Origin of the sequence: Alistipes sp. UBA1686, from assembly GCF_002320215.1 — a bacterium.
GTDB lineage: Bacteria > Bacteroidota > Bacteroidia > Bacteroidales > Rikenellaceae > Alistipes > Alistipes onderdonkii.
On sequence record NZ_DCKA01000007.1, the window covers coordinates 1 to 56,714 of the forward strand.

Genomic DNA, 56,714 nt, shown 5'->3' on the forward strand with positions numbered 1-56,714 from the left:
TTCATGGCCGCCTCGATGATGGCGCGTGCCTGCATCTCGGTGATCTCGGGGTAGGTGTTGCCCAGGCGGCAGCCGCGGTGTCCCAGCATGGGGTTGAACTCGGCCAGCGACTCGACCTTGGCGACGATCTTCTGGAGGGGGACGTCCATCTCACGGGCCATCTCCTTCTGGCCTTTCTCGTCGTGCGGCACGAACTCGTGCAGGGGCGGGTCGAGCAGGCGGACGGTCACGGGGAAGCCGTTCATGGCCTTGAACAGGCCTTCGAAGTCTCCGCGCTGGATGGGCAGCAACTTGGCCAGTGCCACGCGGCGTCCGGCCTCGTCGTCGGCGAGGATCATCTCGCGGAAAGCCTTGATGCGGTCGCCCTCGAAGAACATGTGCTCCGTGCGGCAGAGGCCGATGCCCTCGGCGCCGAATCCGAATGCCTGTGCGGCATCCTTCGGCGTGTCGGCGTTGGCGCGGACTTTCAGCACGGCGTATTTGCCTGCCAGATCCATCAGCTGGCCGAAGTCTCCGCTCAGGTCGGCGGCCATCGTGGCTACCTGTCCCAGGTAAACTTCGCCCGTCGAACCGTTGAGCGAGATCCAGTCGCCCTCCTTGACGGTGAAGCCGTTGACTTTGATCGTGCGGGTTTTATAGTCGATTTCCAGCTCCCCGGCGCCCGATACGCAGCATTTGCCCATGCCGCGTGCGACGACGGCCGCATGCGAGGTCATACCGCCGCGGGCGGTGAGGATGCCGGCGGCGTCGAGCATGCCCTTGAGGTCTTCGGGAGAAGTTTCGATGCGCACGAGGATCGCTTTCTGACCGGTTTGGGCGAGGGTTTTCTCGGCATCTTCGGCGAAGAATACCACGGGGCCCGTCGCGGCGCCCGGCGATGCGGGAAGGCCCTTGGTGATGACCTGTGCATTGGTGATGGCCTTCTTGTCGAATACGGGGTGGAGCAGCTCGTCGAGTTTCGCGGGCTCGCAGCGAAGCACGGCCGTGCGTTCGTCGATCAGCCCTTCGCGGAGCATGTCCATCGCGATCTTGACCATGGCCGCACCGGTGCGTTTGCCGTTGCGGCACTGGAGCATCCACAACTTGCCGTCCTGGATCGTGAACTCGATGTCCTGCATGTCCTTGAAATACTGCTCCAGGTGGTGCTGGATCTCATCGAGTTCCTTGTAAACCACCGGCATGACCTCTTCGAGCGAGGGGTATTTCGTGCGGCGGTCTTCCTCGGAGATGTTCTGTGCGGCCGCCCAGCGCTTCGACCCTTCGAGGGTGATCTGCTGCGGGGTGCGGATGCCGGCCACGACGTCCTCGCCCTGGGCATTGATGAGGTATTCGCCGTTGAAGAGGTTTTCACCCGTCGCGGCGTTGCGCGAGAAGGCTACGCCCGTGGCCGAGTTGCTGCCCATGTTGCCGAATACCATGGCCTGTACCGTTACGGCCGTTCCCCATTCGGCGGGGATGTTGTTGAGCTTGCGGTAGAGGATGGCACGGTCGTTCATCCACGAACCGAATACGGCGCATACGGCGCCCCAGAGCTGATCCCACGGGCATGCCGGGAAATCCTCGCCGGTCTGCTTCTTGACGGCAGCCTTGAAGTTCCTGACCAGCTCCTTCAGGTCGTCGGTCGTCAGGTCGGTGTCGTTCTTCACGCCGCGCTTGTGCTTCTGCTCCTCGATGAGTACCTCGAACGGGTCGTGGTCTTCTTTCGATTCGGGTTTCATGCCCAGCACCACGTCGCCGTACATCTGTACGAAACGGCGGTACGAGTCCCATGCGAAACGGGGGTTGCCCGTACGCTTGGCGACGGCTTCCACGGCCTGGTCGTTCATACCCAGGTTGAGGATCGTGTCCATCATGCCGGGCATCGAAGCGCGGGCACCCGAGCGTACTGACACCAGCAGCGGCATCTCCTTGTCGCCGAATTTCATCCCGGTGAGCTTTTCGATATTTTTCATCGCCTTCTCCACTTCGGGACGGAGCATCTGGATCACGGCCTCCTTGCCGTGGGCGTAATATTCGGAACATACTTCCGTGGTGATCGTGAAGCCCGGGGGGACGGGGATGCCGATGAGGTTCATCTCCGCGAGGTTCGCACCCTTGCCGCCGAGCAGCTCACGCATTTTGCCGTTGCCTTCGGCTTCCTTGTTGCCGAAGGTGTAGACTCGTTTAACGTCTGCCATAATTTTTCCTGGTTAATTTAATTGGTATATAAATTTATAAATTTTTTGTCAACTCGCTGCTTTTCACAGACGAAAATTGCGGTGACATTCCTGTTACCGCCTCGTCAAAGAATTCATATTCGCCGTTGGGAATGCGAATATATAAAAACTTTTCCGGAATTCCAAAAAAATCTACTCCAAGTAAACGAATACCGGCAGGGCGTAGCCGTAGCCGCCCCTGTACCGCCTTTTTTCGTAGGTCGGAAGCGGGGTACCCGTCTTGGGGTCAATCAGATAACGGCGCGCATAGACATCGCCCGCCGAGGTGCGGAGCGCCGTGTCGGCCAGAATGCGGTCGCGCATCTGCCAGCCGCCCCGGCGGCGGACGTTGCCCCGCCCGAGCCGTGCCGGGCGCTCCAGTGCGTCGCGCAGCCCGAAGGCTCCGGGGGCGAGCGACGAGGTGCGTCCCGCGACGAGCAGCTTCACCCCGGGGCGCTCTTCGCGCAGGTCGCGGACGACCCATTCGGCCATGCGGGTGTCGCTGCACAGCACGAGCCCTATGGTGTCGGTGCGCGTGGGGCGGACGACGCGACCGGATCCTTGCCGCATGGGTTTGCCGCGGCGGTAGAGGAGGCCCTCGATGTAGAGGTAGCGGCGCCCCGGCTCGTCGTAGTGGGGCTCGAAGAGGTCGCCGTAATAGAGCAGTGCGAAATCCATGCCGTCGAGGGAGTTGAGCGTGCGGTGCAGGTAGCTGTAATCGCCCTCGCAGGCGGCTGCGATGTCGCGGACGACGGCTTCGTTCTCGACGCCCCACAGCGCCACGAGCGGCATGCGCATAGAGTCGATGACGGCCGCCGTATGGCGTATCTTGCGGCGGTAGCGCTCCGTGTCCCACGCCAGGCGTCCCGAGGGCGTGTAGTCGGTGTCATTGTAGAACAGGGCGGGGACAGTGTCGTAGAGGTGGTCGAGATCCCAGTAGACGATGCCCGTGCGCGGTTGTGCATGGGCGGGGATGCCTGCCAGGAAGAGCAGCAGGGCGGTTATGATGCGTGGCAGCCGTTGCAAGGCGCGTAAAGCCCGGCTGCCCGGGACGGGGCGTGCGTGGCCGGTTGCGGCGAGGGCGGTTATGATGCGGCGCAGCGACATAGGCCGGGGTTATAACGGCTCCTCGGGCAGGAACTTGCGCGGCGAGCAGCCCAGGAACCGGGCGATCTCGTTGATATGGTTGAGGTTGTATTTTGAAGGATTTTTCGGGCTTTCAACTTGTGAAATGAATCCGTCGCTTACTCCTATACCATAAGCCAATGTGGCCTGTGAAACACGTTGAGCCATCCGCTCTTTGCGAACTGCGGCACTGACGTATATGTCGAAAGCACTTTTCGGTTTCACAAGCATCTGTTTAGATGATGTAAAACTAAAAATTATGCCATTGTGAAAGTATAGTTATAACTTAAATTTGCCTATGTATAGGTAGTTATTAAGCCGGTGTACTACGGCCTTTGTGCCGGAATTTTTGTTTTTGGTATCTTTGGAGGGGAAATGTATACGATTCTTTTGGTTCCAACATGTACTTTTTTCCGCAAAAAGTACCAAAAACTCTCCGACGGATGCTTCGCCTGCTCTTGGCGTCCTAACGCTGGAAACGGGCGCCTAATCGCGGGTTTGCAAGCAAACCTGCCCCGTTTCTCGCGCTTTTAGTCCGCCGTCCGCCGACGGCTCCGGCATCAAGTCGGGATTTTTGTTATCGTGTTTCTCTGTTTTTTGCCGCACAGCGAGAATTCCGGACAGCAGGATTTTCCGCATTTCGTTTGCAGCGGATAAAGAGCGGCTGCGGCGCCGAGCGCCCGGAACGGGCGTGCGAAAAGCGCAGTCTTTCGTGCCCGTTCAGCGAGGCTCCGCAGTTGCTCCCGCGAAAACGGCATGCGGATGGTTTTGGGTACCTTTTGCCACCAAAAGGTACGTATTTGCCTTTTGAGAAAAGACAAATCTATGCTTAGGAAAAGCGGCAATATACGCCGCGCCTGTCCGGCAGGGGGCTTGAAACCGTTTTTCGGAGGGGGCTGGGATCGGAAAAACTATTCCGAGATTATCCCCGAACCGACCAGTTCGTCGCCGTCGTACCATGCGGCGAACTGCCCCGGTGTGATGCCCCGCTGGGGGGTGTCGAAGAGGATGTAGGCTCCCTGGTCGCGGACGAAGAGCGTGGCCTCCTGCAAGGGCTGGCGGTAGCGGATGCGGACGCTGAAGCGGGCGCTATGGCCTGCCGGCATCGTGCGCGCGGGGTTGACCCAGTGTATCTCGCGGGGGGCGATATGCAGTGCCTGTCGCCACAGGCCGGGGTGGCTGTCGCCTTCGCCGACATAGATGACGTTCTGTACGGTGTCGGTGGCGAGGATGAACAGCGATTCCTTGCGCCCGCCGATGCCGAGTCCCTTGCGCTGGCCGATGGTGTAGAAGTGCGCCCCGCCGTGCTCGCCGATCTTCTTGCCGTCGCGGACGGTGTAGCGCCACGGGGCGGCCAGTGCTGCGAGCTGTTCGGTTGTGGGGGGTACGTCGGCCGCGTGCTGTCCGCCCGGGGAGTGGGGATCCCCGTCCGGGCGTCCGGCGGCCGGGGATGCCGGGGCGGGGATTGCTTGTCCGGCATCGGGTGTGCCCGCCGGGATTCGGGCCTTGGGGCCGTATTTCGGCCACGTGGGGAGTATCTCGTGGACATTACCCCTTTTCGAGGCCAGCTTCTGTTGCAGGAAGGCCGGAAGGTCGACCTTGCCCACGAAGCAGATGCCCTGCGAATCCTTGCGCTTGGCCGTGGCGAGCCCCTGCTCGGCGGCGATGCGCCGCACCTCGGGTTTGAGCAGATCGCCGACGGGGAACAGGGCGTAGCGCAGCTGTTCCTGCGAGAGCTGGCAGAGGAAGTAGCTCTGATCCTTGTTGGGGTCGGTGCCCGCGAGGAGTTTATAGATTGTTCGTCCGTCGGGGAGCGTCTCCTCGGCCTTGCGGCAGTAGTGCCCCGTGGCGACGAAATCGGCGCCCAGCCGGAGCGCTTCGCGCAGGAAGACGTCGAATTTGATTTCGCGGTTGCACAGCACGTCGGGGTTGGGCGTGCGTCCCTTTTCGTATTCCGAGAACATGTAATCGACCACGCGGGTGCGGTAGTCCGCCGAGAGGTCGACGACGTGCAGCGGGATGTCCAGTTTTTTGGCGACCAGTTCGGCGAAGACGCGGTCGTCGTGCCACGGGCAGTCGCCCTCGAGCGTTCCCGTCGTATCGTGCCAGTTGATCATGAACAACCCCACGACGTCATGCCCCTGCTGTTTGAGCAGGTATGCGGCGACCGATGAATCCACGCCGCCCGAAAGTCCGATTACGACACGTGCCATAGTAATATTGTTATTTACAGGTCGAGCAGCCCTTCGGGCAGCACCAGTTTCATCGTGCGCCCCCCGAAGTCGATATGGGCGATGAACTCCTCGGCGGCGGGGACGAGCACCGTGCGGCCGCCGATCTCCAGCTCGAAAAGCGGGTTGGCGTCGCTGTCGTAGTAGTCCGTGACCGAACCCGTGAAGGCGGCCGCTCCCTTTGCGCCGTCCGCGCCCGCTTCGGTGCAGGTCACGGCGAAGCCGATCAGGTCTTCCAGGTAGAATTCGTCGTCTTCGTCCTCGTCGCATTCGATACGGAATTCAAGCCCGACGAGTTCCTGAGCCCGGCGCTCGGTGTCGAAATCGGCGAATGAGGCCACGGCGCCCGAGGTGCCGCGGCGTTCGAAGCGCTCGCAGTAGAGCGGCACCTCGAGGGCGTCGATCGTGACCAGCAGCGGGGTGCCGGTATCGAATTCCTCCGGGAAATCGGCATAGAGCGACAGCATCACACCGCCGTCGGTGCCGAAAAGCCTGTTGATCCTGCCTGCGGGAATAGTAACGCTCATATCGGTTCGTTTTTTTCTCTTATGTCCGTATCGCGGTGCGGAACGGGGGACGCGGGTATCCCGGCCGCTCCGTTACACCCGGCCCCGCTGTGCTGCCGCCTCGTCGTGCCGTGCAGCGCCTCGCTGTGCCTTGCCGGACGATTCCCGCACGGGATGCGCCCGCATGGGAACTATCTGCAAAAGTAATGAAAAAAACCGGTAAACCTCCCGTTGCGGGAAATTTACCGGGATTCCGGAAAGAAGCTTTCCTGGTGTTATTCTGCGGCAGGAGCCTCTGCTGCGCCCTCTGCGGGAGCCTCGGCAGCTTCGGCGGCGGCCTCCTCGGCCTCTTTGGCGGCAGCTGCGGCAGCGGCCTGCTTCTCGGCGATGGCCTTTGCGCGCTCCTCCTTGATTTTGGCTTCGGCAGCCAGGCGTGCTTTCTCGGCCGACTTGGCATCCGTGGCGAGCTTGTTGCTCTTGGCCTCGATCTTGCCGGCCTTCTCGCTCAGCCATTTGTTGAAGCGGGCTTCGGCTTCGGTCTCCGAGAATGCGCCCTTGGCGACACCGCCTAACAGGTGCTTCTTGTATAATACGCCCTTGTACGAGAGGATGGCCCGACAAGTATCCGTAGGTTGTGCGCCTTTCTGTAACCAACCCAATGCTTTCTCGAAGTCGAGGTCGATCGTAGCAGGATTCGTGTTGGGATTGTAGGTTCCCAACTTTTCGATGAATTTACCATCACGTGGCGCTCTGCTATCTGCGGCAACGATGTGGTAGAAAGCAAAACCTTTCTTACCGTGGCGTGCCAGACGAATTTTAACAGCCATTTGCTATAAAATTTTGTTGTAATTAATTAAAAAACGCTCACCCACTTTGGGCTTTTAAGCCTGCAAATGTAGACAAAATATTCCGCCCGGCAAAATAATTCGCCGAAAAATCGGTGCGACAGGCTGTTTTTCTGCCGGATACGGTGCATGGCGGGCCGCGGCGGGAACTGCCGGAAAAAGGGCGGGCTTGTGGCGGGGCAGGGTCGTGCCCCTAATCGGGTTCCCGCGGGGTTGCAGGCCGTTGCATCCCTGCGGGAAGTGATATTTTTCGTTCAGCCGGGGGCTGTTGTGAAAAAAATTCCTATCTTTGCGGCGCAAATCGTCACCGCAGGGTGCGGTTTTGCCGATGGTTCCGTAGCTCAGTTGGATAGAGCAGCAGCCTTCTAAGCTGCGGGTCGCGCGTTCGAACCGCGCCGGAATCACCCGGAAAAGGGAGCGCTGGAATCGAATCCGGGCTCCCTTTTCGTTTTCCCGCCCGCATCTTCCTTCGCCGGGTTTGGCCTCCTGCGGACTTTTTCGTAAATTTGGGTCGAATCCGATATTTTCAGGCATGGAACCGCTACCGGGCTGCAACATAAAGTATCTCAACATCAGCCGCAACGACGAGGCGTGGGGGCTGGTCGTCACCACGGCCGGGTACCAGGCGGTCGCGGCGCACAGCTCCTACCCGCAGGCGCAGCATCCCGAGTCCCATATTTTCGATCCCGGCAAGGGGCGCGTCCTGAAGGAGTACCAGTTGGTCTACATATCGCGCGGGGAGGGCTATTTCGAGTCCCGTTCGTGCCGCCGCCAGCGGATCAGGGCCGGGACGATGATCCTGCTCTTCCCCGGGGAGTGGCATACCTACGAGCCCGACAGGGCTACCGGGTGGTTCGAACATTGGGTGGGATTCCGGGGCGGCAGCGTCGATGCGCAGGTCGCCAACGGGTTCTTTTCGCCGCGCAGCCCGGTATTCGACTTGGGGTTCAGCCAGACGATCATCGGCATGTACGAGGAGATCGTCGGCTATGCGCTCCGGGAACAGGCCGGTTACCAGCAGGTCGCGGCGGGGATCGTGCAGTTCCTGCTGGGGTCGGTCTACTACAAGCACCGGAATATTCTGTTCGACGATTCGCTGGCCATCCGCAAGATCGACGAGGCGCGCGCGATCATGAAGCGCGAGGTCGAGGACGGCCTCACGCCGCAGGGGATCGCCGAACGCCTGTCGGTCAGCTATTCGTGGTTCCGCAAGATGTTCCGGCAGTATGCCGATACCTCGCCTGCGCAATATCTCTCGCAGATCCGGTTCCTGCGTGCCAAAGAGCTGCTCGATACGACGGAGCTCACCGTCGCGGAGATCGCATACAGGCTCCGGTTCGAGACCCCGAGCCACTTTTCCACCTTCTTCCGCAAAAGGGAGGGCGTCCCGCCCCAGCAGTACCGCCGCGAGCGGAGGCAGCCCGGGCGGTAACCCCCTCAGCAGACGACCGTCACCGGGATTCCGAGCAGCGCGGCGTATTTGCGAATCGCTCCGGCGACATGTCCCACACCGATGGCGCAGTGGTGCGAAGGCCCCGCCTTGCTCCAGCGGTCGATGAATTCCCGTGCGGGAAGCGGGAACCTGTAACGGCTGTTGATGTTGCCGATGTTCAGCACGGGGCCCGGCACCGATTCGCCTTCGGCCAGCAGGAACGAAATCCCGTCGCGTCCTTCGACCACCGACAGGAGCGTCACCAGGCCGTGTTTCACGGACATCTGGATCGACAGCCCCTTGCCGGGTTTGCCGTGGTAAACGGGAAGCGGTACCAGGCGGGCTTTCTCTTCGCCGAGCAGGAAATGCGCCGGGCCGTCGTGCCCCAGCAGGATGACGTCGTCGGTGAAGTCCATGCCGTAGAATTCCGAGAAACAACCCCCGGCGCCCAGCAGCGACATGATTTTCATGGCCTGCACGTTTTTCACCTCGTATTCGCCCGCCACGGGGATGCCGCGCCCCGTCAGCAGCGTGTTGCCGGCGATGACCGACGTGACGATGTCTTCGTAGGCGTTGCCCGCCGCCCCCGCGTAGTAGTAGGCCAGGGAACCCAGTCGATGCGCCTCTGCGAGCTTGTCCAGCGCTACGGAAGTGCGTGCGGCGCGCTCGAGTTCCTCCCGCGTGCAGCCCTCGTCGATGACGAACGCCTCGCCGAACGCGGCGACCCTCGCGTCGGCCTCGCGCTGCGTCACCGAGCGGCGGAATTCGTGCAGTTCGCACATCTCCAGGATTTCGGCATGGGTGCCGAAGACGGTGCTCTGCAGCCTGAGGTCGGAGTAGACGTCGACCATGCCGCCGTAGTAGTTGCCCAGCAGCCCCATGCGGTTGCGGCGCATGCCGGAGGCGACCTTCGCCGCGTCGATCCACCCGTAGATCTCGGCCCAGGCCTGCGCGTCGTCGAGGTAGCCCGTCACCACGTCGTATTTGGTGCCGGCGCGGTTGAATACCGAACAGAATTCGGGCAGCGAACAGGCCTGGCAGTTGGCAAGCCACTCGCCCGTCATCTCCCCGCGGTCGGACATGCCGTTGAGCCGGGCGTAGTCGATGGCCGGGGCGGGTTGCAGGTTGAGCAGCACGACCGGGATGCCCTCCCCGAGGAAGGGGATGAGCGTGGACGAAAGGGCGTAGGTCGAGATGAAGATGAACAGCACTTCGGCTTCGTCGCGCCTGAAAAGGGCCGCGGCTGCGTGAGCCTTGTCCACGTCGTCGACCATGCCTGCGTCGGCGACGATCTGCCCGCCGTAGGCTTCCATTTTTTCCTTTATGGCGTTGCGGTAGCCGTCGAGCCTTTCGCGCAGTCCGCCGAACTGGTGCCAGTAGGTGTTCAGCCCTACTGCGATCAATCCTATTTTCATGGTTTGTGATCCGTTATTTTGTCATGACGATTTCGAAATCTTCCAGCAGGCCGTAGTCCCGCTGGTCGTAGTCGCTGCCGGGCAGCTGTTTGGGCACATTGTTCCAGTGCCACGGGCCTGCGATGCCCTTGTCGGCGCTGTAATGGGGGCCGAAGAGGTTTTTCAGGCTGCCCACCACATGCACTTCGACGCGGTTGCGTCCCTTGCGCAGGTAGGGCGTGAGGTCGAACGCATAGGGCTGCCAGGCGATGATGCCCGCTTTGCGGCCGTTCACGCAGACCCGTGCGAGCGTCCCTTCCCAGGCTCTCAGCCGGAGCGTGTAACCGGCCGCGGGGTCGTCGATGTCGTAGTCCCGGCCGTAGGCCATGTCCCACGAATAGAAGGGGAGCCCCTGCCGTTTCCAGCTTCCCAAGGCCGGTTTCCCGGCGGGTTCGCGGACGATCCATCCCGCCCCGGCCGATTCGAGCACGAAGTCGCCGAAAAGGTAGATGGGGGCTATTTCGGCATAGATGCTCATGGGCGAGACGCTCAGTTCGACGGTGTTCGTCCCCCGCCGCACCAGATTGCCTACGGGGTAGATCCCGAAGCGGCTGTCGAGCAGCGTGTCGGGCGCCGCGGCTTCGACGGGCGTGCCGTTGAACGTCACGTTCCAGATGCCGGGTTGTTCGGCGACCAGCTTCATGCCGCGCGTGTCGAAGTCCCCGGCCACGACGAAGTGGTAGCTTACGCGGATGTCGCCCGTGGTCAGCGTGTCGCGTTCGACGATAGTCTGCCTGTACTGGATGGCCGAGTCCCACGGGTTGCCTGTCCCGTAGCAATGGTTGAAGAGTTTGTTGCACGCCTCGAACGTGTAGAGGTTGCGCTCGGTGCGCCCGTCGACCGTCAGGTCGCAGAAATCGAGGTTGAGGACGTTGTCTTTCAGGCGGGTGACCTCCAGCGGGCCGGCGGGCTCCAGCTTGGTGCTCCCTGCTGGCTGTGTTTCGGTGCCGGATGCCGCCCGGGAGGTACGTGCAAGGGCGCTCCGGCCCGAAGCCGGGGCGAAGAGCAGGAGGCTCCCGGCGGGCGGCAGGCTGAAGTCCGCCCCGACGCTTTTCCCGTCGGCGGTGTGCGGGTAGGGACGCATGTCGCCCGAGACGGCGTCCAGCTCGACCAGCTCCCCGGCCGGGAGGCCGACGCTGCCCGTGGCGGTGTCGCTTAGCGAGGAGTTGACCAGGAACAGGAGCTCCCCGTCCTCGTAGCTGCGCCGCTGGTGGTAGAGGTCGTTGCCCGTGACGTTGCAAAAACGGATCCTGTCGTCCGCGAACGATTCGGCGATCGCCTTACCGTCCAGTGCCGCGTAACGGCGTATCCGGGAGGCGTTGCGGTCGAGGAAATCCGCCAGTTCGGGGCTGGGCCGCCCGTCGACGAGCGTCGGTTTGGCAAAGAGCACCAGTTGCCCGCCCGCCTCGACGAATTGGCGGATGAGGCTGAAAGTCCCGGCGTTGAGGTTCTCGGTCATGGGCGGGATCACGACCTTCGCATAGGCGCGTTTTCCGACGACGAATTTACCGCCCCTGACCGAGCCGCGATCCTTGATGATGTGCTCCGAGCCCAGGTCGTATTCCGCCTGCGCCTTTTCGAGCGTGGTGACGAAACGCTGGAATGCGCTGCCGATCTCCATGCAGCGGGGGTCGTTCATGACATAGGAGTAGTAGAGCCAGATCGTCGTGGTCGGTTCCAGGACGAGGATGTCGTTCATCTGTTCGCCCTGGCTGAGCACGAGTGACAGGCGGGCGAAGTAGTCGTTCAGCACCTTGTAGTCCTCCCACCACGGCGAGAGGCGGGTGAAGACCGGGGGATAGTCGTATTTGCGGGCGCCGGCGATGGTCATGTGCGAGAGGTGCTGGTTCATGAAATTCACGCCCAGCGCATATTCCCAGTCGCCCAGCCGCTTGAAATCGCGGAACGTCTCGTCCCAGCCCCCGCCGCCGTAGGTTTCGCTCAGCGTGCGTACGCACCCCGTCTGGTTGGCGGCGCTGCGCAGCTCTTTCACGGCGCGGACGTTGCCGAACTGCGCCTGCGGGCTCTGGTCGTTGTACTGGTTGAAGAGCATGTCGATGGCGGGCATCTGGTGCCACGCGTACATGGCCATATTGTCGCCGTCCTGGTACATGCTCGGCCAGTCGTGTTCCCAGTAGTGCCCCGTCCAGAGCATGCCCTTGCGGTCGCAGTAGGCCGACATGGGCTTCGCCCAGCGGTCTACGAACATTTGCGTCAGCGTTTCGAGGTAGTTGTGGCGCACCCGTTTCCAGTCGCCCGTCTGCTCGGAGAGCAGGGGCAGCGAAGTTGTCAGGTCGTAGCCCCACTGTTTGCGGAACACTTCGAACAGGTCGGGCGTCCAGCGCACGCCGCCCGAACTGGGAATGCACGGTTCGTCGGAGAAAAGCCCCTTGATGACCGGGCCCAGCTCCTTGCCGAAGGTCTTTTCGTAACCTTCCATGGTGATGTCGAGGAATTTTTCGGTGACGCCCTCGACCAGCAGGTCGACGTACGAGTAACCCCCGTGCCAGCCCGAACGGCCGTAATAGGTCTTTTCGTAAAGGTAGTATTCGCCCGGGGCGTCTTTGTAGCGGCCCGTGTCGGCGGTGATGTCGCGGAACGTGCCGCCCTCCTTTTTCAGGCAGAGGAAGTATTTTCCCGCATCGGCCGGGGGCAGTGCGGTTTTGGTGAGCGCGAGCCCCTGGCCCTGGTCGTAGGATTCGGGCATCTGTGCAGGAACATGTCCGCCTGCGAAGCCGCTCGGGTAGGAGTTTTCGTCGTAGATCCAGATGTCGAGCCCCAGTTCTTTCCCCTTTTCCACACTGTATTTATAAAGGTCGAACCATTCGTCGGAGAGGTATTCGGTGACCAGCCCCGGCCGCGGGTGGACGAAGGCGCCGCCGAAGCCCTGCGCCTTGAAGTCGCCCAGCATCCGGTCGATGTCGGCGCGGGTGACCCGCGTGTTCCAGACCCACAGGGGCGCCGGGCGGAATGCCCGCGGGGGATCGGCGAATTCCTTTCGGAGCTTCTCGAATTTCATTTCCCGTTTCTGGGGGGCTGCGGCGTAGCTGGCGAGGCACGATGCCGCCAGGGCGGCCGCCAGCAGGCTTTTGATTGCGGAGGGTTTGGTTTTCATGGTCGTTCCGGATTGTGTTTGCTTTACAAAGGTAAAGGTTATGCGCTTCGGGCGGTAACGAATCCTGATAAACGACTTTTCATTTCTGATAAAGCGTGCGGAGGATGGCGCGGGCGAACCGAGAGGTTCGGGGCGGGATGCGGAGCAGGGAGAGACGGTATGGCCGGGATGCTGCCGGGCCGGGCAGGCGGGATCGTTAGGAACGGGGGACTGTGGAATCGGGGAATCAGAGGGCCGGGGATCCGGCAGAACGGTGGGGGCGCTGAAAGCCGGCGGAAAAAACACGGCGAGCCGGGGACGGGTGCCCCGCACGGCCGGGCAGCGGGTGTGGGGCAGCGGATGCAGGCGGGGTTACCTGCGCGGCAGGATGGCGACGATGCGCGTCCCGCCCGTGTATCCGGAGTCGATGTATATCTCCCCGTGCAGGTGGGTGACGATCAGGCGGCAGAGGTAGAGCCCGAGGCCGTTGCCCTGGCTGAAGGGGTCGAGTTTGGTGAAACGCTCGAAGACATAGCCGTGCTTCTCGGGCGGGATGCCGCAGCCCGTGTCGGCGACGGCGACGAAGACGCGGTCGTCGCCCAGACGGTCGCATTCGAGGCTGATCGTGCCTTCCTGCGTGAATTTATAGGCGTTGCCGAGCAGTGCCGAGATGAGTATCGTCAGGTATTTGTCGCTGGTGTTGAGCGCAATCTCCGCGACCGGGATCGCGCCTTTGTAAACGATGCCAGGCTTGGGGTACCTCACCTTCATGATCCGCAGTTGCGCCTGGCATACGGCGCAGAGGTTCGTATACTGGCACGGCAGCGGCGCGTGCAGGTTTTCGAGGTAGGCCACCTCGAGCATGTCGTCGAACAGGAATCGCAGCTGGCGGCGGTTGTCCCGGATGATTTCGCAGTATTGGGCGCGCGACTCCGGGGTGATCTCCTCGGCGCAGAGCAGCTCGGAGAATCCCATGATGCAGTTGAGCGGCGTACGCACTTCGTGGCAGACCGAGTTGACGAATGCGGCCTTTTTGAGTTCGCTTTCGTGGGCGTGCTTCGTTTGCAGGAGTAACTCCTTCTGCAGTCGCCGGGTACGGCGGTTGCCGACATAGATCGCACCGACGACCGCAGCGATCACCAGCAGCGCGAGCGAAACGTAGGCCAGGGCAGTTTTGTGGTGGTGGGCCGTAAGCAGCGCCGCGTCGAGCGCCATCCGGTCGAGTTCGTACGACTCCTGCTTCTCGCGGATGACTTTGCTCTGTTCGAGCCGCAGCAGCGAATCCCGTACCTTCACGGCACGGGCATAGGCCATGCAGGCCTCGGAGTCGCGGTGCAGCCTGCGGAACATGTCCGCCCGTTCCTTGTAGCAATCCGTGAAGTGCACGCCGGCCACGGGGTGGTGTTCGGCGGTGCGGATCAGCGAATCCGAGAAGGCCAGGGCCCTGGCGTACTCCCCGTGCCCGACGGCATCGAGATAACCTTCGCGGTAGTGGCGCATGCGGGCGAAGTGGAGCCGGTCGGCCTGGTGCGTACGGATGAACCTGCTTTGCAGGAAAAGGTGCATGCCGGGCGTACCCCCGAATTCGTTGTCGCCCTCGGGTTGCAGCGGCTGCGCCGTTGCGGCGCAGAAAATCGCGAGCGCCAGGCATATTGCCGGGAAGAGTATCGGTCGGCGCGTGCTCATGGCTTGGCGGGGATTGTGAAGATGAAACGTGCACCGGCGGTATATGCCTCGTCGAGGGATATGTTGCCCGAGAGGTGCCGGGCGATCAGGCGGCATAAAGCGAGGCTCAGCCCCGGCGTCGCCTTCGAGTCGTCGGAGGGCAGGCCGAAGATGTCGTTGCGTTTTGCGGGCGGGATGCCGCAGCCCGTGTCGGTCACCGTAACCCGAAGTTCGTTGCGGCGCGGGCCTATTTCATAGCGGAGCGTGACGGCGCCTTCCCGGGTGAATTTGCGGGCGTTGTCGAGCAGCGCGCGTACCACGAACGAAAAGTATTTGGCATGCGTGCGGACGGTGGCCGGGTTCTCCGGGGCTTCGATCGTGAAGGCCACCCCGGGATTGCAGCTAAGCCGCGAAGCGGCGAGCAGTTCGGCGCGGCACACCTCGTCGATGTTGGTTTCCTCCAGCCGCAGGGCCTCGGTCAGGCTGTCGAGGTTGGCGGCTTCGAGCATGTTGTCGAGCGCCGAAAGCAGCAGGTCGGCGTTGACGCGGATGGATTCGCAGCAGGCGTTCCGCTCGGTTGCGCCGATGTCCGACAGCATCAGCCGCGAGGCTGCGGTGTCGATGGCGTCGAATGCGGGGCCGACGCCGCGGCAGATCGTGTTTACGAAGACCGATTTCATGTGTTCGCTCTCCTGGGCCTTGCGGCTGTGGCGGAGGATGTCGGCCTTCAGCCTGCGGTTATGCAGCAGCGACCGCAGGAGGTAAATCCCCGTGCCGGACATCAGCAGCACGATGACGACGATCGAGAGGCTCGTGGCTGCGCGGTTGCGGATCAAGGCCCGCGTTTCGGTCAACTTGCGCTTGTCCAGGTCGTGTTGCCGGCGGATCGTTTCGAGGCGTTCGCGGCGTTCGGCGGTGAGGATCGAATCCTGCACCAATATCGTATGCCCGAAGGCCTCGAAAGCCTCCGGGTAACGCTTGGCCTTGGTGAGCAGGATGCTGCGGTCACGGTAGGCCTGGTAGACCTTGTTGGGCAGCATGCTGAAATAGCCTTTGCCGCTCTCGATCAGGCGGATCAGCGAATCGGAATACTGGATGCTTTCGGCATAGGCGTCGGTGTTGGCTTTCCAGAGATAGCCCATTTCGTAGAGGTAGCTTTTGTTGCGCAGCAGGTTTTCCCCTTCGGCCGCGAGCATACGGTTGCGGAACTCGTTGAAGTACAAGGCTGCGTAGTCGTTGCGGCGGATGTTGAGCGCACATTGCAGCAATTGCTGGTAAGGCCGCACGTAGCTGTTGTCCTTGTAGAGGTAGGGGCGCCGCCCGAGGATGCTGTCGGCGGAATAGTAGCGGTCGAGCAGTGCGATCTGGTCGTTGGTGAGCGCGACCTGGTCGTCGTGGCGGTAGCTCTGGTTGTAGGCGCCGCTCAGCACGTAGTAAATGATGTTGGCGAAGCACCTGCGGATATTGAGGTTCGGCATTTGCCTCGTCAGTTCGTAGGCTTCGCGCCACGTGTCGGTCTGCGGGATGTAGGCCCGCTGGTTTCCGCCTTCGTAGTAGCAGAGCGTGATGTTGGCATAGCCGCGCAGAAACAGGCGTTTGGTGCGCTGGTAGATGTTCTCGGGTTCTTCGGGCGGGGTATTGCTCCAGTCGTAAACCTCGTGTGCCAGCCTGAGGTTCTCCGCAAGGTCGTACTGGTGTCCCAGGCGGTAGAACCCGATGCACATTTCTGCATAGGCGTCGGCACCCTCTTCGGGTGTGCCGGGAGTCAGGTCGCGGAGCGCCTGTACGTAATAGCGGAGCGTATCTTTCTTTTCGGTGTAAATCGAATACCGGCTGAGGATCGGGATGACGGACACCGACATGGCGTAGGTGTCGCGGATGGCCGCCGCTTCGCGGAAAAGCTGGATGGAATAAGGCAGGTTGAGGTGCGTGTCCTCGTTCAGGTCTTTGAGGTTGAGCAGCAGTTGCACCCGTTCGCGGGGATCGGACGTATGCGCCAGTCTGCCCTGGAGGCTGTCCGTGACGGAGGACGGTGCGGCCATAAGGGATACTCCTGTGCCGAAGACGACGCAGTAGATGCATGTAAGCAGGCGGACAGGGGACATGTGGGTGTAACGCAAAATTGGGACTAAGGTAGTAAAAAAAACGGGCCGGACAAAAAGTCCGGCTCCGTTCTGTGGAAAATTATGGGGATCTTATGCCTTTTTCAGGCTCATATCCAGATACATTTTCAACTCCCGGGGCATTACCGGCTTGGTAATAAAGCCGTTGCATCCGGCTTCCTCGGCGATGCGGCGATCCGTGTCGAAGGCATAGGCGGTCTGCATGATAACGGGTAATTGGGTGGTATGCCGGCGTATCTCCTTGAGTGCCTCGATACCGTCCATTACAGGCATTTTGATGTCCATCAACACGGCATCGGGATGATGCTCCAATGCATAGTCGACGGCCTCTCTGCCATTTTTCGCCCATAGCAGCTCATACTCTTTTTTGAGTATTATTTCCAGCAATTTGTAATTGCTTTCAACGTCTTCCGCAATAAGTATCAGCGGTTTACGTGCATCTGGATTGTTGTCTGTCATTGTTTTTACAGTTGGGACGAGTGCAAATATAAAAAATTTTTCCGGAAAACAAATAGGATTACCGGCGAATTGTTCCTTCCCAGCAGGCCGTATTGCCGCAGGCGTCGGTCAGGGTGAGCCGGACGCTGTGGCTTTTGCGGGCCGGGGGTTCCTCGAACAGGTGGATCAGCGTGTCCTGCATCGGGAGACGGTCGCAGGGAACCCATTTGCCGTCGATGAACAGGGTGCACGAGGCGATGCCCGAGAAGTTGTCGCTCACGCGGAAGCGCATGGCCGGGGCGCGTGTGAGGTCTGCCCCTTCGGGAAGAGCGGGCGGATGCGCGGCGGGATGGTGTCGGCCACGACGAACAGTTCTCCGGTGGTGCGGGTCGTGGCCGTGACGGCACCGTCGGCGTATTTCCCGCCGATGCAGGTAAGGCGCCCCTTGACGTTGCGGGCGGCCAGCACCGTGTGGGGCTGCAGGTTTTCGGGGACGAACGCCCGCACGCTGACCGTCATCGCCCGGTGCAGCGGCGTGGTGACCGGGAGGATGCGGTAGCCGGACGTGAGGACGAGGAGCGTCGAATCGGACGCCGGGGCGGGGCAGCGTTCAGCGCGGCAGAAAACCGGTTCGTAGAGCGCTCCGGCGGGGATGCGTGCCGTGACTTCGCGCCCGAGGCGGACGATGCCCGTCCGCCCGGGGGTGAGCACCGTGGCGGCGCTGTCGGCTTCGGCACGGAAACTCTCCGTCCGGCCGAGGATGTCGAATTCCAGCTGCGAGCGGTTGCCGCAGTCGTCCCATGCCTCGATGCGGATGCGGCGGGTCTGTCCCGCTTCGGTGCGGACGATTCCGCGTTCCTCCATGACGGGGTAGAAACAGTCGGGGGATTCGGCCAGTTGCGCCGTGCGGATCACCTCGTTGCGCGAGGTGAGTTGCAGCGGGTAGTAGCTCACGGCGTCGCAGCAGCGCGAATTCGCCTGCTCGAAGCCGTCCATGCGGTATTCGAAAAGGGGCTTGCCGTCGGCCGATAGGGCGAGGCGCCACAGGCCGAAGGTGTTGCCCACGCCGTTGCGGCGGTCGCTGGCCTCGACGACGAAGTAGCCTTTGCGCCCCGCGCCGACGGGCTCTTCGCGCGTCAGGCGGTAGTTGCCCCCGGCGCTGCGGACGACGGCATAGCTCTCCGGGCGGCTGTGCACGGGGACGCCCTGCACGGTGTCGACCTCGATGTAGTGGATCCGCATGATGCGCGGCGGGAGGTCGTCATGGGGGCGGATGATCCCGGCGCTTACGACGTTGTAAAGCCGCTGCGTGCGGGTGTCGCGCAGTTCGTAGTGGAGGTGCGGCCCCATCGACGAGCCGCTGTTGCCCGAATAGCCCACCACGTCGCCCTGCTTCACGGGCCAGGTGTCGGGGCCGAACCAGAGGTTTACGCTGTTCGAGCGGCGGGCGTGGCGCTCTTCGCGCACGCGCTCCTCGATGTCCTTGCGGAAGCGTTGCAGGTGGCCGTATACGGCGGTCGTGCCGTTGTGCAGCGTGAGGTAGACGGCGCGCCCGTAGCCGTAGGCGCCCAGGCTTACGCGCGAGACGTAGCCGTCGGCCACGGCCACGAGGGGTTTGCCCTCGGCACCGTCGGTTTTGATGTCGATGCCCGCGTGGAAATGCGCCGGGCGCATCTCGCCGAAATTGGCCGAGTAGAGCCCTTCGACGTCGCGGATCGGGTATATGTACTCCTCCGGGGCGGGGTGTTGTCCCCGGGCCCCGAGGCAGGCGGCGGTCGATATGAGCAGTATCAGAATTCGTCGCATGTCTCCGTGTCCGTCACGAGCCCCGAGGCGGCCTCCACGACCGTTTCGTAGTCGTATCCCAGCGAAAGCCCGTAACGTATCAGTTTGGTTTTCAGTTCGTATTGTGTCGTATATTTCGCCGTTCGTGCCTTGCGTTCCAGTTGCCGGCGCAGGCGTTCGTCCATGCCGGAACGGTCGGCTTCGGCGAGTGCCGCGTCGATCAGCGCCCGGTCGATGCGCTTGCGTTGCAGGGCCGTGCGGATCTTGTATCCGCCCCAGCCGCTCAGCCGCAGTTTTTCGCGCACGAAAGCCCCGGCGTAACGGGCATCGTCGATGAAGCGGTCGCGGACGAGTTTGGCCAGCACCCCCTCGGCATCGCGTTCCGCGAGTCCCCAGCCGCGCATCAGCCGCCGGGCGTCCTCCTGCGATTTTTCGGCGCGGGCGCAGAGCCGCATGAGCGCGGCGAGCGCCTGCTCGGGTGTCTTGAACTTCTTTTTCCTTAGTTCATCCTGCTGCATACCATGCGGGGTTTTCCGTTGAGGTCTTCGCGCACCTCGGTGTCCGTATATCCCTCCTCGCCGAGCAGGAGGCGCATCTGCCCGGCCGAGCGTTCGTAGATCTCGAAATAGAGCTTCCCGCCGGGACGGAGCATCCGCCGCCCGGCGCGGGCGATGGCGCGGTAGAATTGCAGCGCGTCGTCGTCGGGGACGAACAGCGCCTCGCGGGGTTCGTACTCCCGGACATTGGCGTGCATTGCCGCAAGGTCGCTTTGCGGGACGTAGGGCGGGTTCGAGACGATGGTGTCGAACGGCCCCGGGAAGATTTCGTCCAGGCCGCCGAGCGCATCCGCCTTGCGGAGCGTGACCCGGGCGCCGAGCGTGCGGCAGTTCTCGGCGGCGATCGCCAGCGCCGCGTCCGACAGGTCGGCCGCGCAAACCTCGGCCCCGGGCAGCGCGAGCGCCAGGCTCGCGGCGATGCAGCCGCTGCCGGTGCCCACGTCGAGCAGGGCACGGGCCCTGCGTTCGTCGTGTACCACCCAGGAGACCAGCTCCTCGGTTTCGGGGCGGGGGATCAGCACCCCTTCGCGTACGGCGAAGCGGTGCCCGTAGAATTCCGTGTGCCCCACCACGTATTGCACGGGACGGCCGGCGGCGAGTTGTGCGGCCATCGCCTCGAACCCGTCGGCTGCCATCGGTGCGCCGGGGTCGGTCAGCAAGGCCGATAGGGGAAGCCCCGACGATTCGGCGAGGGCGACCAGGGCGATGCTCCGCGCCTCGCGGGCGTCGTAAAGTCCCGTGAGACGGGCTGTGAGCCGGTCGAGGAGCCCGCGGCGGGTGGTGACCTCCGGGGCGCCCTGCGGCTGCGGGGCGTATGGGGCTGAGGTTTCGGGGACAGACATCAGTGCCGGATCAAGTTGGCCAGCGCGATGGCCACGGCGGCCTCGGCGACCACGGCTCCGCGCAGGGCGACGCAGACATCGTGGCGGCCGCGGATCGTGAGCGGCTCGACCTTGTCCGTCGCCAGGTTGTAGGTATTCTGTTCGCGCCCGATGCTCGGGGTCGGCTTGACCGCCGCGCGTACCACGATCTCGTTGCCGTTGGTGATTCCGCCGTTGATTCCGCCCGCGTTGTTGGTCGCAGTGGTGCCTTCGACGTCGAGCAGCGGGTCGTTGTTCTGCGAACCGCGCAGACGCGCCCCGGCGAAGCCGCTGCCGAATTCGACCCCCTTGACGGCCGGGATGGCGAACAACAGGTGGGCGATCAGGCTTTCGGCCGAATCGAAGAAGGGTTGTCCCAGTCCCAGCGGGACGCCCTGTACGCGGCATTCGATGATTCCGCCGACCGAATCCAGGTCGGCCGCCGCCGCGCGCAGTACCTCGTCGAAGCGCGCAGGGTCGGTGCATCCGCCGATCTCGGTGAGGCGCGTGTCGAAGGCGATGCCCGGCGGGAGCATCTTCTTGGCGACGACGCCCGCGGCGACGAACGCCACGGTCAGGCGTGCCGAGAAATGGCCGCCGCCCCGCGGGTCGTTGAACCCGTTGAAGCGGTGGTAGGCCACCAGGTCGGCGTGCGAAGGCCGGTAGTGGCGGGCTACGGTGGCGTAGTCCTGCGAATGGGTGTCGGTGTTGGCGAATTCGATGGTGAGCGGCGCCCCCGTCGTCATGCCGTTATAAAGCCCCGATACGATCTGCGGGATGTCCGGCTCGCGGCGCGGCGTGGTGCCGCGGGCCCCACTGCGGCGGCGTGCGAGGTCGGCTTCGAAATCTTCCGCCGAGAGCGGAATACCTGCGGGAACCCCGTCGATCGAGATGCCGATCTGCGGCCCGTGCGACTCCCCCCAGATGGCGAGCCTGAAATTGTGTCCGAAAATATTCATGGCGTTCAGATTCTGATTTTTTCCAGGTCTTCGAAGAATCCGGGGTAGCTCTTGGCGACGCATTCGGCGTCTTCGATGGTCATTTCCCCGTCGCTGAGCAGCCCTGCGACGGCCATCGACATGGCCATGCGGTGGTCGCCGTGGCTTTGCACGCGGGCTGCGCGGATCCTGCCGCCGCGGATGCGCATGACGTCCTCCTGGGAGGTGTCCACCTCGATGCCCGCCTTGGCGTACTCTTCGCGGATGGCGTCCGCACGGTTGCACTCCTTGTGTTCGAGCCGCGAGGTACCGCGGATGACGCTCTCGCCCTGGGCCGCCGCCGCGAGTGCCGCGAGTGCCGGGAAAAGGTCGGGGCAGTGCGTGGCGTCGAATTCGAAGGCGCGCAGGGGACGGTGCGAGGCCGTCACGGAGTCCTCGTCGTTGATGACCGCGGCCCCGGCCCGCACGAGTGCCGTGCAGATGGCCGTGTCGGCCTGCTTCGAAAGCATGGAGACATTCTTCACGGTGACTTCGCCCGCGACGGCGCCCGCCACGAGCAGCATGGCCGCGGCGCTCCAGTCCCCCTCGATGCTGAAAAAAGCCGGGCGGTAGCGCTGTCCGCCCTCGATGTAGAACTCCTTGTAGTCGTTGTGGCAGATCTCCACGCCGAACCGTGCCGCCGTGTCGACGGTCATGTCCAGATAGGGGGTCGAGACGGCGCTGCGGACGTGGAGCGTGGTGTCGTGCTGCGAGAGCGGGAGCGCCAGCAGCAGCCCCGTGATGAACTGCGACGAAACGGAACCGTCGACGTCGATTTCCCCGCCCCGGATCGGGCCGCACACTTCGAAGGGCAGGTAGCCGTCGTTGTCCCGTACCCGGACGCCGAGGCGGCGCAGCGGTTCGATCATCATGTGCATGGGGCGCCGTAGCAGGGTGCCCTGGCCTTCGATGGTGACGGGCATCCCGCAGAGCGATGCGATGGGGGTGAAAAGCCGTGTGGCGAGCCCCGATTCGCCGACGTGCAGCACCTTCCCGCGGGGATGCAGCCCGCCTTCGATCGAAAGGGTCGAGGCGTCCACGTGCTTTACGCGGGCGCCGAGCGTCTCGATGCACCGCAGCGCCGAGCGCGTGTCGTCGCAGAATTCCAGGTTGCGCAGCACCGAGGTCTCCCCGCAGAGGAGCGATGCCGCCAGGGCACGCTGTGCATAGCTTTTCGAACAGGGCGGCGTCAGCGTGCCTTTAACGCGGCCCAATGGAACCGTCTTGTCCATTGTGTAGGTTATATGCTTTTATGGGCACCGGGGTTGGCCGGCACCCTGAAATTAAAATCCTCGCCTCTATTCCTGTGTTTCGGTCTCCTCCCCGGCCTGCTGCGCCTGCTGTCCCTTGCGGTTTTTCATCTGCTGGGTCAGCTGGTGGCTCTTCTTGAGCTCGAAATGCTGGCCGAGGTAGACCTTGCGAACCATCGGGTCGGCGGCCAGTTCCTCGGCCGTACCCGTCTTGAGGATCTTGCCCTCGTAGAGCAGGTAGGTGCGGTCGGTGATGGCCAGCGTCTCGTCGACGTTGTGGTCGGTGATGATGACGCCGATGTTCTTGTGCTTGAGCGTCGCCACGATCGACTGGATGTCCTCCACGGCGATGGGGTCGACGCCCGCGAAGGGCTCGTCGAGCAGGATGAACGCCGGGTTGATGGCCACCGCGCGTGCGATCTCCGTACGGCGCCGTTCGCCGCCCGAAAGCTGGATGCCGAGGCTCTTGCGCACCTTTTGCAGGCGGAACTCCTCGATCAGCGACTCGACGCGCTCGTTCTGGTATTCCTTCGAGAAATCGGTCATTTCGAGTACGGCGCGGATGTTGTCCTCGACCGACAGGCGGCGGAAGACCGATGCCTCCTGTGCCAGGTAGCCCACGCCCATCTGGGCGCGTTTGTAGACCGGCTCCTTGGTCAGTTCGGCGACCTTGCCTTCGTCGTCCTCGAGGAAGATGCGCCCTTCGTTGGGCTTGATAAGCCCCACGATCATGTAGAAAGTCGTGGTCTTGCCGGCTCCGTTGGGGCCGAGCAGTCCGACGATCTCCCCCTGGTTGACGTCGATCGAGACGTGGTCGACGACGGTACGGGCCTTATATTTTTTGACAAGTTCGCTGGTGTATAGGCGCATTGCGTTCTCTTGCTATAAAATTTTTACAAAGTTATGCTTTTTTCCGAAAAGTTTTTTAACTTTACATTGAATTTTCTGATTTTAGAGTAGAAACGGCGAAATGAAACAATTTGAATCGTCCCTGTTGCATGACAAGCTGAAGGAGTACTTCGGCTTTTCGTCGTTCAAAGGGAACCAGGAAGCGGTGATCCGCAATGTGCTGGAAGGGAAGGATACGTTCGTGCTGATGCCTACGGGCGGCGGGAAATCCCTCTGTTATCAGCTTCCGGCCATGCTCATGGAGGGCGTGGCGATCGTCATTTCCCCCCTGATCGCGCTGATGAAGAACCAGGTGGACGCCATGCGCACCTTCTCGGCCGAGTCGGGCATCGCCCATTTCCTCAATTCGTCGCTCAACAAGACGGCCGTCGCGCAGGTGCGCGCCGACGTGCTGGCCGGGAAGACGAAATTGCTCTATTTCGCCCCCGAATCGCTGACCAAGGAGGACAACGTGGCCTTCCTGCATAAGATAAAGGTATCGTTCTACGCCATCGACGAGGCGCACTGCATTTCGGAGTGGGGACACGATTTCCGGCCCGAGTACCGCCGCATCCGCCCGATCATCAACGAGATCGGCGCTGCGCCGCTGATCGTCCTGACGGCGACGGCGACGCCCAAGGTGCAGCTGGACATCCAGAAGAACCTCGGCATGTCCGACGCCTCGGTGTTCAAGTCGTCGTTCAACCGGCCGAACCTCTATTACGAGATACGCCCCAAGGGGGACGTCGACCGCGATATCATCCGCTTCATCAAGCAGAACGAGGGAAAGAGCGGCATCATCTACTGCCTGAGCCGCAAGAAGGTCGAGGAGCTGACCGAACTGCTCGTGGCCAACGGCATCCGCGCGCTGGCCTACCATGCGGGCATGGACGCCGCGACGCGCGCCGCCAACCAGGACGACTTCCTGATGGAGCGGGTCGAGGTGATCGTCGCCACGATCGCTTTCGGCATGGGCATCGATAAGCCCGACGTGCGCTATGTCATCCATTACGACATCCCCAAGTCGCTCGAAGGCTATTACCAGGAGACGGGGCGTGCCGGCCGCGACGGCGGCGAAGGTTACTGCCTGACGTTTTACAGTTACAAGGACATTCAGAAACTGGAGAAATTCATGCAGGGCAAACCCATCGCCGAGCAGGAGATCGGCAAGCTGCTGCTGCTGGAGACGGTGTCCTATGCCGAGAGTTCGATGTGCCGCCGCAAGACGCTGCTGCACTATTTCGGCGAGGAGTATACCGAGGAGAACTGCGGCAACTGTGACAATTGCCGGAATCCCAAGCCGAAGATCGACGCGCGGGCGGCGCTCAAGATGGCGCTCGAGGCGCTGCGCGACATCGGCGACAAGTTCAAGGCCGACTACCTGATAAACGTGCTCACGGGCAAGACCACGGCGCTCATCAAGAGCTACGGCCACAACAAGAGCAAGTGGTTCGGGGCGGGTGCCGAGCACGACGTGCGTTTCTGGGGCGCCGTGCTGCGCCAAGCGCTGATCCTGGGGCTGGTGGACAAGAATATCGAGAATTACGGGCTGATCTCGGTGAACCGCAAGGGCGAGAATTTCATCGCCATGCCTTTCCCCGTCACCGTGACGCTCGACCACGACTATGACGAGGAGGAGAAGGAGGCCGAGGCCGTCGTCCCGATGGGCAAGGGCGGCGCGGCGGACGAGGAACTCTTTGCGATGCTCAAGGATTTGCGTAAGAAAGTGGCCAAGCAGCACGGGCTGCCGCCGTTCGTCATCTTCCAGGATCCGTCGCTCGAGGACATGGCCGTGCAGTACCCGATCACCATCGAGGAGATGCAGAACATCACCGGCGTGGGAGTGGGCAAGGCCCGCAAGTTCGGCGAGGAGTTCGTCAAGCTCATCAAGGCCTATGTCGAGGAGAAGGAGATCATCCGTCCGCAGGACATGATCGTCAAGTCGGTCGGCAACAAGTCGGGCAACAAGATCTTCATCATCCAGTCCATCGACCGGAAGATGGATTTCGAGGATATCGCCCGCGCCAAAGACCTCGATTTCGACGAACTGCTGACCGAGATCGAAGGCATCGTCAACTCGGGTACGAAGCTCGACATCTCGTACTATCTGAGGGACTTTATGGACGAGGACAAGATCGAGGACATTTACCTCTATTTCAAGGAGGACGCCGAGAGCGATTCGCTCGATGCGGCCATCGACGAACTGGGGGCCGACTATACGGAGGAGGAGATACGTCTGGTGCGTATCAAATTCATCTGCGAGCAGGGCAACTGACGCCCTGGACACCTGCCATCCCACGGCTGTTGCGTCACTGTTCCGAGGATTGACACTAACTTAATAATACGCCTATGAACAAAAAGACTTTTACTGTTGCCGTGATTTTCCTGATCGTGACACTCGTGTGGCTCGGAGTCAATATATTCTGGGCCTTGTCGAACAGCAATTGTATATTCGACCTTGTCGTGGCCGTATTGTTCGTGCTTGCAGGCGTCGGGATGGTGTATAACGAATGCCACAAGCGCAAGCGCAAGCACCTCGACGAGGTGAACAAATACAAAATACCGTAACCTATGTGTGCCATGCAACGGTTCCTGACGATCATGTCCGTGTTTTTCTTCGTGTGCGGCGTCGTTTCGCTGTGGCGGATCCTGTCCGACGACGGGCGGGATATCTGGTACGTGCCGCTCGTACTGATCGGTGCGTCGGGGATTTTGGCCGTCCGCGCCCGGAGCATGGGCCGCAAAAATACGCAAAACGAAGACTGATATGAAAACCAATGTGATGCAGATAGTCCGCCTCGTGATGATGATCGTGGCGGTGGCCGGGATAATCTACGCCCTGGAGTATATGGAGCGCGGCATTGCCGTGTGGTTCTGGATCACGCTGCTCGGCGTGGGTTTCGTGGGGCTGCTCTATACGTTCCGCCTCACGCAGCGCCGCGTGCGGCTCGAACGCCGTGCCCGGGAGCGGCAGGAAAAGAAAAAATCCCGCCGGTCGAAACGCTGACCTTCATCCGCCGGACATCGTTGCCCGGCGGTTCGGTTTCCGGGCGGAGGCTTGCGGTTTCCGATGGGGCGGTTTTCCCGGGGCGGCAGTTTTATTCCGGAAGAGCGGGCTTGTTTCCTGCCGCTGGATTTCGCCGTCGTGGCAGGCGGCAAGGCCGTGGGCGGCGTGGGGTTCGTGCTCGGGACGGATGTCGAGCGCTTCGGCGCCAAAATCGGCTTCTGGCTCTCAAGCCGCTGCCGGGGGCGGGGCATGATGACGGCGGCCGTCCGGCAGGCCGTGGAGTGGATGTTCGCAAATACCCCGATAATTCGTATCTTTGCCGCGGCTTATGCCACCAATTCCGCATCGCAGCGGGTGTTGGTGAAAGCTGGGTTCCGACATGTCGGGACGTTCCGCAAGGCTTTTTTCAAGAACGGGGCGTTCGTGGACGGCTGTTATTACGAATTACTGAAAGACGAAAATGAGTGAAGTAAGGGCAAAAAAGGCGCTGGGACAGCATTTCCTGGTCGACCTCAATATCGCGCGCAAGATTTGCGATGCGCTTTCGGGGGGCGTAAGACCGGAGGCCGGGGCGGAAACCCGGGCGGTGGCGGCTGGAAGTGCCGATGCCGATGCGGAAACCCGGAGGGGTGTAGCTGCAAGTGCCGATGCCCGGCTTGCGGCGGATACGACCGCTGCCGGTGCGCCGGCGGCCGCGGAAGAGGAACGGGGCGGCGCAGTCCCCTGCGACGTGCTGGAGGTCGGCTGCGGGATGGGGGTGCTGACGCAGTTCCTGCTCAGGCGCGGCGACATCACCACCTACGGCGCCGAGATCGACCCGGAGAGCGTCGGGTACCTCCATGCGCATTTCCCCGAGTTCGCACCGCGGCTGATCGAGGGCGATTTCCTGAAGATGAACCTGCGCGAGCGTTTTCCGCGGGGACTGAAGATCATCGGGAATTTCCCCTACAACATCTCCTCGCAGATATTTTTCAAGGTGCTCGAGCACCGCGACCTGGTGCCCGAATGCGTCGGTATGATCCAGAAGGAGGTCGCCGTACGGATCGCGGAGCCTCCGGGGTCGAAGGAGTACGGCATCCTGAGCGTGTTGTTGCAGGCTTGGTACGACATCGAATACCTCTTTACGGTCAACGAAACGGTTTTCAACCCGCCTCCCAAGGTCAAAAGCGCCGTTATCCGCCTGCGCCGCAACAGCGTCGGACGGCTCGGCTGCGACGAGGCGCTGTTCGTGAAGGTGGTGAAAGCGTCATTCGGCCAACGCCGCAAGATGATCCGCAACTCGCTGCGGGCGGTGTTCGGCGATTTCGGCGGCGCAGAACATCCCTTTTTTACGCAGCGCGCCGAGCAGCTCTCGGTCGCCGATTTCGTGCAGCTGACCGACTGGGTCGCGGCCAACCGGAAATAATCGCGGCGGGTCGTGGACGTCGGATACCGCAGTTTGGGTGCGGGTTCGAGCCGTCGGATGCCGGGCCGGAAGGGCGGACAGTGTGTACCGGAGGCGGAAATGGGAAAGCACCGGGGGAGCCCGGTGCTTTTTTCATGCCGTTTGGCGGGCGGAGCATTGCTCCGCAGCCGCAATGCGCAGGCGTCTATTTTCGCAGGTCTCCCGCAATGACCGTCACCAGTTCTTCGCGGGAGAGGTATTTCCGAGCCAGTTGCTGCACGTCGGCCGGCGTCATGGCCTGTATGCGGCGGATGTTCTCGTTGATGACGGTATGGTCGCGGCCGCAGAGGATGTTCTCGATCGTAACGTCGGCAATGCCGAACGGCCCGTCGAGGATACGCATCATCTCGCCGACCATAATGTTCTTCACGAGCGAAAGTTCGCCCTCGGGCATCGGCTCGGCGCGCAGCCGTTCGATTTCGGTGTAAATCTCGCGCAGGGCGTCCTGCGTGACCTCCGTCCCGACCTGTGCCGCGACGGCGAAATAGCCCTCCCGTTCGAAGTTGACCATGGCGGCCACCACGCCGTACGTATAGCCGTGCTCCTCGCGCAGGTTCTGCATCAGGCGCGAACCGAAATAACCGCCCAGGGCGGATGCCACGACCTGCATGCCGAGGAAATCGGGATGCTGGCGCGGGAAAAGCAGCCTTCCGATGCGGATCGACGACTGTACGGCGCCCGGATGGTCGACCCGCGCTTCGTGCTGCGTCACGGGTGCCGGGAACGGGATGCCGGCTTCGGGTTTGCGCCGCGGCAACCGTTTCGCCAGCGCCGCGACGGCCTGCCGTTCGTGGTCGCCGATGCGCCCGCTGCATATCGTGAACCCGTTGTCCGCCGTATAGTGGCTTTCATAAAACGCCGCTACATCCCCGCGCGTGAGCTTATCGTATTGGGCTTCGTCGGCCGAGATGCCGTAGGGATGCGAGGGCCCGAAAAGGGCGCGGGCGAAAGCCTCGCGGGCCTGGGTGTCGACCTTCGTGCGTTCGACGGCCAGCCGCTGCTTGCGCTTGGCGCAGTAGGTGCGCAGTTCCTCCTCGGGGAAAACGGGGTGCAGGAGTATCTGTTCGGCTACGGCGAGCGTTTCGTCGAAGAATTTGGAGAGCATGCAGAAACTGATGTAGGCATAGTCGCGGTCGATGTTGACGTCGTAGTACGAGCCGTAGTAATCGAGCCGTTCGGCGATCTGGTGCGCCGTCATGTCGCGCGTCCCCTCGGCGAGCATGTTGGCGGCGGCCGATGCCGAGAAGGGAACCCGCTGCATGGCCGAACCGGCGCGGAACACGAAGGTGACGCGCAGCACTTCGAAGTCGTCCGAGGCGAGCGTGTAGAGTGTCGAGCCGTTTGCCAGCAGGCTCTTCCCGGCTTGTGCGACCTCGACGTCGGAGGGTATTACGAGGGGTGGTTGTGTCATTTTTTCGCTTTGTAGATAAGGGTGGAACAGTTTCCGGGGCGGAAGGTGCGGCGGCTGAAGGCGAGGATGTCGCCGGTCGTGACGGCACGGTAGGCCGCCACCTCGCCGTTGATGAGCGGCAGGTCGCCCAGCATCTCGTAGAAGCCCAGGTTCATCGCCTTGTTCATCACGTTCAGCTCGCCGAAGAGCGTGTTGGCCTCGAACTTGTTTTTGACCTTCTCGACCTCGTAGTCCGATGCCGGGACGCTCTGCAATGCCTCGATTTCGGCACGGAAAGCCGCTTCGGCCTGTTCGGGAGTGGTATCCGGCAGCAGTTGCCCTGTAAAGACGAACAACCCCGGGTCGACGTCGCCCGAAATGTAGGCGTTGACCGAGGCCAGCAGGCGCTGTTCCTGCACCAGGTGTTTGTAGAGACGCGACGAGTCGCCGCCCGACAGGAGGTCGGAGACCAGGTCGGCGGTATAGAAATCCTGCGAGGTACGGCCGCCCATGTGGAATGCCAGCGACAGGGTCGTGGCGGGCACGTCGCGTTCGACCGTCTCCCGGCGGGGCGCCTCCTGCTGCGGTTCCCGGGGGATGGGCTGAGGAGTCACGGTGCGGTCGGCGAGCGGGGCGAACCATTTTTCGGCAAGGTCGAGCATGCGCTCCTCGTCGAAGTCGGCCGAGACGGACAGGATGGCGTTCGAAGGGTGGTAGTGGGTGCGGTAGAAGGCCTGTACGTCGTCGAGTGTCGCTCCGGCGATCTGGTCGGGCGTGAGCCCGATGGTCGCCCAGCGGTAGGGGTGGACTTTGTAGGCCAGTGCCCGCAGCAGCATCGGCTGGTCGCCGTAGGGCTGGTTGAGGTAGCGCTGGCGGAACTCCTCGATCACCACGCGTTTCTCCGCCTCGAGTTTTTCGGGGGTGATGTCCAGCCCCTCCATGCGGTCGCTTTCGAGCCACAGTGCGGTCTCGATGTTGTCCTTCGGGAGGGTGATGTAGAAATCCGTATAGTCGTTGTTGGTGAAGGCGTTGTTGTCGCCGCAGGCCATCTGCACGGGCAGGTCGAAATTCGGGATTTCGCGCGTGCCGCGGAACATCAGGTGTTCGAACAGATGGGCGAAACCCGTGCGCGCGGGGTTCTCGTTGCGCGCCCCGACCTTATATAATATGTTTACTGCGGCGAGTTTCGAAGCCTTATCCCGGTTGACGACGACCGTCAGGCCGTTCGCCAGTGTTCTCTTCTTGTATTCGATCATGGATGCAAAGATAGTAAAAAAGCAGCGGCAGGAAAATTTAGTGACGCCTCATTTGAAGATGGATTCGAAGACTATGAAGTTTGGGGATTGGAATCCATTACCCTGCCGCTGCGTGTGGAAAACGCTTCGGCAGAAAACGGGAAGAGTGGTGCCGAACCTGTGGCCCATGGCTCTGGTCAGCCTCTATCCCACAAATCACAGCACGCACCCTTCTGGGTACGATCTGTATTGTGGGATAACAAAAAATTTACCAGATTTTAGGGCCCCAATACTATCGTTTATACACGATGATATGTAAAGAACGAATTATGGAACAAAATTAGGAAAAAAATCCCGATTTGCAATCGCCGCGCCCGAACAACCTATTTATCGGCCTTTATTTCCCAGTGTTTCGCCGCGTAAAATTTGTTGACGGCCAAAAAAATATCTGTTTTCTCAACCGCCAATGTGTCTGTGAAAAAATTCCGCTGCTTTTTCCGGCCCGGGATTTGTCTTGCCGGCAGGGGTGGCGCTCCGGCCCCGTGCACGCACAGCCCGGACTGTGCCCGCGAGGGAGTGGCGGGTAATCCGCTATCGGATAATAAGTTCGGCAAGTCGGTGATTATCCGCGAGTTCGCTGTTAAATAAATAACAACCCCGTTGTTATTCCAATAACATCCTGCGTAGTGAAAAAACCGGATGATTTGTCAGAAAATCGGACTGATTTTTCCGCCGGAATTGTTATCTTTGCAACGCATTTTGTCCCGAATCCAGGAAAAACACACAATATCATCTAAAATTTCAACAAAATGGCAGAAAAGAAATTTATCACTTGTGATGGTAACTACGCTGCGGCACATGTTGCATACATGTTCTCGGAAGTTGCGGCGATCTATCCCATCACGCCGTCGTCGACCATGGCCGAACTCGTGGACGAGTGGGCCGCACAGGGTCGCAAAAATATTTTCGGCGAAACGGTGAAAGTTGTCGAGATGCAGTCCGAAGCCGGTGCCGCAGGCGCCGTACACGGTTCGTTGCAGAGCGGTGCCCTGACGTCGACGTTCACCGCGTCGCAGGGTTTGCTGCTGATGATCCCCAATATGTATAAGATCTCCGGCGAATTGCTGCCGGGCGTGTTCCACGTTTCGGCGCGTGCGCTGGCCGCACAGTCGCTGTCGATTTTCGGAGACCACCAGGACGTCATGGCCACCCGCCAGACCGGGTTCGCCATGCTGGCCACCTCGTCGGTACAGGAGGTGATGGATCTGGCGGGCGTGGCGCACATCGTGTCGCTCAAATCGCGCGTGCCGTTCCTGCACTTCTTCGACGGCTTCCGTACCTCGCACGAGATCCAGAAGATTGAGCTGATCGACGAGGCCGCTCTGACGACGATGCTTGACCGCGATGCGCTGGCTGAGTTCCGCCGGCGGGCGCTCAACCCCGAGCACCCCGTCACCCGCGGTACGGCGCAGAACCCCGACATCTATTTCCAGACCCGCGAGGCCGCCAACCGTTTCTATGACGCCGTGCCCGACATGGTTGCCGAGGCGATGCGCGAGATTTCGAAGATCACCGGCCGCGAGTACAAGCCGTTCGTATACTACGGGGCAGAAGATGCCGAGCATGTCGTCGTGGCGATGGGTTCGGTGACGGAAACCCTCAGGGAGACGGTCGACTACCTGAACGCCCGTGGCGGGAAGGTGGGCGTCGTGACGGTACACCTCTACCGCCCGTTCTCGGTGAAATACCTGGGCGAGGTGCTGCCCGAAACGGTGAAGCGCATCTGCGTGCTCGACCGTACGAAGGAACCGGGAGCCAACGGCGACCCGCTCTACCTGGATGTCGTCGAGGCATTCGCCAACTGCAAGGATATTCCGGCCGACCGCAAACCGCTCATCATCGGCGGCCGCTACGGCCTTTCGTCCAAAGACACCACGCCGGCGCAGATGCTGGCCGTGTTCGCCAACCTCGGGGCCAACGAGCCCAAGAACCAGTTTACGGTGGGCATCGTGGACGACGTGACCTTCCGCTCGCTGCCCGTGGGCGAGGAGATTTCGCTCGCCAAGCCCGGTACATTCGAGGCGCTGTTCTTCGGCCTGGGGGCAGACGGTACGGTAGGCGCCAACAAGAACTCGATCAAGATCATCGGCGGCACGACGAACAAATATTGCCAGGCATATTTCTCGTACGACTCGAAGAAGTCGGGCGGTTACACCTCGTCGCACCTGCGTTTCGGCGACCTGCCGATCACTTCGCCCTACCTGGTCACCACGCCCGACTTCGTGGCCTGCCACGTGCCTTCGTACGTCGACAAGTACGACGTGCTGAAAGGGCTGAAAGCCGGCGGTTCGTTCCTGCTCAACTCGGTGCACGACGCGGCTACCACCTGCGCCACGCTGCCCGACCATATGAAAGCCTATCTGGCCAAGAACAAGATCAATTTCTATATCATCAACGCCACGAAGATCGCCGCCGAGCTCGGACTGGGTTCGCGTACGAATACCATCATGCAGTCGGCATTCTTCAAGATCGCCAACGTCATCCCGTTCGACAAGGCTGTCGACGAGATGAAGCATGCCATCCTGAAATCCTACGGCAAGAAGGGCGAGGACATCGTCAACATGAACTATGCGGCCGTCGACGCCGGCGGCAACGCCGTGGTGAAGGTCGAGGTGCCGGCCGAATGGGCGCAGATCGACGACAACGGCTTCGCACATGTTTCGGATGCGTCGTATCCCGAGTTCGTGCGCAAGATCGTCGAGCCGATCAACGGGCTGAAGGGCGATGACCTGCCGGTATCGGCTTTCACGGGCCGTGAGGACGGTACGTGGGAGAACGGCACGGCCGCCTACGAGAAGCGCGGCATCGCCGTGAATGTCCCCGAGTGGAAGATCGAGAACTGTATCCAGTGCAACCAGTGCGCCTATGTCTGCCCGCACGCCGTGATCCGTCCGTTCCTCGCGACGGAGGCCGAGGCCGCCGCATCGGGCGTGGAATGGAAGCAGGGGCTGGGCGAGACCAAGGAGTACAAGTTCCGCATCCAGATCTCGCCGCTCGACTGTACGGGCTGCTCGAACTGCGTGGACGTCTGCCCGGCCAAGGAGAAGGCGCTGGTGATGCGCCCGCTGGAGGAGCAGATGCCCCAGCAGAAGAATTGGGAGTACATCACCCGGCACATCGGCTACAAGCAGGTCGTCGACAAGACCAAGTCGGTGAAGAACCTCCAGTTCGCACAGCCCCTGTTCGAGTTCTCGGGTGCCTGCGCCGGCTGCGGCGAGACTCCCTATATCAAGGCTATCTCGCAGCTGTTCGGCGACAAGATGATGGTTGCCAACGCCACGGGCTGCACCTCGATCTATTCGGGCTCGGCACCGTCGACCCCGTACTGCACCAACGACAAGGGCCAGGGCCCGGCATGGGCGAACTCGCTCTTCGAGGACAACGCCGAATTCGGCCTGGGTATGCACCTCGGTGTCGAGAAACTCCGTGACCGTATCCAGAATACGATGGAGCAGGCTATTGCCAACTGTACGAAATGCTCCGACGAGCTGAAGGGCGTCATGCAGGAGTGGATCGCTTCGCGCGGTTCGTCGGCCAAATCGGCCGAGGTCTCGGCGCGCCTCGTCCCGATGATGGAAGCCTGCGGCTGCGATTACTGCAAGGATATCCTGGAGATGAAGGACTGGCTGGTGAAGAAGTCGCAGTGGATCATCGGCGGCGACGGCTGGGGGTACGATATCGGCTTCGGCGGTGTCGATCACGTGCTGGCATCGGGCCAGGATGTGAACATTCTGGTCGTGGATACCGAGGTTTACTCGAATACCGGCGGACAGTCGTCGAAATCGACGCCCGTGGGTGCCGTCGCCAAGTTCGCTTCGGCCGGCAAGCGTATCCGCAAGAAAGACCTCGGCGCCATCGCCATGACCTACGGCTACGTATACGTGGCGCAGGTTTCGATCGGCGCTTCGCAGATGCAGTTGTTCAACGTGCTCAAGGAGGCCGAGGCCTATCCCGGCCCGTCGCTCGTGATCGCCTATGCTCCGTGTATCAACCACGGCATCAAGGGCGGCATGACGCGCACGCAGACCGTGGGCAAGGAGGCCGTAGCCTGCGGTTACTGGCACCTGTGGCACTACAACCCGCAGCTCGAGGAGCAGGGCAAGAACCCGTTCGTGATGGACTCGAAGGAGCCCGACTGGTCGAAGTTCCGCGACTTCCTGATGAAGGAGGTGCGTTACACTTCGCTCAAAAAGTCGTTCCCGGCCGAGGCCGACGAGCTGTTCGCAGCTGCCGAGGAGAACGCCAAATGGCGTTACAACGGCTACCAGCGCCTTGCGAAGATGGAATACTAATTATATTATACGTTATGCGGAGGGCCGCGGCATTGTGCCGCGGCCCTTTTTGTATATCCGGAAAATGCTTCGTGATGAAAAAACGCGCGTTCGTTTTTGAAATCCCCCCCGAGTGAATTTATTTGTCCATATAGACCTGAGAGGATAAATTTGCACACATTTGAATTACAAACAAGTATCTCACTTATGAAAAATTTTGTGCACAAAATTACCTGTGTGCTCGTCATGTGCGCTGCCACGGTAGCGTTTACGGCATGTAGCGACAGCGACAACAAGGGCGACGGCCCGGTTACCGGTACCCTCAGTGTGGAAACCGGCGCCCTGAAATTTACGAGCGGAGCCTATTCGAAGGGATTCGAGGTGGAAACCGACGGTACGGTCGGCGCGATCCAGGTCGATGTGAACTACAAGGGTGCCGAAACCGGATGGATCACCGCGAAAGTGAACGACGGCGACGTGGTGGTCACCGTGGCGCGGAATACGGGCGATGCACGTACGGCGGATGTCGTCCTGAGCGCCAAGGGCGCCGAGTCGGTGACCGTTTCCATCAGCCAGAAGGCCGTGTTCTCGTCGGATCTGGTGGGCCGGTATACGCCCTATGTTCCCGATCCCGAAAATCCGATCGCTAATTTCTTCATCAACCCCGTATACGCTGATATGGATCCGGAAAAGGTGCCGCAGATCGACATGGGTTTCCTTTTCCCCGGATTTATCATGCCCGTTACCACCGTCACCGGTCTGGCCAACCAGCTCGTGGGGATGATGTATGGCGGCGGCCTCACCTATTTCGATTTCAAGGACGACGGGACGATCGGCGCGGGTTACCGCGACATGCTCGGGTTCGACATGAATGCCGGCCCTACGTTTGGCTCCGAGGTCGAATTCCCCAATGCCGAGACGCTGGAGGTGCTGCCTGTCGATGCGATTACCTATTACACCAAGGACGGCAAGGTCTATTTCGCCATCGACAAGGAGTACCTGACCTATATCGGCCAGGCGGAGCTCGAAATGAACCTGCCCCAGATCATCGACGCCCTGCTGGCGCAGTATCCGGGCCTGGGGATCGAAGCGACCGACGATTACTATGCCATCCCGCTCAAGTACGCGGTCAAGGACGGCGTTACGACGCTGAAGGTCGACAAGGAGATGATGATGCCTTACATGCCGCTGATTACTTCGCTGGTCGATGCTTTCCTCCCCGACGGGGATATCGAGGTGTCGCTCGACCCCGAATCCGACCCGATGAAGATCCCGGCAAAGGCGTTGGTCAACTCGTTGCTCGATGCGCTCTTCAACCAGAGCCAATCCATCGAGATCGGCATCGGCCTTACGAAATAGGCGGACACGATAACAAACCCTTTCCAGGCAGGTTGCGGAAACTCCGCAATCTGCTTTTTTTCTTTTGTAATCTTGTCTGTCCGAATAATATTTCCTATTTTTGCTTTCGGTAACCTAAAATGAATCAATTATGAAGAAAAGTTTTCTTTTGTTGGCTGCAATGCTCCTTTGCTATTGTGGTACGGCATTCGGCTGGGGCAAGTCGGGGCATGACGCCATCGCTTATATCGCCGAGTGCAACCTGACGCCCAAGGCCAGGAAGAACATCGAGAAATACCTCGACGGCCGTTCGATCGTCTATTATGCCTCGTGGATGGATGTGTACCGCCATACGCCGGCTTACAAGGTGACTTCGGGCTGGCACGGCGATACGGTCGACGCCGACGGAAAGTACGTTCCCAACGCAAAGGGCGATGCGGTGCAGTGCATCGAGGAGGCGATCGCCAGGCTGAAGGATTACCGCAGCCTGGACGATTCGACGGTGCTGGTGTCGATCAAATACCTCGTGCACCTGGTGGGCGACATGCATTGCCCCGTGCACGTGAAATACCCTTGGTATAAGAATTTCAAGTTCGACCTGAACGGGAGGCCCAGCGAATTCCATAGTTTTTGGGACAGCGGGGTGCTCGACCTGAACCATCGCTGGGGATACGTGGAGTACCGCCACCAGTTGGATCGCCTTACGAAGAAGGAGATCCGTGCAGTCACCGCCGGGACGCCCCGCGACTGGCTCGAAGAGAGCGCCCGGGATTGCCGCGTGATTTACGAGTGGACGAAGCCCGGCCAGAAGTTTACCAAGACCGAGGCCCGCGACCTGCTCAACACGGTTCATCCGTTCGCCGAGGAGCAAATCCTCAAGGCGGGCTACCGTTTGGCTGCCGTACTTAACCAACTATTCGGTTAATTTTGTAATTTTGCAGACGTGATGCGGTTTTGTGCGATTCTTGCAGGGGCCGCCATGTTATTAATTTTTACAGGTACGTTATGAAAAAGTATTTTGCAGCCGCTGCGCTGCTTATGATGATGGCCGCCTGCGGAAGCGCCGGCCAGGACAAGAAGCTCGAAGGCACGACATGGAAACTCGCCAAGATGGAGGCAATCCCGGCCGCGGCCGTCGGTAAGGAGGCCGATTTCTTCACCCTGGAGTTCAATGCCGCCGATACGATGGTCGCAGGGCGTACGAACTGCAACCGCTTCTTCGGCAAGTATGAGCTCAAAGGCAAGGAACTCGAACTCAAGAACCTGGGCATGACCCGGATGGCCTGCCCCGACATGCAGTACGAGGATGCCTTTGTCAAGATGCTCGACGAGGTAGACCGTTTCGAGATCAAGGGTGCGGAGCTGACCCTCTTCGACGACCACAAAGCGCTGGCCGTGTTCAAGGCCGTCGAAAAAGAGCCTGCGAAGCAGTAATTCCGCCGACGCGGAATATTTGCGGCAGTCCCCGACGGGGCTGCCGTTTTTTTTTGTATAAGGCGGAATGAAACGACGGTTTGGTGGGGAACCGCTCCCGGTATGGATGCCGAGAAATAGCCGAACGGCCGGATGCGGGAGCTATGTGGCGGGAGGGGGGGATTGTTTTACGGCCGGATGCGGGGGCGGCCGGAGCGGGCAAAAAAAGAACGGCGGCAGGAAAAAAAGTGACGCAACTCTCTTTTTGTATGAAGAATCCGGTTACCGGAAAAGTATCCTGCCGCCGCATAGGATTCGATTGCATCGGCAGGAGCGCGGACAAATGGGGTTCATTTGTGCAAAAAAGAAAGGGCAGCGCCGAATTCCGACTGCTCTGGGGGCTGGTAAACCTGCGACACCGAAAAACAACGCGTACCCTTTCGGGTGCGGTTGTATAAGGTGTCTTCAAAAAATTTACCAGATTCAGAGCAGACAAATACAATCGTTTATACTCAATATGTTAAGAACGCATGCAATTACGGTGTACTGCTTAGCAAAGGTAGTCAATTTTCCGCAATCTGCAACTACTTATTTGTATTGGGGCCTGGCAGCGGAACCGATAGCTGAAAAACGGCATGAGGGAGGCGTATATGGCCGTATCGTGTCTCCCCGTGTGTTTCGCGCATGGGGATTCGCCGCATGGCTTCGGGGCTCAAAGAAACAAGCGGCCTCCCGAAAGGGGAAGCCGCTTGTCTTGTGTCTCTTATCGGAACGCTTACTCGCTCAGGGGAGTTACGCTCACATAGGATTTGCCTGCGCCTTTCTTGCAGAATTCGACGGTGCCGTCTACAAGGGCGAAGAGCGTGTGGTCTTTACCGATACCCACGTTTTCACCGGGGTTGTGAACCGTGCCGCGCTGACGAACGATAATGTTGCCCGCCTTAGCGAACTGGCCACCGAATAACTTGACGCCGAGTCGCTTGCTTTCCGACTCGCGGCCGTTCTTCGAACTACCTACACCTTTCTTGTGTGCCATTTCTCTTCAGTTTTAAAGGTTATGCAACAATTTCCTCGACAAGGACCTGTGTCAGATACTGACGGTGGCCGTTGCACTTCTGATATCCCGTTCTGCGCTTTTTCTTGAAGACCAGGACTTTTTCGTCCTTCAGATGCTTCAGGATCTTGCACTTCACCGAGGCGCCTTTCACTACAGGTGCACCTACTTTGACCTGACCGTCGTTGTCTGTGAGCAGGACTTTGTCGAAACTTACGGACGAATTTTCTTCGCCCTGAAGACGGTGGACATAAAGTTTCCGACCTTTCTCAGCTTTAAATTGCTGACCTGCAATCTCTACTATAACGTACATTTAATGCGATATATGTATTTGAACATAATTCGGAGTGCAAATATACGCATATTTATTTTATAAGCAACATCCCGCGCGAATTTTTTTTCGGCACGGTCGGCTCTGGCATGGTTTTGGGCGGGGTCGCCGCGGACAGTGCCGCATGACGCCGTGCCGTCCCTGCAACGGCGGGCGCCCCGCACCGGAGGTTTTGTCTTGCGCCGAAGCTGCCCGGGGAGGTTCGGCGTGAAATAGCTGTTAAAAATTTCACAATGTCATAAATTCTTGTTACCTTTACCATGGCAACCGAAGTTACCGAACTCAAAAGAAGAGCTACGATGATAAACGACAAGGTGAGGATGTATCTGCTGCCGCCGCTCATCAATGCGGCAGTCAGGGCCGGAGCCTCGATAATGAATGTCTATAAAAACCTCGACGATTACGATATAAGCCTCAAAGACGACAAAACGCCGATTACGCTCGCCGACCGGCTGGCGCACAAAACCATCCGCGAATACCTGGGCCCGACGCGCATCCCGATCCTGAGCGAGGAGGGGCGCGAAATGCTTTACGACGAGCGCCGCAACTGGGAACTCTACTGGCTGGTCGACCCGCTCGATGGGACGGTCGAATTTATCAAGGGGAACAACGAATTTACGGTCAACATCGCCCTGATGGAGAACAATGTCTGCATGGGGGCGGTGATTTACGTGCCCTATTTCGAGAAGCTGTATATCGCGGGGCGGGATGCAGGCTCGTATGTCAAGGAGCATGTGGCGCCCGATTCCGGGGCGGAATATACCTACGACGAGATCGTCACCGGGTGGACGCGCCTGCCGTTGGAGTGCGAGGCCGTGCGTCCGCATCCCCGCCTGCGTGTGGCCGTGTCGCGCTCGCACCAGACGCCCGAGACCGCCGAGCATATCGCCCGCCTGCGCGCGACGCACCCCGACCTGGAGATCGTCGAACAGGGCAGTTCGTATAAGTTCTGCCTGCTGGCCGAGGGGCGGGTCGACTATTATGTCCGCACGACGCATACTTACGAGTGGGACACGGCGGCCGGGGAGCTGATCCTCGCCGAGGCCGGCGGCCGGACGCGCACGCTGCCCGACGACGGGGTGCTGCGCTACAACGAAAAAGACCTGCGCAACCCGTGGTTCGTCTGCCGGTCGAAGTACTGCAAGATTTGACGCCGCAGCAATGCGGAACCGGTAAGTCAGGGCGGATTTGTTTCCGCCTTTTTTCGTGTGCTTGCCCCGTTGTGCTGTTTTTACTTGGAATAGTTGCACTTTCGGGCAAAAACTGTTAATTTAGATGTGTCAAAGCTTGCCTCCCATGAAAAAAATCTCCCTGTTCTGTATGCTGGGATTGTTGCTCGGCGTATCCTGTTCGGAGGAAAAAGTAAAGCCGCCCGCCATGACCGATGATACGGTGGCCGTATTCGGCGATGACGCATTCGGGGTATTTTGCCTGCGGACGTACGACCGTAACGGGGATGGTGTACTTACGGTCGGTGAAATCAAAAATGTGGTGTCGCTGGATTTTGACGATAAGGATATCCGGTCGCTGGACGGGATCGAATACTTTACCGGATTACAGTCTTTATATTGTAACCAATCTGCCGGGGGTAATCTGGTGCGGCTCGATGTCAGCCGGAATGTGGAACTCAGGACTTTGTGTTGTGCGGGGAACAAACTCGAAGAAATCGTTGTGGATGGTCTCCGGAACCTAAGCCGTGTCGATTGTGCGGCCAATAACCTGGAAAAACTCGATTTGCAAAATTTACCTGTGTTGACCTTTTTGCTTTGCCTGAATAACCGGCTTCGCAACCTGGACTTTTCCGAAACTCCCGGCTTGAAATCCATAGATTGTGCGAATAACGGGATTTCCGCCCTTGATGTGAGGCCGTGCGGGGATATTACTATGATTTGGTGTGAGGGCAATGCGGGGATGCGGATCTCGCTGGATTGGCGGCAGGCACCGGGCATATTTGGTGACGACGATGTCGTTTTGGAGGTGGCGGAGATGAAAACCTTGTCTTTGCCGATGCGGCGGTAGAGGTGGCACTGGCCGCAAGGAATTTTGATAAGAACGGGGACGGGCGGATTTCCCGCCATGAGGCGGTTTATGTCCGGGAGTTGTTCGATACCGATTGCAGCGGGTTCGAATCCCTCTCTGATCTTAGTTATCTTATCAATTTGTACTGGTGTGAGTTGGTGTGTGCGGATAAGGGGGCGTGCAAACTGCGCTCGCTGGATTCTTTTGCCCGGAACGGGCTCTTATATAATCTGGATTTGAGGAACCTGCCGGTGGCAACTGTCGATTTGTCGAGATATCCTGCTTTGAAATACGTGAGGATGTCGGGCTGCGATGTGGAGGAGCTCGATGTGAGCGGGTTGCAATATTTGGAAAGCCTGGTCTGTGACAATTCGCCCGTCTTGAAAACCGTATTTTTCAGGAATAGTGCCCAATACGACCGGATGTCATGGATCAACCTTGATAAGCACATCCTGATAAGGTTCAAGGAGAGCGATTGATATGAAAAAGAGGAGCGTCACTCCTCTTTTTTCGTTGTCTGTTCGATGTCGCATGCCGAGCAGTTGCCCGAACAGCCCGCGTCGGCGCAGTCTGTTTGTCCGGAGTCCTCGCGCGATTCCTGCACGGCGCACCGGATGCCCAGCCGCTGCATGTTCTTGTTGGTCGATATTTCCGAGTCGATATGGTGTCCCTTGATCATCAGCGTCAGCGACATGCCCACGACGAAGAGGGCTACGGCGCCGAGGGCGAAGAGGAAAACGATTAACCACGTTGGCATAACGGTAAGGTATTTTTATGTGCTGAAATTTTGGCTTTCGGTCACAAATGTATACATTTGTAAGATAAATTGCAAAAATGCTGCCTTATCCTGTCGGCGGGCGGCGCAGAAACGAAACGACAACAGACGCAATACTATGAAAATCGTGATAGCGGGTGCGGGCGAGATGGGGAGCCATCTGGCGAAAATGCTCAGTGGCAACGGCCACGACATCACCATCATCGACGCCGACCAGAAGCTGCTTTCCGACGTGGGGAGCCTTGCCGACGTGATTTCGGTCGAGGGCGATTCGACGACCTTCGCCGTGCTCCGCAAGGCGCAGGTGCGCAAGTGCGACCTGTTCATCGCCGTGAACCACGTGGAGAACGACAATGTCGTGGCGGCGATGCTGGCCAAGAAGCTCGGGGCCAAAAAAGCCATCGCCCGCATCGACAACAACGAATACCTGGAACCCAACAACAAGGAGATGTTCATCGACATGGGCATCGACTACCTGTTCTACCCCGAGAAGGTCGCGGCCAGCGAGGTCATCAACCTCCTGGGGCATACCTCGACCACGGAATTCGTCGATTTTTCGAGCGGCAAGCTCTCGCTGGTGGTTTTCCACCTGGAGCCGACCTCGCCCCTGGTGGGCAAGCCGCTGGAGGGGTTCGACGACGACGAGGCGCCGCTGAGCTACCGCACGGTGGCCATCACGCGCGGCGGGCAGACGATCATCCCGCGCCGCGGCGAATTGTTCATGGAGGGCGATGCGATCTATGTGATCGCCCGCCAGGATGCCGTGAAACAGGTCATGGAGTTTTCGGGACAGTCGAACATCGAGATCAAGAACATGATGATTCTGGGCGGGTCGCGCATCGGCATCCGCATCGCCACGGAGCTGCAGGACGAGGTGAACATCAAGCTCATCGACTACAACGCCGAGAAGGCCTACCGGCTGGCGGAGATGCTCGAAAAGACCCTCATCATCAACGAGGACGGCCGCAACACCGAGGCCATGATGGAAGAGGGGCTTTCGAACATGGACGCCTTCGTGGCCGTGACGGGGCGCAGCGAGACCAACATCCTCGCGGCGATGCTCGCCAAGCGCATGGGCGTCAAGAAGGTGATCGCCGAGGTCGAGAACCTCAATTACATCAACCTGGCCGAGTCGATCGGCATCGACACGATCATCAACAAGAAACTGGTGACGGCGTCGAACATCTTCCGCTTCACGATGTCGACCGACGTGCAGGCCATCAAGTGCCTTACGGGCAGCGACGCCGAGGTGCTGGAATTCATCGTCAAGCCCAATGCGCCGGCCGTGAAGAGCCGCATCAAAGACCTGGGGCTGCCCGAGGACACGATCATCGGCGGCATCGTGCGCGGCGACAAGGTCTTCATCGCCGTGGACAACATGGAAATCAACCCTTACGACCGCGTGGTGGTCTTCGCCATGCCTGCGTCGGTGGGCAAAGTGGGATACTTTTTTAACTGACGGCGGCGCTGCGGAGCCCGGCGTGCGCCGGGGCCCGCACACCGGCGGAATATGAAACCGAACAGACAAGTGTCGTTTAGAAGCATATTATTCAAGGCCTGGTTTTCGCAGCGCGAGCGGGCTATCGACCGTTTCAGGCGCCGTCCTGCCGAGACGCAGGAGCGTATCTTCAGGCAGTTGCTGCGCCGTGGGCGCGGGACGGAATTCGGATGGAGGTACGACCTGGGGCATGTCCGCAGCGTGGAGCAGTTCCAGTCGATGGTCGAGACGTTCGATTACGAAACCTTCAAACCCTATATCGAAAAGATGCTGGCCGGGGAGCGTAACGTCACCGCGCCGGGGCGGGTGAAACTCTTTGCCCGCTCGTCGGGCACGACTTCCGACCGGAGCAAGTACATCCCCGTCACGGAGGAGTCGCTCTGGTGGAACCACACGCTCGGCATGCGGGACGTGGCGACGGTATTCGCGGCCAACAACCCGAAAACGAAGGTCTTCGACGGCAAGACGCTGACCCTCGGCGGGTCGTGCAGCCGCGAGGGGCGCAACCTTGTGGGTGACCTGTCGGCGGTGCTGATCCACGAAACGACGTTCTGGAGCGGCTGGTTCCGGGCGCCGCGCACCGCCACGGCGATCATCCCCGATTTCGACCGCAAGGTCGAGGCCATCTGCCGCGAGTGCACGGGCGAAAATATCACGGCCTTCGCCGGGGTGCCGTCGTGGAACCTGGCGATGATGCGCCGCGTGCTGGATTATACGGGGCGGGAGAACCTGCTCGAAGTGTGGCCCAACCTCTGCATGTTCGCCCACGGAGGCGTGGAGTTCGCACCCTACCGCCGTTCGTTCGAGGCGCTGATCCCTTCGGACAGGATGCAGTATATGGAGACCTACAATGCCTCGGAAGGGTTCTTCGCGCTGGCCGACGACCCGTCGCGGAGCGACATGCTGCTGATGCTCGACTACGGCAATTTCTTCGAGTTCCGCAGCGGGGATACCGTCGTACCGCTCGAAGGCGTGGAATGCGGCAAGGTCTACGCCATGCTCATCACGTCGAACAACGGCCTGTGGCGCTACGAGATCGGCGATACGGTGGAATTCACCTCGACGAATCCTTACCGTATCCGTTTCGCGGGGCGTACGAGGCAGTATATCAATGTCTTCGGTGAGGAATTGATCGTCGACAACGCCGACCGCGCACTGCTGGCCGCCTGCAACGAAACGGGGGCCGTGGTCGGGGAATATACCGTGGCGCCGTGCTACATGTCGCTGCGCGAGCGGGGCGCCCACGAATGGATTCTGGAGTTCGAGCGCGAGCCCGACAGCCGCGGGCATTTCGCCGAGGCGCTCGACCGTGAACTGCGGGCCGTGAATTCGGACTACGACGCCAAACGCCGCACGACGCTCGAGCGGCAACGGCTGACGGTCGTCAGCCACGGCCGTTTCCTCGCGTGGATGCGTGCCCGGGGCAAGAACAAGGTGCCGCGGCTGGTCAACGACCGCCGTGTGGCCGACGAGATACTGGCGTTCGGCGGGGAAGCGAAGTGACGGCGCGTGTTGCTGCGGCGTAATGCCGTGATGTACCGCTGCGGAGCACTCCGGCGGCCGTCCGGAGCGGCCGGGTAGTATTTAGGATGTAAAACAAATATCGTATAATATGTATATAGCCATTGCAGGCAATATCGGAAGCGGGAAGACCACGCTGACCCGGATTCTGACCGAGCGTTACAACGCCAAAGCCTACCTCGAGGAGTGCAACAACCCCTACATCGGCGATTTCTACGAGGACATGAACCGCTGGTCGTTCAATTTGCAGATCTACTTCCTCGGGAGCCGCATTCAGCAGACGATGGACATGCTGGCCGACAACCGCGATTCGGGGGCGATCTTTCAGGATCGCACGATCTACGAGGATGCGCATATCTTCGCGGACAACCTCCACGAAATGGGGCTGATGGCCTCGCGCGACATCGAAACCTACATGAAACTGTTCCGGCTGATGACCACGCTCATCCCCAAGCCCGACCTGCTGATCTACCTCAAGGCGAGCGTGCCGACGCTCATTTCGCAGATCCGCAAGCGCGGCCGCGAATACGAGATGAACATCGACGAATTGTACCTCAAGCGTCTGAACGACAAGTATAACAACTGGATCGACAACATTTACGAAGGCGATGTGCTGGTCGTCGACAAAGACCATGAGGATTTCGTCTCCGACCCTACGGTGCTGGAGAAGATATGTGCGCACCTCGATGCGCTCGAAAACAGATAGCGACGCATGACGCTGCCTGAGAAATTCGCCGCACGCGTCCTTTCGGAGCTGGGGCCGGAAGAGGGGGCGGCGCTGTGCGCCGCACTCGATACCGAGCCGCCCGTGTCCGTGCGGCTGAACCCTGCCAAATGTGCCGGTGCGGCCGAACCCGGAGCGGTGCAGGACGGCACCGGGGCGGTACCGGGAGGATACGGATCGCCGCAGGGAAACTCCGGGACGGATGTGCCCGCCCCGCTTCCGGTTTTGCGAAACGCCGACGGCCGTGTACCCTGGTGCGCCGACGGGTATTACCTGGCGGTGCGGCCGCAGTTCACCTTCGACAGCGATTTCCATGCCGGGGCATATTACGTGCAGGAGGCGTCGTCGCAGTTCGTGGGGCACCTGATGGGCGGAAAGGGAGTTGCGGGGAAGCGAATCCTCGACCTTTGCGCCGCCCCGGGCGGCAAGACGACGCTCTATGCCTCGCTCGCGGGGCCCGACGGGCTGGTCGTCGCCAACGAGATCGACCGCCGCCGTGCGCAGGTACTGGCGGACAACGTCCGCAAGTGGGGTACGGGCAATGTCGCCGTGACGACCTGCGAACCCCGGCTACTGGGTGACTTCGAGGCGTGGTTCGACGTGGTGGCCGTGGATGCCCCCTGCTCGGGCGAAGGGATGTTCCGCAAGGATGCACAGGCCTGCGCCGAATGGAGCGAGGGGAATGTAAAGCTCTGTGCCGCAAGGCAGGACGGGATATTACGTGAAGCATGGCGTGCGCTCAAACCCGGTGGCAGGCTGATATACAGCACCTGCACCTTCAACCGCGACGAGGACGAAGGCGCTTTGGAGCGTATGCTCGCATGGGCGGGCGACGAGGTCGCAGAGGCGGAAGACATGGCTGTCGACGGGGCGTGGGGGATCGTCTGCGGCCGGGTGGGGGCTTTCCGCACCTACCGGTTCTATCCCCACCAGGTGCGTGGCGAGGGTTTTTTCGCCGCCGTGGCCTGCAAGGCTTATGATGCCGGCGGCCGTTGCCGCACCCCGAAGGCGCGGCGCACGGTATTTGCGCAGGTGGACAAGGCCTCGGCGGCGGAGCTGCGCCGTTGGGTGCGCACGCCGGAACGGATGTGCTTCGCGGCGGTGGGTGATACCTGCTACGGATATTACGTCGCGCAGGCCGAGGCCGTGAAGGCGCTCGGCGAAGCGCTGCCCGTGATCTATGCGGGCGTGGCGATGGGGCAGCTCTTCAAGGGAAGCCTTCGGCCCGATCCGGCGCTGGCGTTCTTCTGCGGGTTGAACCGCGAGGCGGTGCCCGCGGCGGAGCTGGACGAGGCGCAGGCGCTGTGCTACCTGCGCAGGCAGGAGGTCGCCGCCGGGGCGTTTGCCGAAGGGGTGAACCTGGTGTGTGCCCGCGGGCGGGCGCTCGGGTTTGCGAAGCGGATCGGTAACCGGGTGAACAACATGTACCCCAATACATTGCGAATTATTAAACGATAGATATGGCCGAGAAACTTTTTTATTCGATGGGCGAAGTGGCCGAGATGTTCGACGTCAATGCGTCGCTGATCCGCCACTGGGAGTCGCAGTTCAGCGTCATCCGCCCCAAGCGCAACAAGAAAGGCAACCGTCTCTTCTCGCCGCAGGATGTGGAGAACCTCAAACTGATCTACCACCTGGTCAAGGAGCGGGGCATGACCCTCGAGGGCGCCAAGAAGGCCCTGAAACAGAAGCCTGCGGCCGAGGGCGGCGTGCAGCGCGATGCCGAGCTGATGGAGCGCCTGCAACGCATCCGTGCGCTGCTGGTCGAGGTGCGTGAAGACCTGAAGGCGGGCCAGGGCGAACTCCTCGCCGACGGGGATGCCGAAGTCCCGGCGGCGGAGGCCGGGGCGGCAGTGCCCCGTCGCAAGGCGAAACCCGTGGTGAAGATCGTCCCGGAGGATGCCGCGGCGCAAGGGGCCGCCGAACCCGGGCAGCCCGCGTCGAAGCGTCCGCGCAAGCCCCGCCGCAAGAAGGAGGAGCCGGAACACAAGGAGCTCTTCGCCTTTTACGAACAGTCGCTCTTTTAGGGGCGTAAAGGGCGCTGCATCCCTTGGGGAAGGCTGCGCAGCAAGGCGGAAAGCGCAGTGCCGCGGCCGCAGGGCGGATGGCCCCGCCGGGGCAGAAAAAATGATAACCAGACAAATCAGGATACTATGCTAATCAGGGAAGTGACCGATGTCATCGAGCGTTTCGCACCGCTCGCGTGGCAGGAATCGTACGACAACGCAGGCTTGATCGTGGGGCGCCCGGACGACGAGGTGCACAAGGTGCTGCTGGCCGTGGACGTCACGGACGAAGTGATGACCGAGGCCGAACGCGAAGGGTGCGACATGGTCATCACGCACCATCCGATCGTTTTCCATGCGCTCAAGCGTTTCAATTCGGCAGACCAGGTGCAGCGCTGCGTCGAGCGGGCTATCCGCAGTGGCATTGCGCTCTATGCGTGCCACACCAACCTGGACAGCGCCCCCGAGGGGATGAGCTGGCGGCTGGCCGAGATGCTGGGCGTGGGGGACTTGCGCGTGTTGCAGCCCACGCCGGAGGACGAAAAGGTCGGGTTCGGCGTGGTGGGCGAGCTGCCCGAGCCGATGGCTACGGTGGAGTTCATGCGCCGCATGCAGCGCGTGCTGGGCGTTCGGGTCGTGCGCCACAGCGACATCGCCTCGCCCGAGGTGCGGCGCGTGGCGGTGTGTACCGGTGCGGGGGCTTCGATGATCGGCGACGCACGCCGAGCCGGGGCCGACATTTACGTCACGGCGGATATGAAGTACAACGACTTCATGACGCCGGATAAAGCCCTCACCGTAGCGGATATAGGCCATTTTGAAAGCGAATATTGCGCAATTCAGATTTTATTTGATATTTTGTCGAAAAATTTGATTACCTTTGCGGTTCGCAAGAGTGAAAGCTCTCGCAATCCGGTGAACTATTTGGTTTAAGTCTAAACTATACACGTACATTATATGGCAACACAGAAGAAAACTGCCGACGTTGACTATTCGATGCAGGAGAAGATCATCGCACTCTATGAATTGCAGAAGATCGACAGCAGGATCGACGAAATCAACAAGGTGAAAGGTGAACTGCCTCTCGAGGTTCAGGATCTCGAAGACGAGATGACCGGCCTGAAAACCCGGATCGACAACATCAATGCCGAAATCGAGGAGCTGAACACGCTCACCAAGCAGCGCAAGCGCGAGGTCGACCAGGCCAAGATTCTCATCGGCAATTACAAGGAGCAGCAGAACAACGTGCGCAACAACCGCGAGTTCGATGCCATTACCAAGGAGATCGAGTACCAGGAACTGGAGATCGAACTGGCCGAGAAGCGCCTCAAGGAGTACGCCGCCGGTGTGAAAGCCAAGAAACTCCAGCTGGAGGAGGCCGAAGCCGTAGCGGAAGGCCGTGCCGCCGACCTGGCTGCCAAGAAGAACGAACTGGAAGGGATCGAAGCCGAAACCGCACCCCAGGTCGCAGAGTACGAAGTACAGGCCGACCGGGTCAAGGCCAAGATCGACGAGCGCCTGTTGTCGGCCTATGGCCGCATCCGCAGCAATGTGCGCAACGGGCTGGCGGTCGTGACCGTGAAGCGCGATGCCTGCGGCGGTTGCTTCAACCGGATTCCCCCGCAGCGCCAGGTGGAGATTCGCCAGGGCAAGAAACTTATCGTCTGCGAATATTGCGGACGTATCCTTGTGGCCGATCCCGAAGAGGGGCTGGAATAGCCCTGTGGAAAAATTAAGAAAGCAGGCCGGAGTGTACACTCCGGCCTGCTTTGCATTGGGGGGCAAGTCCCGGGTTCTATTTGGGCGTTCATGCCCCTGTGCTCCTGGATTATCCGCCTTTGCCGTATGCGTGGCGCGGCGGATTTTCGGGATTGTTGTCTTGTCGTGCCGGGAGCCGGGAGCCGGGAGCCGGGGCTGCCTACCAGACGACCTGGTCGGGGAGGATTTCGCCGTCGGCGGCGTCGCCCGCGTCGAAGGAGGCGGCTTTGTACTGGATGCAGATCATCGTCATCGGGCTGTCGCCCGTGTTGCGCAGCGAACGCCTGCCGGCAGGCGAAACCCGTATGACGCTCCCCTCGCCTACGGGGAAGACCTGCCCGTCGACCTGGAACTCCCCGTCTCCGCCGAGGATGATGTAAAGTTCTTCGTGGGTCTTGTGGGTGTGGAGGAACCCGACGCTGCCGCCCGGTGCGAACTGCTGGAACGACATCTCGGCCCCGGTGGCCTGCAGGTCGCCGCCTACGAATACTTTTCCCGGGATCTCCACGCCCGGTGCCAACGGCAGCGTGTACTGGTTCAACTCTTCGGTTTTTCCGACCGTCACGGCTGCGAAATTCGCGCCTGAGGCCACTTTTTCTACCTTTTTCATGGTTAAGGGTTATTAAAGCGTTTATGAATTGTGTTCTCTGTATTGCCGTTGCGAAGGTAAGGAGAATGCAGCGTTCGTGCAAGACGGTACGCTGGCGTATGTTGCTAACATTTAGGTAACTGATGTTGTATGTCAGGCAGAAATCCGGGTGAAAAAAAAGATTTTTTTGCAGGCAGCATGTGCGCGGCGACACGCGCGGCCGTGATACAGGGCGTTTTGCCCTCCCGCGCAAAGCCTGCCGGGCAGGGACTCGGCGTGTGCTGGCCGGCTGCGGGAATAGCGGCCGGACAGGCGGTTTTACTGGGCTGGGTGGGAGCTTGTTGGGCGCCGGGAGGTTGGGGAACGGTATCTGCCGGGCGGTTTGCGGCCGGGGCAGGTAAGAGTGCCGGGGTTTCGGGTTTTTAAATTTTTTTGTAAATTGGGGAATGTTAATTTATTAACACCAAAAATCCTTCCTATTTTATAAATAATCCTTAACTTTGCAAAGTTGTAATTTGCCTACTAAAATTACTGATAGATGAAAATAGCCCTTGCCCAGTTGAACTATACGATCGGGGATATCGACGGCAATACCTCGAAAATCATCGATTCGATCAACAAAGCGAAAGCGCAGCGTGCCGACCTGGTTATCTTTGCCGAACAGGCCGTGAGCGGAACCCCGGCTTTCGACCTGTTGCGTAAAACGACCTTCCTCGAACTGTGCGAGGATGCGCTGGTCGAAATCGCGTCGTGCTGCGACGGTATCGCGGCCATCGTGGGACTCCCGATCCTGACGCGCGAAGGTACCATCAGCGCCGCGGCGCTGATCCAGGATCGCAAAGTGCTGCGCTACGTGGGTAAGAAATATATCACCGCACGCCGCGAAATGGGCTTCCTCGTCCCTTCGAAGGGATTCGAGTACGCGACGATCAAGGGCCACAAGTGCGCCATCGTCGTGGGCGACGACCTGAGCCGCGAGCATGACTTCGACAAGTCGGTCGAGACCGTCATCTCGATAAACGCCCGCAAATACGGCCGGGGGACGATGACCTACCGTTACGAGATGATGCGCCACCTGTCGTTCGTCGAGGGTAAGAACCTTGTGCTGGTGAACCAGGTAGGCGGTTCGACGGACATCGTTTACGACGGTACGTCGGGGGCGTTCAACAACCGCGGGGAGCTGGTGCTGATGATGAAGCACTTCGAGGAGGATTTCCAGATTTTCGACACCAAGGCGGCCGGCGAGCCGGTCTCGATCCCCTCGACCTACAACGACCGTACGCGGATGGTCTACCAGGCGGCCCGGTGCGGCCTGCGCGACTTTTTCGTGAAGAACGGCTATAAAAAGGCCTGCATAGGCCTTTCGGGCGGCATCGACTCGGCCGTGGTGGCCTGCCTGGCCGCCGATGCGCTGGGACGCCAAAATATCCGGGCTTTGCTCCTGCCCTCGCAGTTCTCTTCCGACCATTCGGTCGAAGATGCGAAGAAACTGGCCGAGAACCTCGGCATCGAGTACAACGTAATTCCCATCACGGAAATATACACCAGCGTGGTGAACACCCTCAAGCCGGTCATCGGCGGCCGGGAGTTCGACGCCACGGAGGAGAATATCCAGACCCGTATCCGCACGGTGCTGTTGATGGCCGTGCAGAACAAGGCGGATTACATCCTGCTCAACTCGTCGAACAAGAGCGAAAATGCGCTGGGGCTCTGTACGCTCTACGGCGATACGGCGGGCGCTTTCAGCCCTACGGGCGACCTCTACAAGAGCGAGATGTACGACCTGGCACGCTATATCAACCGCACGCAGGGCGACCCCATCCCGGGCAATATCCTCGACAAGGAACCCTCGTCGGAGTTGCACCCGGGGCAGAAGGACAGCGACATCCTGCCGCCGTACGAAGTGGTGGACGCGATCCTTTACCGCATGATCGAGGAGGGGCAGCACCGCGAGGAGATCGTCAATGCGGGCTTCGATTCCGAGGTCGTGGAGAAGATCCACGCCATGATCATGCGCAACGAGAAGAAGCGCTACCAGTTCCCGCCCGTACTGCGCCTGTCGATGTGCTCGTTCGGGCACGAGCGCCTTATGCCGCTTACCAACAAATACGGCGATTGAGGGCGGTGGCTTCACGGATTGAACATAGCGGCGTGGTGGAACGCACGGAACGCGACACGGTCTATGTGAGGATCACCTCCCACAGTGCCTGCGGTAGCTGCAAGGCCCGCGAAGCGTGCGGCCTGGCCGAAGCGCAGGACAAGATCGTGGCCGTGAAGAGTCCCGACGCGGCGCATTATGCCGCGGGGGAGAAGGTTATGGTCGGCGTCCGTCGTAGTGCGGGCGCTGTCGCCGTTATATTGGCCTATGTCGGGGCGTTGGCCGTGCTGCTGGCCGTGCTGGTCGCCGCCGTTGCGGTGCTCGGCTGGAGCGAAGGCCGCGGCGCGCTTGCCGCACTGGGAGCCGTGGGTGTCTATTACTGCGTATTATGGCTCTTCAGGCATAAAATCGAACACACAATTCATTTCTCAATAACCAAACACTACTGATGGAAGTATTACTTTACACAATCCTGACGCTTTGTGCGCTGGGAGTGCTTTCCGCGGTGATCCTTTACTTCGTGGCCCAAAAATTCAGGGTCGAGGAAGATCCCCGGATCGACGAGGTGGAGAAGATGCTGCCGGGCGCCAACTGCGGCGGCTGCGGCTTCGCCGGGTGCCGCGGCATGGCCGACGCGCTCGTGAAACAGGACGACATCTCGGCGCTCTTCTGTCCGGTGGGCGGCGGCGACTGCATGAAGGCCGTTGCGGCCTACCTCGGCAAGTCGGCACCGGAAAAGGAGCCGCAGGTGGCCACCGTGCGCTGCGGCGGCACCTGTGACAAACGCCCCCGTACCAACGAGTACAACGGTGCCAAGTCGTGCGCCGTGGCATCGTCGCTTTACATCGGCCAGACGGGGTGCGCATTCGGCTGCCTCGGGTTCGGGGACTGCGTCGTCTCGTGTGCGTTCGATGCAATCCGCATGAATCCCGCGACGGGGCTTCCCGAAGTCGACCCCGACAAATGTACGGCCTGCGGGGCCTGCGTGAAGGCGTGTCCCAAAATGATTATCGAATTGCGCAAGAAGTGGCCGAAGAACCGGGCGGTGTATGTGTCGTGCGTGTCGAAGGACAAGGGCGCCGTGGTGATGAAGGCCTGCAAGGCGGGTTGTATCGGATGCGGCAAATGCCAGAAGGTCTGCGCGTTCGGTGCCATCACCATTGAAAACAACCTCGCTTATATCGACCCGCAGAAGTGCAAGCTCTGCCGTAAGTGCGTGAACGAGTGCCCGACGGGTGCCATCGTGCTGGCGGGCATGGATCCGCTGCCCAAGGCACCGAAGGCACCGGCTGCCCCGAAAGCCGCACCTGCTGCTGCTAAGGAGGCTTCTGCCGGAGTTCCGACAGCGCCCGATGCCGGGGCTACCCCGGCTGTGCCGGCTGCCGAAACTCCGAAAGCCGAATAAGTACCGTCAAATCAGAGAAACACAAGATATGAAGACATTTCCAATAGGCGGAGTCCATCCGTCGGAAAATAAACTGAGCGGCGCCAAACCGATCGAGGTGCTTCCGCTGCCCGACGTGGTGACGATCCCGCTCGCACAGCACATCGGCGCCCCCGCCGTGGCCAAGGTCGCCAAGGGCGACAAGGTCGTGACGGGGCAGCTCATCGCCGAGGCGGGCAGCTTTATGTCGGCCAACATTCACGCCCCGGTTTCGGGGACGGTAACGGCCGTGGACATGGTGTCCAACGGGCAGGGGCTGCGCCAGATGATGATTACGATCAAGCGCGAGGGCGACGACTGGGCCGAGGGGATCGACCGCTCGGAGACGCTCGTCCGCGAGTGTACGCTCTCGGCACAGGAGATCGTCGCCCGGATCAAGGACGCCGGCATCGTCGGCATGGGCGGCGCGACGTTCCCTACGCACGTGAAACTCTCGATTCCTCCCGGGAAAAAGGCTGAATCGCTGATTATCAACGGTGTAGAGTGCGAGCCTTACCTTACGTCCGACCACCGTACGATGCTGGAGCACGGCGAGGAGCTGCTCGTGGGCGTGACGATCCTGATGAAGGCCATCGCCGTGGAGAAAGCCTATATCGGGATCGAGAACAACAAACCCGACGCTATCGCACACCTGCGCCGTCTGGCCCAAGGGTATAAGGGTATCGAGGTGGTGCCCCTCAAGGTGAAATATCCGCAGGGCGGTGAGAAACAGCTGATCGCGGCCATTACGGGGCGCGAGGTGCCGCCCCCGCCCGCACTCCCGATCGACGTGGGCGCCGTGGTGTGCAATGCCTCGACGACCTATGCGGTCTACCAGGCCGTGCAGAAGCACAAGCCGTTGATCGAGCGCGTGGTGACGATCACGGGCAAAGGCGTCCGGGAGCCGAAGAACCTGCTGACCCGCATGGGTACGCCCGTCGAGGCGCTGATCGAGGCGGCCGGAGGGCTTCCCGCCGATGCGGGCAAGGTCATCAACGGCGGCCCGATGATGGGGCGCGCGATGGTCAACCTCGCCTCGCCCGTGACGAAGGGGTGCTCGGGCATCACCGTCATGAGCGGCCGCGACGCCCAGCGCCGCGAGGCCTCGCAGTGCATCAAGTGCGCCAAGTGCGTGGCTGCCTGCCCGATGGGGCTCGAACCCTATTACCTCTCGAAGATGACCCAGAAGAAAGGCTGGGAGGAAGTGGAGGCACAGATGATCACTTCGTGCATCGAGTGCGGCTGCTGCCAGGCCTCGTGCCCCTCGTACCTGCCGCTGCTGGACTGGGTGCGCCTGGGGAAACAGACTGTCATGGGCATTATCCGCGCACGTGCCGCGGCACCGAAAAAGTAAATGGAAAAACAGAAAGATATTATGGCAAACAAACTTGTTGTTGCTCCCGCACCGCACGTGCAGACTTCGCAGTCGACGGCCAGGATCATGCGCGACGTCGTGATCGCGCTGATGCCCGCACTGGTCGTCTCGATGGTGGTGTTCGGGGTGGACGTGCTGCGTGTCACGGCGCTCAGCGTGGCGTGCTGCGTGTTGTTCGAGTACCTCATCCAGCGGTTCCTCGTCGGCGGCTCGCTGACCATCGGGAACTGGTCGGCCGTGGTGACGGGCGTGCTGCTGGCTTTCAACCTGCCCGCGTCGATTCCCTGGTGGATCGTCGTGATCGGCGCATTCGTCGCCATCGCCATCGCCAAGATGACCTTCGGCGGGCTGGGTAAAAATCCGTTCAACCCCGCGCTGGTGGGGCGTGTGTTCCTGCTGATCGCCTACCCGGTGCAGATGACTTCGTTCCCGATGCCGGCGAACGGAGCCTTCGACGCACTTTCGGGCGCTACGCCGCTGGCGGCCGTGAAACACGGCGCCGCCCCCGACGTGCTCGGTGTGCAGGAACTGCTGCTGGGCAATATGCCCGGCTCGCTGGGCGAGGTGGCGGCATTGGCCCTGATCTGCGGCTACGTATACCTGCTCTGGCGCCGCGTCATCACGTGGCAGATTCCCGTGTCGGTGCTCGGTACGATGGCCGTATTCGCGTTTGTCGTGGCCCTCGCTTCGGGCAGTACCGGGGCGGTGCTGTGGCAGTTCCCGCTGTTCCATGTGCTGGCCGGCGGAGCCCTGCTGGGCGCGATATTCATGGCGACGGATTATTCGACTTCGCCGATGACCGTCCGGGGCGGTGTGATCTTCGGCATCGGTATCGGCGCCATCACGATGTGCATCCGCCTGTGGGGCGCCTATCCCGAGGGTATGTCGTTCGCGATACTGATCATGAACGCCTGTGTGCCCCTGATCAACAAATATGTCAAACCCAAGCGCTTCGGCGTTAAATAGGAGGTGACGCAGTATGAAAAGTACACTTGTGAATATGACGGCCGTACTGTTCGGCATCACGCTCGTGGCTTCGGCCGGTGTGGGCGCCGTGAACATGATTACGGCCGAACCGATCGCCCAGGCCGAGCAGGCGGCGAAGGTCGAGGCGCTGAAGGTCGTGCTTCCGCCGTTCGACCAGACCGTACCCGAAGCGCTGACGATCGACGATATGCCGATCACGGTCTACACCGCAACCAAGGGAGGACAGGTCGCGGGTTACGCCGTGGAGTCGATGACCAAGAACGGTTTCGGCGGCGCGATCAGCATGATGGTGGGCTTCACGCCCGACGGTGAAGTGGTCAACGTCAACGTGCTCAGGCAGGCTGAGACCCCGGGGCTCGGGACGAAGATGGCCGACAAGGAAAATGTGCTGCTGGGGAGCATCCAGGGCAAGAAACTCGAAACGATGAAGCTCGTGGACGGCAAGCTGGCCGTGAAGAAGGACGGCGGCGACGTCGATGCGCTGACGGCCGCGACCATATCCTCGCGCGCCTATGTCGATGCGATCAACCGCGCCTGGATGGCTTACAAGAGCGTAGCGACGGGTACGGCGCCGACAGACGTATCGTCGGGAGCGACTTCTGCGGCCGGAGATTCGGCAGAGGAACAAACCAACGGGCCGGCGGCTCAGGAAGGAGGGCAAAATGAATAAACTGAACATCATTCTGAGCGGCATCGTCAGGAACAACCCGACGTTCGTGCTGGTGCTGGGCATGTGTCCTACGCTGGGTACGACGACCTCGGCCGGGAACGGCATGGGCATGGGGCTGGCGACGATGGCCGTGCTGATCATGTCGAACCTGGTGATCTCGCTCATCAAGAACATCATCCCGGACAAGGTGCGCATCCCGGCGTTCATCGTCGTGATCGCCTCGTTCGTGACCGTGGTCGAAATGCTGATGAAAGCCTACACGCCGCCCCTGTACGAGGCGCTGGGCGTCTTCATCCCGCTGAT

52 protein-coding genes and 1 tRNA gene (1 of these 53 running past the window's edge) are annotated in these 56,714 nt (G+C 60.7%); 29 read left to right on the forward strand and 24 right to left on the reverse strand.

What is annotated here, in order from left to right; translation table 11 throughout:
- The 6 genes from ppdK to B3C38_RS01615 all read right to left on the reverse strand — a co-directional run.
- Positions 1-2,177: pyruvate, phosphate dikinase (ppdK, locus tag B3C38_RS01590; protein WP_286724618.1), on the reverse strand; the 2,177-nt coding region annotated here is incomplete at its 3' end.
- Positions 2,178-2,348: 171 nt separating this feature from the next.
- Complete coding sequence (locus B3C38_RS01595; RefSeq protein WP_286724620.1) at positions 2,349-3,302, reverse strand: hypothetical protein; 954 nt, start codon at positions 3,300-3,302, stop codon at positions 2,349-2,351.
- Between the two features lie 9 nt (positions 3,303-3,311).
- Entirely contained in the window at positions 3,312-3,551 is a 240-nt protein-coding gene (locus tag B3C38_RS01600; RefSeq protein WP_018694950.1) for a helix-turn-helix domain-containing protein, read from the reverse strand.
- 680 nt (positions 3,552-4,231) lie between these two features.
- Positions 4,232-5,533 (reverse strand): tRNA 2-thiouridine(34) synthase MnmA, encoded by a 1,302-nt coding sequence (mnmA, locus tag B3C38_RS01605; protein ID WP_022332853.1) that lies wholly within the window; start codon positions 5,531-5,533, stop codon positions 4,232-4,234.
- A gap of 14 nt (positions 5,534-5,547) precedes the next feature.
- Positions 5,548-6,078 (reverse strand): ribosome maturation factor RimM, encoded by a 531-nt coding sequence (rimM, locus tag B3C38_RS01610; RefSeq protein ID WP_286724627.1) that lies wholly within the window; start codon positions 6,076-6,078, stop codon positions 5,548-5,550.
- 254 nt (positions 6,079-6,332) lie between these two features.
- Positions 6,333-6,884, reverse strand: a complete 552-nt coding sequence (locus B3C38_RS01615) for a 30S ribosomal protein S16 (protein WP_286724629.1) — start codon at positions 6,882-6,884, stop codon at positions 6,333-6,335.
- A 348-nt stretch (positions 6,885-7,232) separates the two neighbouring features.
- On the opposite strand from B3C38_RS01615, the gene B3C38_RS01620 reads away from it, so the two are divergent.
- Positions 7,233-7,306 (forward strand) — tRNA-Arg (locus B3C38_RS01620).
- A gap of 128 nt (positions 7,307-7,434) precedes the next feature.
- Positions 7,435-8,334: a helix-turn-helix domain-containing protein gene (locus B3C38_RS01625; protein ID WP_022332856.1), complete on the forward strand. Its 900-nt coding sequence runs from the start codon at positions 7,435-7,437 to the stop codon at positions 8,332-8,334.
- 5 nt (positions 8,335-8,339) lie between these two features.
- On the opposite strand, the gene B3C38_RS01630 is transcribed toward B3C38_RS01625, so the two are convergent.
- The 12 genes from B3C38_RS01630 to lptB all read right to left on the reverse strand — a co-directional run bounded on the left by B3C38_RS01630 (position 8,340) and on the right by lptB (position 23,407).
- Complete coding sequence (locus tag B3C38_RS01630; protein ID WP_286724633.1) at positions 8,340-9,749, reverse strand: L-fucose/L-arabinose isomerase family protein; 1,410 nt, start codon at positions 9,747-9,749, stop codon at positions 8,340-8,342.
- 13 nt (positions 9,750-9,762) lie between these two features.
- Entirely contained in the window at positions 9,763-12,903 is a 3,141-nt protein-coding gene (locus tag B3C38_RS01635; RefSeq protein ID WP_286724635.1) for a glycosyl hydrolase, read from the reverse strand.
- 351 nt (positions 12,904-13,254) lie between these two features.
- Positions 13,255-14,568: a sensor histidine kinase gene (locus B3C38_RS01640; protein ID WP_286724637.1), complete on the reverse strand. Its 1,314-nt coding sequence runs from the start codon at positions 14,566-14,568 to the stop codon at positions 13,255-13,257.
- Positions 14,565-16,652: a sensor histidine kinase gene (locus tag B3C38_RS01645; protein WP_286724639.1), complete on the reverse strand. Its 2,088-nt coding sequence runs from the start codon at positions 16,650-16,652 to the stop codon at positions 14,565-14,567. Before B3C38_RS01645 ends, B3C38_RS01640 begins: the two co-directional genes overlap by 4 nt.
- Before the next feature lie 90 nt (positions 16,653-16,742).
- Positions 16,743-17,129, reverse strand: a complete 387-nt coding sequence (locus B3C38_RS01650) for a response regulator (RefSeq protein WP_022332860.1) — start codon at positions 17,127-17,129, stop codon at positions 16,743-16,745.
- A gap of 58 nt (positions 17,130-17,187) precedes the next feature.
- Positions 17,188-17,400 carry a hypothetical protein gene (locus B3C38_RS01655; protein ID WP_286724641.1) on the reverse strand — a complete coding sequence of 71 codons (213 nt, stop codon included), beginning with the start codon at positions 17,398-17,400 and terminating at the stop codon, positions 17,188-17,190.
- Positions 17,385-18,914, reverse strand: a complete 1,530-nt coding sequence (locus tag B3C38_RS01660) for a M23 family metallopeptidase (protein ID WP_286724643.1) — start codon at positions 18,912-18,914, stop codon at positions 17,385-17,387. The genes B3C38_RS01655 and B3C38_RS01660 overlap by 16 nt, the downstream gene beginning before the upstream one ends.
- On the reverse strand, positions 18,899-19,411 hold the full coding sequence (locus B3C38_RS01665; RefSeq protein WP_278734961.1) for a regulatory protein RecX: 513 nt from the start codon (positions 19,409-19,411) through the stop codon (positions 18,899-18,901). The genes B3C38_RS01660 and B3C38_RS01665 overlap by 16 nt, the downstream gene beginning before the upstream one ends.
- Complete coding sequence (prmC, locus tag B3C38_RS01670) at positions 19,393-20,292, reverse strand: peptide chain release factor N(5)-glutamine methyltransferase (protein ID WP_286724647.1); 900 nt, start codon at positions 20,290-20,292, stop codon at positions 19,393-19,395. Before prmC ends, B3C38_RS01665 begins: the two co-directional genes overlap by 19 nt.
- Complete coding sequence (locus B3C38_RS01675) at positions 20,292-21,269, reverse strand: chorismate synthase (RefSeq protein ID WP_022333269.1); 978 nt, start codon at positions 21,267-21,269, stop codon at positions 20,292-20,294. Before B3C38_RS01675 ends, prmC begins: the two co-directional genes overlap by 1 nt.
- Positions 21,270-21,274: 5 nt before the next feature.
- Positions 21,275-22,519: a 3-phosphoshikimate 1-carboxyvinyltransferase gene (aroA, locus tag B3C38_RS01680; protein WP_256166332.1), complete on the reverse strand. Its 1,245-nt coding sequence runs from the start codon at positions 22,517-22,519 to the stop codon at positions 21,275-21,277.
- Positions 22,520-22,585: 66 nt separating this feature from the next.
- Positions 22,586-23,407 carry an LPS export ABC transporter ATP-binding protein gene (gene lptB / locus B3C38_RS01685; RefSeq protein ID WP_022333270.1) on the reverse strand — a complete coding sequence of 274 codons (822 nt, stop codon included), beginning with the start codon at positions 23,405-23,407 and terminating at the stop codon, positions 22,586-22,588.
- A gap of 100 nt (positions 23,408-23,507) precedes the next feature.
- On the opposite strand from lptB, the gene recQ reads away from it, so the two are divergent.
- The 6 genes from recQ (at position 23,508) to rsmA (ending at position 27,837) form a co-directional block, all read left to right on the forward strand.
- Positions 23,508-25,700 carry a DNA helicase RecQ gene (recQ, locus tag B3C38_RS01690; RefSeq protein WP_286724681.1) on the forward strand — a complete coding sequence of 731 codons (2,193 nt, stop codon included), beginning with the start codon at positions 23,508-23,510 and terminating at the stop codon, positions 25,698-25,700.
- Between the two features lie 74 nt (positions 25,701-25,774).
- Positions 25,775-25,993 carry a hypothetical protein gene (locus tag B3C38_RS01695; protein WP_022333272.1) on the forward strand — a complete coding sequence of 73 codons (219 nt, stop codon included), beginning with the start codon at positions 25,775-25,777 and terminating at the stop codon, positions 25,991-25,993.
- A 3-nt stretch (positions 25,994-25,996) separates the two neighbouring features.
- A complete protein-coding gene (locus tag B3C38_RS01700) occupies positions 25,997-26,191 on the forward strand; it encodes a hypothetical protein (protein ID WP_018694970.1) in 195 nt (64 codons plus the stop codon).
- A 1-nt stretch (position 26,192) separates the two neighbouring features.
- A complete protein-coding gene (locus tag B3C38_RS01705) occupies positions 26,193-26,432 on the forward strand; it encodes a hypothetical protein (RefSeq protein ID WP_018694971.1) in 240 nt (79 codons plus the stop codon).
- 63 nt (positions 26,433-26,495) lie between these two features.
- The gene (locus tag B3C38_RS01710; protein ID WP_022333273.1) at positions 26,496-26,900 is read left to right on the forward strand and encodes a GNAT family N-acetyltransferase; all 405 of its coding nucleotides are present in this window, start codon (positions 26,496-26,498) and stop codon (positions 26,898-26,900) included.
- Positions 26,893-27,837 (forward strand): 16S rRNA (adenine(1518)-N(6)/adenine(1519)-N(6))-dimethyltransferase RsmA, encoded by a 945-nt coding sequence (rsmA, locus tag B3C38_RS01715; protein ID WP_286724691.1) that lies wholly within the window; start codon positions 26,893-26,895, stop codon positions 27,835-27,837. Before B3C38_RS01710 ends, rsmA begins: the two co-directional genes overlap by 8 nt.
- Positions 27,838-28,021: 184 nt before the next feature.
- Here rsmA and B3C38_RS01720 read toward each other — a convergent pair whose 3' ends face one another.
- Both B3C38_RS01720 and B3C38_RS01725 read right to left on the reverse strand, forming a co-directional pair.
- Entirely contained in the window at positions 28,022-29,287 is a 1,266-nt protein-coding gene (locus B3C38_RS01720) for a M16 family metallopeptidase (RefSeq protein WP_286724694.1), read from the reverse strand.
- Positions 29,284-30,522, reverse strand: coding sequence for a M16 family metallopeptidase (locus B3C38_RS01725; RefSeq protein ID WP_286724697.1), 1,239 nt, complete (start codon positions 30,520-30,522; stop codon positions 29,284-29,286). Before B3C38_RS01725 ends, B3C38_RS01720 begins: the two co-directional genes overlap by 4 nt.
- Positions 30,523-31,310: 788 nt before the next feature.
- Between B3C38_RS01725 and nifJ the strand changes: the two genes are divergently transcribed.
- The 4 genes from nifJ to B3C38_RS01745 all read left to right on the forward strand — a co-directional run bounded on the left by nifJ (position 31,311) and on the right by B3C38_RS01745 (position 37,604).
- A complete protein-coding gene (nifJ, locus tag B3C38_RS01730; RefSeq protein WP_286724699.1) occupies positions 31,311-34,853 on the forward strand; it encodes a pyruvate:ferredoxin (flavodoxin) oxidoreductase in 3,543 nt (1,180 codons plus the stop codon).
- 186 nt (positions 34,854-35,039) lie between these two features.
- Entirely contained in the window at positions 35,040-36,191 is a 1,152-nt protein-coding gene (locus B3C38_RS01735; protein ID WP_026318202.1) for a BACON domain-containing protein, read from the forward strand.
- Between the two features lie 130 nt (positions 36,192-36,321).
- Positions 36,322-37,095: a S1/P1 nuclease gene (locus B3C38_RS01740; RefSeq protein WP_055204062.1), complete on the forward strand. Its 774-nt coding sequence runs from the start codon at positions 36,322-36,324 to the stop codon at positions 37,093-37,095.
- 80 nt (positions 37,096-37,175) lie between these two features.
- Positions 37,176-37,604: an META domain-containing protein gene (locus tag B3C38_RS01745; protein WP_022333281.1), complete on the forward strand. Its 429-nt coding sequence runs from the start codon at positions 37,176-37,178 to the stop codon at positions 37,602-37,604.
- A gap of 754 nt (positions 37,605-38,358) precedes the next feature.
- Here the strand turns inward: B3C38_RS01745 and rpmA are convergent.
- Together rpmA and rplU are read right to left on the reverse strand one after the other, a co-directional pair.
- Positions 38,359-38,619 (reverse strand): 50S ribosomal protein L27, encoded by a 261-nt coding sequence (rpmA, locus tag B3C38_RS01750; RefSeq protein WP_009598768.1) that lies wholly within the window; start codon positions 38,617-38,619, stop codon positions 38,359-38,361.
- Between the two features lie 19 nt (positions 38,620-38,638).
- Positions 38,639-38,950: a 50S ribosomal protein L21 gene (gene rplU / locus B3C38_RS01755; RefSeq protein ID WP_055204064.1), complete on the reverse strand. Its 312-nt coding sequence runs from the start codon at positions 38,948-38,950 to the stop codon at positions 38,639-38,641.
- Between the two features lie 317 nt (positions 38,951-39,267).
- Between rplU and B3C38_RS01760 the strand changes: the two genes are divergently transcribed.
- The 3 genes from B3C38_RS01760 to B3C38_RS01770 all read left to right on the forward strand — a co-directional run bounded on the left by B3C38_RS01760 (position 39,268) and on the right by B3C38_RS01770 (position 41,466).
- Positions 39,268-40,119: a 3'(2'),5'-bisphosphate nucleotidase CysQ family protein gene (locus B3C38_RS01760; RefSeq protein WP_256166341.1), complete on the forward strand. Its 852-nt coding sequence runs from the start codon at positions 39,268-39,270 to the stop codon at positions 40,117-40,119.
- Between the two features lie 145 nt (positions 40,120-40,264).
- Positions 40,265-40,987: a leucine-rich repeat domain-containing protein gene (locus tag B3C38_RS01765; protein ID WP_276792106.1), complete on the forward strand. Its 723-nt coding sequence runs from the start codon at positions 40,265-40,267 to the stop codon at positions 40,985-40,987.
- 299 nt (positions 40,988-41,286) lie between these two features.
- Positions 41,287-41,466: a hypothetical protein gene (locus B3C38_RS01770; RefSeq protein WP_130065632.1), complete on the forward strand. Its 180-nt coding sequence runs from the start codon at positions 41,287-41,289 to the stop codon at positions 41,464-41,466.
- A gap of 17 nt (positions 41,467-41,483) precedes the next feature.
- Here the strand turns inward: B3C38_RS01770 and B3C38_RS01775 are convergent, their stop codons facing one another.
- Entirely contained in the window at positions 41,484-41,744 is a 261-nt protein-coding gene (locus tag B3C38_RS01775; protein WP_022333284.1) for a hypothetical protein, read from the reverse strand.
- Positions 41,745-41,880: 136 nt separating this feature from the next.
- Here B3C38_RS01775 and trkA point away from each other — a divergent pair, with 136 nt between their 5' ends.
- The 7 genes from trkA to B3C38_RS01810 all read left to right on the forward strand — a co-directional run bounded on the left by trkA (position 41,881) and on the right by B3C38_RS01810 (position 49,230).
- Positions 41,881-43,221, forward strand: a complete 1,341-nt coding sequence (gene trkA / locus B3C38_RS01780; RefSeq protein ID WP_022333285.1) for a Trk system potassium transporter TrkA — start codon at positions 41,881-41,883, stop codon at positions 43,219-43,221.
- Positions 43,222-43,290: 69 nt separating this feature from the next.
- Positions 43,291-44,763, forward strand: a complete 1,473-nt coding sequence (locus B3C38_RS01785; protein WP_286724819.1) for a GH3 auxin-responsive promoter family protein — start codon at positions 43,291-43,293, stop codon at positions 44,761-44,763.
- A gap of 109 nt (positions 44,764-44,872) precedes the next feature.
- Complete coding sequence (locus tag B3C38_RS01790; protein ID WP_286724724.1) at positions 44,873-45,487, forward strand: deoxynucleoside kinase; 615 nt, start codon at positions 44,873-44,875, stop codon at positions 45,485-45,487.
- Between the two features lie 6 nt (positions 45,488-45,493).
- Complete coding sequence (locus tag B3C38_RS01795; RefSeq protein WP_286724726.1) at positions 45,494-46,963, forward strand: methyltransferase RsmF C-terminal domain-like protein; 1,470 nt, start codon at positions 45,494-45,496, stop codon at positions 46,961-46,963.
- Between the two features lie 2 nt (positions 46,964-46,965).
- The gene (locus B3C38_RS01800; protein ID WP_018694991.1) at positions 46,966-47,532 is read left to right on the forward strand and encodes a MerR family transcriptional regulator; all 567 of its coding nucleotides are present in this window, start codon (positions 46,966-46,968) and stop codon (positions 47,530-47,532) included.
- Positions 47,533-47,658: 126 nt separating this feature from the next.
- A complete protein-coding gene (locus B3C38_RS01805; RefSeq protein WP_286724731.1) occupies positions 47,659-48,444 on the forward strand; it encodes a Nif3-like dinuclear metal center hexameric protein in 786 nt (261 codons plus the stop codon).
- A 24-nt stretch (positions 48,445-48,468) separates the two neighbouring features.
- Positions 48,469-49,230 carry a zinc ribbon domain-containing protein gene (locus B3C38_RS01810; RefSeq protein ID WP_022333290.1) on the forward strand — a complete coding sequence of 254 codons (762 nt, stop codon included), beginning with the start codon at positions 48,469-48,471 and terminating at the stop codon, positions 49,228-49,230.
- Between the two features lie 199 nt (positions 49,231-49,429).
- Here the strand turns inward: B3C38_RS01810 and B3C38_RS01815 are convergent, their stop codons facing one another.
- Positions 49,430-49,879, reverse strand: coding sequence for a cupin domain-containing protein (locus tag B3C38_RS01815; protein ID WP_130065626.1), 450 nt, complete (start codon positions 49,877-49,879; stop codon positions 49,430-49,432).
- A gap of 517 nt (positions 49,880-50,396) precedes the next feature.
- Here B3C38_RS01815 and B3C38_RS01820 point away from each other — a divergent pair.
- The 7 genes in view from B3C38_RS01820 to B3C38_RS01850 are tightly spaced (at most 28 nt apart) and all read left to right on the forward strand, a layout consistent with a single transcriptional unit that may run on beyond the window.
- On the forward strand, positions 50,397-51,977 hold the full coding sequence (locus B3C38_RS01820; RefSeq protein WP_055204075.1) for an NAD+ synthase: 1,581 nt from the start codon (positions 50,397-50,399) through the stop codon (positions 51,975-51,977).
- A gap of 5 nt (positions 51,978-51,982) precedes the next feature.
- Positions 51,983-52,405: a SoxR reducing system RseC family protein gene (locus B3C38_RS01825; protein WP_286724739.1), complete on the forward strand. Its 423-nt coding sequence runs from the start codon at positions 51,983-51,985 to the stop codon at positions 52,403-52,405.
- Positions 52,405-53,361, forward strand: coding sequence for an RnfABCDGE type electron transport complex subunit B (locus tag B3C38_RS01830; RefSeq protein WP_286724742.1), 957 nt, complete (start codon positions 52,405-52,407; stop codon positions 53,359-53,361). Before B3C38_RS01825 ends, B3C38_RS01830 begins: the two co-directional genes overlap by 1 nt.
- A 28-nt stretch (positions 53,362-53,389) precedes the next feature.
- Entirely contained in the window at positions 53,390-54,733 is a 1,344-nt protein-coding gene (gene rsxC, locus B3C38_RS01835; RefSeq protein ID WP_237958036.1) for an electron transport complex subunit RsxC, read from the forward strand.
- Positions 54,734-54,754: 21 nt separating this feature from the next.
- Positions 54,755-55,720 carry an RnfABCDGE type electron transport complex subunit D gene (locus B3C38_RS01840; protein ID WP_286724747.1) on the forward strand — a complete coding sequence of 322 codons (966 nt, stop codon included), beginning with the start codon at positions 54,755-54,757 and terminating at the stop codon, positions 55,718-55,720.
- 13 nt (positions 55,721-55,733) lie between these two features.
- The gene (locus B3C38_RS01845; RefSeq protein ID WP_229107396.1) at positions 55,734-56,411 is read left to right on the forward strand and encodes an RnfABCDGE type electron transport complex subunit G; all 678 of its coding nucleotides are present in this window, start codon (positions 55,734-55,736) and stop codon (positions 56,409-56,411) included.
- A protein-coding gene (locus B3C38_RS01850; protein ID WP_018695001.1) for an RnfABCDGE type electron transport complex subunit E crosses the window boundary here: on the forward strand, positions 56,404-56,714 show its 5' portion. It continues 274 nt past the right edge of the window; the window shows 311 of its 585 coding nt (coding positions 1-311); the start codon lies at positions 56,404-56,406; its stop codon lies off the right edge, out of view. The genes B3C38_RS01845 and B3C38_RS01850 overlap by 8 nt, the downstream gene beginning before the upstream one ends.

Coding starts and splice junctions, on each gene's coding strand:
- B3C38_RS01595 (WP_286724620.1), bottom strand. CDS start 3,302: ATGTCGCTGCGCCGCATCATAACCGCCCTCGCCGCAACCGGCCACGCA.
- B3C38_RS01600 (WP_018694950.1), bottom strand. CDS start 3,551: ATGCTTGTGAAACCGAAAAGTGCTTTCGACATATACGTCAGTGCCGCA.
- mnmA (WP_022332853.1), bottom strand. CDS start 5,533: ATGGCACGTGTCGTAATCGGACTTTCGGGCGGCGTGGATTCATCGGTC.
- rimM (WP_286724627.1), bottom strand. CDS start 6,078: ATGAGCGTTACTATTCCCGCAGGCAGGATCAACAGGCTTTTCGGCACC.
- B3C38_RS01615 (WP_286724629.1), bottom strand. CDS start 6,884: ATGGCTGTTAAAATTCGTCTGGCACGCCACGGTAAGAAAGGTTTTGCT.
- B3C38_RS01625 (WP_022332856.1), top strand. CDS start 7,435: ATGGAACCGCTACCGGGCTGCAACATAAAGTATCTCAACATCAGCCGC.
- B3C38_RS01630 (WP_286724633.1), bottom strand. CDS start 9,749: ATGAAAATAGGATTGATCGCAGTAGGGCTGAACACCTACTGGCACCAG.
- B3C38_RS01635 (WP_286724635.1), bottom strand. CDS start 12,903: ATGAAAACCAAACCCTCCGCAATCAAAAGCCTGCTGGCGGCCGCCCTG.
- B3C38_RS01640 (WP_286724637.1), bottom strand. CDS start 14,568: ATGAGCACGCGCCGACCGATACTCTTCCCGGCAATATGCCTGGCGCTC.
- B3C38_RS01645 (WP_286724639.1), bottom strand. CDS start 16,652: ATGTCCCCTGTCCGCCTGCTTACATGCATCTACTGCGTCGTCTTCGGC.
- B3C38_RS01650 (WP_022332860.1), bottom strand. CDS start 17,129: ATGACAGACAACAATCCAGATGCACGTAAACCGCTGATACTTATTGCG.
- B3C38_RS01655 (WP_286724641.1), bottom strand. CDS start 17,400: ATGCGCTTCCGCGTGAGCGACAACTTCTCGGGCATCGCCTCGTGCACC.
- B3C38_RS01660 (WP_286724643.1), bottom strand. CDS start 18,914: ATGCGACGAATTCTGATACTGCTCATATCGACCGCCGCCTGCCTCGGG.
- B3C38_RS01665 (WP_278734961.1), bottom strand. CDS start 19,411: ATGCAGCAGGATGAACTAAGGAAAAAGAAGTTCAAGACACCCGAGCAG.
- prmC (WP_286724647.1), bottom strand. CDS start 20,292: ATGTCTGTCCCCGAAACCTCAGCCCCATACGCCCCGCAGCCGCAGGGC.
- B3C38_RS01675 (WP_022333269.1), bottom strand. CDS start 21,269: ATGAATATTTTCGGACACAATTTCAGGCTCGCCATCTGGGGGGAGTCG.
- aroA (WP_256166332.1), bottom strand. CDS start 22,519: ATGGACAAGACGGTTCCATTGGGCCGCGTTAAAGGCACGCTGACGCCG.
- lptB (WP_022333270.1), bottom strand. CDS start 23,407: ATGCGCCTATACACCAGCGAACTTGTCAAAAAATATAAGGCCCGTACC.
- recQ (WP_286724681.1), top strand. CDS start 23,508: ATGAAACAATTTGAATCGTCCCTGTTGCATGACAAGCTGAAGGAGTAC.
- B3C38_RS01695 (WP_022333272.1), top strand. CDS start 25,775: ATGAACAAAAAGACTTTTACTGTTGCCGTGATTTTCCTGATCGTGACA.
- B3C38_RS01700 (WP_018694970.1), top strand. CDS start 25,997: ATGTGTGCCATGCAACGGTTCCTGACGATCATGTCCGTGTTTTTCTTC.
- B3C38_RS01705 (WP_018694971.1), top strand. CDS start 26,193: ATGAAAACCAATGTGATGCAGATAGTCCGCCTCGTGATGATGATCGTG.
- B3C38_RS01710 (WP_022333273.1), top strand. CDS start 26,496: ATGGGGCGGTTTTCCCGGGGCGGCAGTTTTATTCCGGAAGAGCGGGCT.
- rsmA (WP_286724691.1), top strand. CDS start 26,893: ATGAGTGAAGTAAGGGCAAAAAAGGCGCTGGGACAGCATTTCCTGGTC.
- B3C38_RS01720 (WP_286724694.1), bottom strand. CDS start 29,287: ATGACACAACCACCCCTCGTAATACCCTCCGACGTCGAGGTCGCACAA.
- B3C38_RS01725 (WP_286724697.1), bottom strand. CDS start 30,522: ATGATCGAATACAAGAAGAGAACACTGGCGAACGGCCTGACGGTCGTC.
- nifJ (WP_286724699.1), top strand. CDS start 31,311: ATGGCAGAAAAGAAATTTATCACTTGTGATGGTAACTACGCTGCGGCA.
- B3C38_RS01735 (WP_026318202.1), top strand. CDS start 35,040: ATGAAAAATTTTGTGCACAAAATTACCTGTGTGCTCGTCATGTGCGCT.
- B3C38_RS01740 (WP_055204062.1), top strand. CDS start 36,322: ATGAAGAAAAGTTTTCTTTTGTTGGCTGCAATGCTCCTTTGCTATTGT.
- B3C38_RS01745 (WP_022333281.1), top strand. CDS start 37,176: ATGAAAAAGTATTTTGCAGCCGCTGCGCTGCTTATGATGATGGCCGCC.
- rpmA (WP_009598768.1), bottom strand. CDS start 38,619: ATGGCACACAAGAAAGGTGTAGGTAGTTCGAAGAACGGCCGCGAGTCG.
- rplU (WP_055204064.1), bottom strand. CDS start 38,950: ATGTACGTTATAGTAGAGATTGCAGGTCAGCAATTTAAAGCTGAGAAA.
- B3C38_RS01760 (WP_256166341.1), top strand. CDS start 39,268: ATGATAAACGACAAGGTGAGGATGTATCTGCTGCCGCCGCTCATCAAT.
- B3C38_RS01765 (WP_276792106.1), top strand. CDS start 40,265: ATGAAAAAAATCTCCCTGTTCTGTATGCTGGGATTGTTGCTCGGCGTA.
- B3C38_RS01770 (WP_130065632.1), top strand. CDS start 41,287: ATGTCGGGCTGCGATGTGGAGGAGCTCGATGTGAGCGGGTTGCAATAT.
- B3C38_RS01775 (WP_022333284.1), bottom strand. CDS start 41,744: ATGCCAACGTGGTTAATCGTTTTCCTCTTCGCCCTCGGCGCCGTAGCC.
- trkA (WP_022333285.1), top strand. CDS start 41,881: ATGAAAATCGTGATAGCGGGTGCGGGCGAGATGGGGAGCCATCTGGCG.
- B3C38_RS01790 (WP_286724724.1), top strand. CDS start 44,873: ATGTATATAGCCATTGCAGGCAATATCGGAAGCGGGAAGACCACGCTG.
- B3C38_RS01795 (WP_286724726.1), top strand. CDS start 45,494: ATGACGCTGCCTGAGAAATTCGCCGCACGCGTCCTTTCGGAGCTGGGG.
- B3C38_RS01800 (WP_018694991.1), top strand. CDS start 46,966: ATGGCCGAGAAACTTTTTTATTCGATGGGCGAAGTGGCCGAGATGTTC.
- B3C38_RS01805 (WP_286724731.1), top strand. CDS start 47,659: ATGCTAATCAGGGAAGTGACCGATGTCATCGAGCGTTTCGCACCGCTC.
- B3C38_RS01810 (WP_022333290.1), top strand. CDS start 48,469: ATGGCAACACAGAAGAAAACTGCCGACGTTGACTATTCGATGCAGGAG.
- B3C38_RS01815 (WP_130065626.1), bottom strand. CDS start 49,879: ATGAAAAAGGTAGAAAAAGTGGCCTCAGGCGCGAATTTCGCAGCCGTG.
- B3C38_RS01820 (WP_055204075.1), top strand. CDS start 50,397: ATGAAAATAGCCCTTGCCCAGTTGAACTATACGATCGGGGATATCGAC.
- B3C38_RS01830 (WP_286724742.1), top strand. CDS start 52,405: ATGGAAGTATTACTTTACACAATCCTGACGCTTTGTGCGCTGGGAGTG.
- rsxC (WP_237958036.1), top strand. CDS start 53,390: ATGAAGACATTTCCAATAGGCGGAGTCCATCCGTCGGAAAATAAACTG.
- B3C38_RS01840 (WP_286724747.1), top strand. CDS start 54,755: ATGGCAAACAAACTTGTTGTTGCTCCCGCACCGCACGTGCAGACTTCG.
- B3C38_RS01845 (WP_229107396.1), top strand. CDS start 55,734: ATGAAAAGTACACTTGTGAATATGACGGCCGTACTGTTCGGCATCACG.